This window comes from Ensifer sp. ENS09 (genome assembly GCF_014852425.1).
In the GTDB taxonomy this organism is placed as follows: Bacteria; Pseudomonadota; Alphaproteobacteria; order Rhizobiales; family Rhizobiaceae; genus Ensifer.
In genome coordinates this window covers 226,794-267,988 of sequence record NZ_JACVBP010000008.1, presented here as the reverse complement: position 1 = coordinate 267,988, position 41,195 = coordinate 226,794, and the positions used below count along the sequence as shown (strand labels likewise).

32 protein-coding genes and 2 pseudogenes are annotated in these 41,195 nt (G+C 59.2%); 10 read left to right on the top strand and 24 right to left on the bottom strand.

Annotated features, from left to right (window positions below):
* Positions 1–292: 292 nt before the first annotated feature.
* The 10 genes and pseudogenes from IB267_RS31500 to IB267_RS31455 form a co-directional block, all read right to left on the bottom strand.
* Positions 293–1,720, bottom strand: coding sequence for an autotransporter domain-containing protein (locus IB267_RS31500; RefSeq protein ID WP_192451328.1), 1,428 nt, complete (start codon positions 1,718–1,720; stop codon positions 293–295).
* A 10-nt stretch (positions 1,721–1,730) separates the two neighbouring features.
* Positions 1,731–2,525 carry an IS21-like element helper ATPase IstB gene (gene istB / locus IB267_RS31495; protein ID WP_192451327.1) on the bottom strand — a complete coding sequence of 265 codons (795 nt, stop codon included), beginning with the start codon at positions 2,523–2,525 and terminating at the stop codon, positions 1,731–1,733.
* Positions 2,515–4,048, bottom strand: a pseudogene (gene istA / locus IB267_RS31490) (IS21 family transposase). The gene istB and the pseudogene istA overlap by 11 nt, the downstream one beginning before the upstream one ends.
* A gap of 657 nt (positions 4,049–4,705) precedes the next feature.
* On the bottom strand, positions 4,706–5,137 hold the full coding sequence (locus IB267_RS31485) for a type II toxin-antitoxin system PemK/MazF family toxin (RefSeq protein ID WP_192451306.1): 432 nt from the start codon (positions 5,135–5,137) through the stop codon (positions 4,706–4,708).
* The gene (locus IB267_RS31480) at positions 5,124–5,402 is read right to left on the bottom strand and encodes a type II toxin-antitoxin system Phd/YefM family antitoxin (protein WP_192358126.1); all 279 of its coding nucleotides are present in this window, start codon (positions 5,400–5,402) and stop codon (positions 5,124–5,126) included. Before IB267_RS31480 ends, IB267_RS31485 begins: the two co-directional genes overlap by 14 nt.
* A gap of 382 nt (positions 5,403–5,784) precedes the next feature.
* Positions 5,785–6,321 carry a TetR/AcrR family transcriptional regulator gene (locus tag IB267_RS31475; RefSeq protein WP_192451326.1) on the bottom strand — a complete coding sequence of 179 codons (537 nt, stop codon included), beginning with the start codon at positions 6,319–6,321 and terminating at the stop codon, positions 5,785–5,787.
* A gap of 372 nt (positions 6,322–6,693) precedes the next feature.
* Positions 6,694–8,277, bottom strand: coding sequence for an arylsulfatase (locus tag IB267_RS31470; protein ID WP_246810905.1), 1,584 nt, complete (start codon positions 8,275–8,277; stop codon positions 6,694–6,696).
* 72 nt (positions 8,278–8,349) lie between these two features.
* Complete coding sequence (locus IB267_RS31465; protein WP_192451305.1) at positions 8,350–10,734, bottom strand: arylsulfatase; 2,385 nt, start codon at positions 10,732–10,734, stop codon at positions 8,350–8,352.
* A gap of 69 nt (positions 10,735–10,803) precedes the next feature.
* Positions 10,804–12,357 carry an arylsulfatase gene (locus IB267_RS31460; protein WP_192451304.1) on the bottom strand — a complete coding sequence of 518 codons (1,554 nt, stop codon included), beginning with the start codon at positions 12,355–12,357 and terminating at the stop codon, positions 10,804–10,806.
* A 495-nt stretch (positions 12,358–12,852) separates the two neighbouring features.
* On the bottom strand, positions 12,853–13,545 hold the full coding sequence (locus IB267_RS31455; RefSeq protein WP_192451303.1) for a GntR family transcriptional regulator: 693 nt from the start codon (positions 13,543–13,545) through the stop codon (positions 12,853–12,855).
* Positions 13,546–13,721: 176 nt separating this feature from the next.
* On the opposite strand from IB267_RS31455, the gene IB267_RS31450 reads away from it, so the two are divergent.
* The 4 genes from IB267_RS31450 (at position 13,722) to IB267_RS31435 (ending at position 19,527) form a co-directional block, all read left to right on the top strand.
* Positions 13,722–14,831 (top strand): mandelate racemase/muconate lactonizing enzyme family protein, encoded by a 1,110-nt coding sequence (locus IB267_RS31450; protein ID WP_192451302.1) that lies wholly within the window; start codon positions 13,722–13,724, stop codon positions 14,829–14,831.
* A 340-nt stretch (positions 14,832–15,171) separates the two neighbouring features.
* Positions 15,172–16,692, top strand: a complete 1,521-nt coding sequence (locus tag IB267_RS31445) for a sensor histidine kinase (protein ID WP_192451301.1) — start codon at positions 15,172–15,174, stop codon at positions 16,690–16,692.
* 145 nt (positions 16,693–16,837) lie between these two features.
* Positions 16,838–18,061 carry a putative DNA modification/repair radical SAM protein gene (locus tag IB267_RS31440; protein ID WP_192451300.1) on the top strand — a complete coding sequence of 408 codons (1,224 nt, stop codon included), beginning with the start codon at positions 16,838–16,840 and terminating at the stop codon, positions 18,059–18,061.
* Positions 18,058–19,527, top strand: coding sequence for a UdgX family uracil-DNA binding protein (locus IB267_RS31435; RefSeq protein WP_192451299.1), 1,470 nt, complete (start codon positions 18,058–18,060; stop codon positions 19,525–19,527). Before IB267_RS31440 ends, IB267_RS31435 begins: the two co-directional genes overlap by 4 nt.
* Before the next feature lie 172 nt (positions 19,528–19,699).
* Here the strand turns inward: IB267_RS31435 and IB267_RS31430 are convergent, their stop codons facing one another.
* Complete coding sequence (locus IB267_RS31430; RefSeq protein WP_246810912.1) at positions 19,700–19,903, bottom strand: CsbD family protein; 204 nt, start codon at positions 19,901–19,903, stop codon at positions 19,700–19,702.
* Between the two features lie 139 nt (positions 19,904–20,042).
* Positions 20,043–20,972, bottom strand: a complete 930-nt coding sequence (locus tag IB267_RS31425; RefSeq protein WP_192451298.1) for a LysR family transcriptional regulator — start codon at positions 20,970–20,972, stop codon at positions 20,043–20,045.
* Between the two features lie 105 nt (positions 20,973–21,077).
* Between IB267_RS31425 and IB267_RS31420 the strand changes: the two genes are divergently transcribed.
* From IB267_RS31420 to aac(3), 4 genes are all read left to right on the top strand, one after another.
* Positions 21,078–21,944, top strand: a complete 867-nt coding sequence (locus IB267_RS31420; RefSeq protein WP_192451297.1) for a class D beta-lactamase — start codon at positions 21,078–21,080, stop codon at positions 21,942–21,944.
* A 130-nt stretch (positions 21,945–22,074) separates the two neighbouring features.
* Entirely contained in the window at positions 22,075–22,398 is a 324-nt protein-coding gene (locus IB267_RS31415) for a DUF1330 domain-containing protein (protein ID WP_192451296.1), read from the top strand.
* Between the two features lie 3 nt (positions 22,399–22,401).
* The gene (locus IB267_RS31410; RefSeq protein WP_192451295.1) at positions 22,402–23,028 is read left to right on the top strand and encodes a LysE family translocator; all 627 of its coding nucleotides are present in this window, start codon (positions 22,402–22,404) and stop codon (positions 23,026–23,028) included.
* A 58-nt stretch (positions 23,029–23,086) separates the two neighbouring features.
* Complete coding sequence (aac(3), locus tag IB267_RS31405; protein WP_192451294.1) at positions 23,087–23,899, top strand: aminoglycoside 3-N-acetyltransferase; 813 nt, start codon at positions 23,087–23,089, stop codon at positions 23,897–23,899.
* Between the two features lie 180 nt (positions 23,900–24,079).
* Here the strand turns inward: aac(3) and IB267_RS31400 are convergent, their stop codons facing one another.
* The 4 genes from IB267_RS31400 to IB267_RS31385 all read right to left on the bottom strand — a co-directional run bounded on the left by IB267_RS31400 (position 24,080) and on the right by IB267_RS31385 (position 28,968).
* Positions 24,080–25,174 carry a patatin-like phospholipase family protein gene (locus IB267_RS31400; protein ID WP_246810904.1) on the bottom strand — a complete coding sequence of 365 codons (1,095 nt, stop codon included), beginning with the start codon at positions 25,172–25,174 and terminating at the stop codon, positions 24,080–24,082.
* Positions 25,175–25,250: 76 nt separating this feature from the next.
* Positions 25,251–26,483, bottom strand: coding sequence for an MFS transporter (locus IB267_RS31395; RefSeq protein ID WP_192451293.1), 1,233 nt, complete (start codon positions 26,481–26,483; stop codon positions 25,251–25,253).
* Complete coding sequence (locus tag IB267_RS31390) at positions 26,480–27,454, bottom strand: zinc-binding alcohol dehydrogenase family protein (RefSeq protein WP_192451292.1); 975 nt, start codon at positions 27,452–27,454, stop codon at positions 26,480–26,482. Before IB267_RS31390 ends, IB267_RS31395 begins: the two co-directional genes overlap by 4 nt.
* Positions 27,451–28,968, bottom strand: coding sequence for an FAD-dependent oxidoreductase (locus IB267_RS31385; RefSeq protein WP_192451291.1), 1,518 nt, complete (start codon positions 28,966–28,968; stop codon positions 27,451–27,453). The genes IB267_RS31390 and IB267_RS31385 overlap by 4 nt, the downstream gene beginning before the upstream one ends.
* A 46-nt stretch (positions 28,969–29,014) precedes the next feature.
* Here IB267_RS31385 and IB267_RS31380 point away from each other — a divergent pair, with 46 nt between their 5' ends.
* Positions 29,015–29,494: a MarR family winged helix-turn-helix transcriptional regulator gene (locus IB267_RS31380; RefSeq protein ID WP_192451290.1), complete on the top strand. Its 480-nt coding sequence runs from the start codon at positions 29,015–29,017 to the stop codon at positions 29,492–29,494.
* A gap of 246 nt (positions 29,495–29,740) precedes the next feature.
* Positions 29,741–30,130: a helix-turn-helix domain-containing protein gene (locus tag IB267_RS31375; RefSeq protein ID WP_192451289.1), complete on the top strand. Its 390-nt coding sequence runs from the start codon at positions 29,741–29,743 to the stop codon at positions 30,128–30,130.
* Positions 30,131–30,157: 27 nt separating this feature from the next.
* On the opposite strand, the pseudogene IB267_RS31370 reads toward IB267_RS31375, so the two are convergent.
* From IB267_RS31370 to IB267_RS31335, 8 genes and pseudogenes are all read right to left on the bottom strand, one after another.
* Positions 30,158–30,295: pseudogene (locus tag IB267_RS31370) on the bottom strand (IS1595 family transposase); the annotation flags it as partial.
* A gap of 545 nt (positions 30,296–30,840) precedes the next feature.
* The gene (locus IB267_RS31365) at positions 30,841–32,688 is read right to left on the bottom strand and encodes an amidohydrolase (protein ID WP_192451288.1); all 1,848 of its coding nucleotides are present in this window, start codon (positions 32,686–32,688) and stop codon (positions 30,841–30,843) included.
* A 176-nt stretch (positions 32,689–32,864) separates the two neighbouring features.
* Positions 32,865–34,256 (bottom strand): DUF1254 domain-containing protein, encoded by a 1,392-nt coding sequence (locus tag IB267_RS31360; RefSeq protein ID WP_192451287.1) that lies wholly within the window; start codon positions 34,254–34,256, stop codon positions 32,865–32,867.
* 85 nt (positions 34,257–34,341) lie between these two features.
* Positions 34,342–35,307: an alpha/beta fold hydrolase gene (locus IB267_RS31355; protein WP_192451286.1), complete on the bottom strand. Its 966-nt coding sequence runs from the start codon at positions 35,305–35,307 to the stop codon at positions 34,342–34,344.
* The gene (locus IB267_RS31350) at positions 35,304–36,983 is read right to left on the bottom strand and encodes an amidohydrolase (protein WP_192451285.1); all 1,680 of its coding nucleotides are present in this window, start codon (positions 36,981–36,983) and stop codon (positions 35,304–35,306) included. Before IB267_RS31350 ends, IB267_RS31355 begins: the two co-directional genes overlap by 4 nt.
* Before the next feature lie 464 nt (positions 36,984–37,447).
* Positions 37,448–38,776 carry an NRAMP family divalent metal transporter gene (locus tag IB267_RS31345; protein WP_192451284.1) on the bottom strand — a complete coding sequence of 443 codons (1,329 nt, stop codon included), beginning with the start codon at positions 38,774–38,776 and terminating at the stop codon, positions 37,448–37,450.
* Positions 38,777–39,727: 951 nt separating this feature from the next.
* Positions 39,728–40,501 carry a hypothetical protein gene (locus IB267_RS31340; RefSeq protein ID WP_192451283.1) on the bottom strand — a complete coding sequence of 258 codons (774 nt, stop codon included), beginning with the start codon at positions 40,499–40,501 and terminating at the stop codon, positions 39,728–39,730.
* Positions 40,502–40,949: 448 nt separating this feature from the next.
* Entirely contained in the window at positions 40,950–41,171 is a 222-nt protein-coding gene (locus tag IB267_RS31335; RefSeq protein ID WP_192451282.1) for a hypothetical protein, read from the bottom strand.
* Between the last annotated feature and the right edge of the window lie 24 nt (positions 41,172–41,195).

Here is a 41,195-nt window from a genome sequence, read left to right as displayed (position 1 = left end):
CCATCACCCGCACTTGGCCTACCCTCTGCATCCCCGGCCAGCGCCGGGCAGGCCAAGCGCTGATCTACATCACCAGGGGGTCAAAATTGGATGCCGATAAGGGGTGAATTTTGGACGCTGATTGACACTCCAGCGGCATCTCTTCGACCAAACGCTGGCTCAACGGAAAATGGAAGTGGAGCGAGACTGCGTGAGCGAACAAAAAGTCGGCTAAAGATGACGCTTATAGCTGACAGGGCTTGGGGACATGAAGGCGAGATCCGCCAAAGCGCTCAGCTTTGACTACCACCTATCAGAACCGCACGTCGATCCTCGCCTTGAAACCGTGTTCCTGCGCATCGGTCGCGATCTGACCATTGTAGGAAAGTCCTAGTCTGGCGCCCGGGCGGATCTCGAAATCGAGACCGGCCTCGATAAACGCGGCATCCTCGGCAATCGGGGTGCCTGCAACCGCGAATGCGTCGCCGCCTGAGAAGATCTGCGTCGATTGAGGCACCGTGTCCCCGAAGGCGTGTCGCCAGCCGAGCGTGCCGTGCGCTCTTGCTTTCGACGTATTCAAGCCCAGGTCCGTCGCGGCGCGCAGTCCGATCGTGGTGAAGGTCGTTTGCGTTGACTGGGCGCCCGCCGCCAGTGCGGCCGCACCGCCATCTTCGCTGAAAGCCCCTGCCCGCAGATTGACAAAGGCAAGGCCGGCGAATGGTTCGAAGTAGCCGGCGGCAGTATCAATCCGGTATCCGGCTTCGCCAAAGGCCTGGAAAGTGTGGGCATCATAGGCGGCGGCCAGACGATCGGAAAAGCCGTTGAAAGCGACGGAACGATTGGTTCCGATGTCGTGCCGAGTATAAGCCAATCCGCCCGTCAGCCGGAGAGCATCCCATCGGCCGCCACCATAAAGCCCGAAATGATAATCGTCGCTCGAGCCGGGGGACGACCTGTCGCCCGAAGCGAAGTAGGTGTGGCTGTAGCCCGTCAGCAGTCCGACCCGCACGTCAGGAGAGAAGAACGTGCCGTCGATACCGGCGAGAAAACCTCTGATCGAGCGGTCAAGCGTTGCGGCGTTGCCGTCACCGTCAGTCGTGCCCCAGGCGCCGTAGGCGTGGCCCCACACCATCAATCCCTCGCCATCGACCGACGTGGCGTGCAGCCTATCTGACCTGTAGGCCATGGTTTGCACGGAGGTCGGAGCCCCGGAGAATGCGGCCTGCAGGCGTTCGTTGACGGAATCGCGCACGAAGTGGCTCTCCTCGATCAGCGCAGTCTTGGCCGATGCATGGATCTCGCCGGAAAGCGCGTCGAACGCTTTGCCGATCAGTCCCTCGTCGTCAGGCAGAATGGCGACCGCGCCGTAAACCTCCGAGTCGAGACCGAGGCTATCGACGGCTCCCGCGGTCGCCCTCTGGTTCCGCGTCCTCACCTTGTCGACGAAGTCGATGTCGTTGCGTGTCAGTTCGAGATAAACGTTGTTCGCGTCATAGCCAAGCTCGGGCACCAAGAACGCGTAGTCGGAGACGACATCGCTGGACCTGCCGTCGACGCCGCCGTCGACCGTCAGGATGACGTACGTGGAGAATGGCCGGTAGCTCCCGGTCGTGCCGAGATGGGCGACGGTGGCACCGTTCAGATATGCTGTTCCGGTGGTGTGAATGAGGTCGCTGTCGTGTTGGTTTTCACGCGGAACTGAGCCGGTTTTTCCACCGAGAAGTGAGCCACCTCTAAGTATGGTTTTCTGATCAGGGTTTGGTCAATGGGTTGGTCTTTTCTCCCCTCTTCTGTGCCGCGGCGGCCGAGCTGGCCTTGAAGCGGAAGCTGTCATTTCCGGTTTCGAGGATATGGCAACGGTGGGTCAGGCGATCGAGCAGAGCGGTGGTCATCTTGGCATCGCCGAAGACCGTGGCCCATTCGCTAAAGCTGAGGTTGGTGGTGATGATGACGCTGGTGCGCTCGTAGAGCTTGCTCAGCAGGTGGAAGAGCAGCACTCCGCCTGACACGCTGAACGGAAGATATCCGAGTTCATCCAGGATCAACAGATCGAGACGAACCAGCGTCTCGGCGATCTGGCCTGCCTTGCCCTTCGCCTTCTCCTGCTCGAGCGCATTGACCAATTCGATGGTCGAGAAGAAGCGGACCTTTCGGCGGTGATGCTCGATAGCCTGGACGCCGAGAGCGGTCGCGACGTGTGTTTTGCCTGTGCCCGGCCCGCCGACGAGGACAATGTTATGCGCTCCGTCCATGAACTCGCATCGGTGCAGTTGGCGCACCGTCGCTTCGTTGATCTCGCTGGCGGCGAAGTCGTATCCGGAGATGTCCTTGTAGGCAGGGAAGCGCGCAGCCTTCATGTGATAGGCGATCGAGCGAACCTCACGTTCGGCCATTTCGGCTTTCAACAACTGGGACACGATCGGCACGGCCGCATCAAAAGCTGGAGCACCTTGCTCGATCAGTTCCGTGACCGCTTGGGCCATGCCATACATCTTCAGGCTCCGGAGCATGATGACGACGGCGGCACTTGCGGGATCATGACGCATGGCGACCTCCCACGATCCGGACACGCAGACCATCATAGCGTTCGACGTTGGCCTTGGGTTCGCGCAACAAGGCCAGCGCCTGTGGTGTGTCGATGTCGGGACCGTCAGTCGTCTTGCCGTCGATCAGCCGATGCAGCGGGTTCAGCACATGCGTCTTGGTCGCGACGCCTTGATCCAGCGCCAGTTCCACAGCTCTGACGACGACCTGTTCGTCGTGATGAAGCACAAGAGCGAGGATGTCGGCCATCTCGCGGTCACCGCCAGGGCGGCGAAGCATCTGGTCCTGCAGTTGCCGAAAGGCCACCGGTAATTCCAGGAAGGGTGCACCATTGCGCAGAGCACCGGGCTTGCGCTGGATGACGGCAAGGTAATGCCGCCAGTCGTAAATCGTTCGTTGTGGCTTGTCGTGGCTGCGTTCTATGATCCGCGGATGTTCGCAGAGGATATTGCCCTCGGCTGCAACGACCAGTCGCTCGGGATAAATCCGCAGGCTGACGGGCCGGTTCGCAAAAGACGCAGGCACGCTGTAGCGATTACGCTCGAAGGTGATCAGGCATGTCGGCGAGACGCGCTTGCTCTGCTCGACGAAGCCGTCAAAAGCGATAGGCAATGCCATCAATGCTGCCCGCTCATCAGCCCAAACATCCGCGATCGCACCGGACAAAGTGCCATACGGCGTCTCCCGCCACAGGTCCTGGCAATGCTGTTCCAGCCCGGTATTCAACGCCAGCAAATCCGGAAAGTCTGGCATCTGCTGCCACAGCCGCGGTCGGGCATCCTGGACATTCTTCTCGACTTGGCCCTTCCCCCAGCCCGCAGCGGGATTGCAGAACTCAGGCGCAAAGACGTAGTGGTTCGTCATCGCGAGGAACCGGATATTGACCTGTCGCTCCTTGCCGCGGCCGACGCGATCGACTGCTGTCTTCATGTTATCGTAGATGCCCGCGAGCAGGGACGCCGCCGAACACACGCAAGCCGTGCCAATGGGCGTCAAAGACCATCTCGTGCGTTTGCAGCAGGTAGGCTCTGACCAGAAAAGCCCGACTGTGCGATAGCTTGATGTGTGCCACCTGAAGCTTTGTGCGTTCGCCGCCGATCACGGCATAGTCCTCACTCCAATCGAATTGGAATGCTTCGCCTGGGCGGAATGACAGCGGTACGAATATGCCACGGCCCGTCGTCTGTTGCTCACGTTGCCGATCAGCTCGCCACTCGCGGGCGAAAGCGGCTACCCGGCCATAGGAGGCGGTAAAGCCGAGAGCCACCAGGTCGGCATGTGCCTGCTTCAGTGTTCGGCGCTGCTTGCGCGACTTTCCGGCCTCTGTCTTCAGCCAGGCCGCCAGTTTGTCGGCAAATGGATCAAGCTTGCTCGGCCGTTCCGGTACCGTAAACGTCGGCTCGATCGTGCCCGCGTTCAAATACTGTGCGATCGTGTTACGCGACAGCCCGGTGCGCCGGTTGATCTCGCGGATCGACTGCTTCTCGCGTAGCGCCATCCGACGGATGATGTTTAAAAGTCCCATGTGGATCACTCCGTTGCCCGTCGCTCTCCGCGTTGGGGGAAGGTTCACATGGCTCAATTCTCAATGGAAATTATGCGCCTAACCGGCTCAGTTCTGCGTGGAAACCAACAGCCAGACACCTCGAACAGCTAATAAAGCCTCGCATAGAAATCGAACGTGAAATCCGGCTATTAATGGCCGACCAAACTGACAACGAGAGACCTGCGGCGCTTGGTGCGATGCTTGCCGAACTCCAACGCCTCGGGCTTGCGCCGAAAACCGCGGACCAATTTCGAGGCGCCCTTCACGCGATGAACAGAGCTGCGCATGGTCTGGACGTCGCTCCCGGGGACGCGTCTGAAGCGACCGAGGTTGCAACTGCCTTCCTCGCTGAGCTTCAAGCCATTCGCAACGGCCGACTCTCCTGATTGGCAGACGCCCGCAGAGTCGGCGCGGTCTGCCTCAAGATTTCCCGAAGATACATTATGCGATCTGCTTGGCCCAGACCGTGAACATACGCGCAACGAGCCTTTGCTAGGGTTGGTCTGCCCTTCGGCTTGACGGTTGCTTCACGGGAGTTCGGCGCAAGATGCTAGCGAACCCCGTAATTGCCGTCCCGTCTTTTCGGGGACGTCATGCGATGCGCCATTTTGCAGAAATTGCCGGAACAAATCGCTTTTAAGAACTACGCGGGGTCGCCCGATGTCTTTGGCTGCGCGCTAGCCCGACAAAACGACGCTTCACCTCTTCGAACAGGGCCGGAGGCAACGGGCCGTGGTAGCCGCTTTCCGTGTCGAGCGGTCGGACGTCCGGCCCTGGCCAGGCAAAGCGGTTGCTTTCCGTCACAACAATCCAGGAGCGTTCGTCATCCAACCCCAATCGACGCTTTGTCGCCGGCGGAATCTCGACGGCATTTGCCGGGTCGGAAGGTGGCGTATGCGTGATCGGAAGGACCCGGACCACCGGCGTTCCATCTTCCAAGGTGGCAACGACGGCAAGAACGAGCGCTGGGCGATCCTTGTCCCCTTCTTCTCGTCCTTCCAAATGCTGCCAGTGCCAGAGATAGGAATAGCGGAAGACCCAGCCGACCTTCGGCTCAGCCGGCAGCATTCTTGTCCTTCGTCAATTCGGCATTGAGATGGTCAAGTCCGGGATCCATCGTGGATTTTTCGACTGCGGCGAGCTCGTCGGCATCCAACGCGCTCGTCAGCTCGACTTGGCGCTCGCGCCGCATCAATCGAAGGTAGTCCTCATAGGCGATCAAAACCGTGCGCGGTCGGCCGTTCTTAGTGATAATCAACGGCTCGCGCACGGCCGCGTCCTGATAGGCTCCAAAATTCTTGGAGACCGCAGCGGCGGTTACGGTGGATGTCATCATGCACCTCCATTTTCCGTAAAATACGTACTTTACGGAAACATACAAGATGCCAACGTCACCAAGAGCTTGAATCGGCCCGAAAGAAAGCAGCGCGGTCGGCCCGATTGGTTGACGGTTCGAGTCCTGCCGGGCCCACCATATCAGCATGCTGGTCGCCAAACGGCCGTTGCTTGACGCAGCACCTGGATAACGAATGTTCAACGCAGCCAAAAGAAGCTTATCAGTTATAGCGGCTCCCCCGAGCCTCGCTTCACGACGTAGGAGACCGCCTCGTTCAGCGATAACTTTGATGTCACTTGCGACAAGGACGTACGACACGCCCCCGGGGGCGGCCGCTCTATTGCAGGTTTTAGGATTTGCGCGAAAAGACGCCTCGCCGTTATGAACGCACCCCGATGCCCTCAACGACGATACGGATGATGTGTCTGATGTCATCCTCGGTGAACTGGCCTGCAGCGAGGGCTGAAAGCATCGCCTGCCCATAGAGTCCAAGAAGAACCAGCGCCATGAAATTGGGGTCGTCATCCATGCGAATGACACCCTGCCGCTGGCCGAGCATCAGAATATCTCTGACAAGCCGTTGGAATGATGGTCGATCGGGGGGCGCTTCAAGGGATGGCCGTCCAGCCGGGGCAAGCGCCAGCTTAGCAAGCGAGGGGTTCGCCAAGCACCAGCGCGCGTTGTCGAAAAAGGCGCCTTCGAGCAAGGGAATCACGTCGTCGCCGGCCTCTATCCGATCGCGATAGGGCGCGTCGTTCGCTGCCATACGAGCGATGAGCTTCGCGGCGATTTCGTCTTTCGACGCGAACAGATTGTAGACCGTCTTGCGGGTCAGGCCCGCCCGTATCGCGATTTCCTCAAAGGAAGTGGCAGCAAATCCCTTTTCCCGAAACGCCGCGTCGGCAGCATCGAGGATGAGGGATCGGGAACGTTCCGTTCGCTGGAGCGATCAGGCGACGTTTGCGGCGGCCTTCCACTAGACGCTGGTTCCTGCCTCCGACACTGAAAAGCGAGGCAACCCGATAAACGTCTATAGCGCTACAGAAAACATAAGAAGATTCGATATTTTTATTGAGAAGAACAAATCCCACAGGCGTGCTCCACTGGACTTGTTGTGCGTTGAGCGCGAACAGGTCAGTGCGGCGCTTGCGACATAAGCGACAGCGACACCTCCCGCGACATAGAAGGTTCGAAATCGCCTGGCGGAGCGCGGCGGGACGCAGGGCTCAAGGCTTTGCATCGCGTTGACAACGGTGCGAGATTTCGAGGCAAGCTACTGGGCCTTGACCTACTGCGCCAGTCCGATGTCCTTTGGCGGGTATTTCTTGAACGTCGCCGCATGCGCTTTCATCTCTGCGCCAAGTGACGCAAGCCATGCGTTCATGCGGTGTCCGACCGGATATTGCTCCTTCGGGTCGATGTAGAGATTGAATACCCAGGGGGCGAGCCCGACGTCGGTGATGGTGGACATGTCGATATCCAGCCATTGCGATTTGGTTTCCACCACCTTGGTCATGATCTTGTATTCGTACATGCGCATGGCCATGAAGTTCTGTTCGTTCCAGATGTAGATCTTCTCACGCTTCGAGTGGCCACCGTCGGCGAGCAGGAAGGACGTCTGGTCGATGCCGTCGATGTAGCGGTCGGTTGGGATCTTGTCCAAAGCGCCACCGAGATCGAGGGATGTGTTGAAGAGGTCCATCAGATCGAACAATTCGTCGCTCTGTCGACCGGGGCTGATCATGCCGCGCCAGTAGGCAATGCCGGGCACGCGGACGCCGCCTTCCCAGGCGGATCCCTTCGCCCCCCGGAACGGCGTCGTGCCACTATCTGGCCAGCTATCCATCTGGGGGCCGTTGTCCGACGTGATAAAGATGAACGTATTATCGAGCACCCCGGCATCGTCCAGCGCCTTCACCATCTCACCGATATAGCCGTCGACCTCGACGACCGCGTCCTTGTAGGGATATTTGCTGTCACTCTTGCCTTCGAACTCCCTGGAAGCGAAGTTGTCGGCGTGGACCTTCATGAAGGCATGTTCCAGGAAAAACGGCTTGTTGCCCTTGGCCAATTCCCTGATCTTCGCGACGCTGAACTCCTTAAGCGTGTGGTCGGCCTCGGCAATGTCGTCAAGACTTTCCATTTTCTGTGCGACGGTCGTTTCTCCGCCCTTGAAGCCGTGGATCAGAGCTTCGCTGGCTCCAGTGTCGCGGAACATCTGCATCCGTTCGGGGTTCAGCACCAGATCTGGATAGCGACGTTTATCCAGGGCTTTCGACAGTTCCTGCGAGGCTGGGTAGAAGCCATAGAATTCATCAAACCCGATCTCATGCGGACGCATGCCCTCGACATCCCCGACATGCCACTTCCCGCAAAGCACGGTCGCATAGCCAACCTCGCCCAGGAGCTTCGGAAGCGAGGTTTCCTCGCCCCACGGGTTCTTGGTAATCTTGTCTCCCGCGAGAATTGGCCGGGTCAGTCCCGTACGCACCGGCAGGCGTCCAGTGAGGATCGCGGAGCGGGTCGGCGTGCAGGTCGGCTGTGAATACGCGGAGGTCAGCATCAAGCCTTCGCGCGCGAGCCTGTCCATGTTGGGCGTCGCCGCACCGACGGCTGCTCCGCCACCATAAACGCCGGGGTCACCCCATCCCATGTCATCGATCAGGAACCAGACAATGTTGGGCTTTCTACCAATTCTCTTCTGCAATTCGGCTAATTTCTCGGCTGCAGTTCTGTCCTGATCAGGAAAGGAAAGCGCAGGCTCCATCGTTTCGCTGGTCCGGACCGCCTTGCTCAGCACGGACTGGGCAAGGGCCGGACCCAGCAGACTGAGTGCAAAAACGCCGCTTGCAAGTGTTCTATAGAAAGACATTTTATCCTCCGTGGGCTTACACCCGCTCGTCAACGTTTTATCGACACGAAACTCGGTGCCGAGGCACTCCCATCACTTCAGGTGGACTTTCACTGCATCGATCTTGCCGTCGAACTTGAAGGGCCGTCGCTCGGCGTAGACGTGTGAGACCGGAGAACCGAGATCTGTGCCGACATCGAAAGTTTCCGATGCGGTGAATGCAGCGGGCACCGTCCGAGCTACCGTCGTGCGGGCAACCGCTTTGCCGTCGACCTTCAGGACGACATCCGCGGACGACAACGGCCTGGGGCTCTGCAGCGTCGTATCGATCTCGATCAGGTGCTTGCCGGGCGGCAGCCTGTCGGGGCTACGGGCCCGATAGTTCTCGATGATCATCATGTTGTATTCGTAAACAAGATGTCCGTCATCCATGTAGACGACAAGCCCGCCGCTTGCCCCGCCGAGCGCGTAGAGGACGCCGTTGGCGTTCTCGCGGAAGTCTGCGTCCACCATGACGACACTGCTCTCCCGGCCAAGACCCGGCGCCGTAAACTCGGGCATGCGGATCGTGTCGGCGTCGAAACTCCAGTTCGTATAGGGAGTCTTGATGCGGTCTTCCGGATGCAGCCGAAGCCAGTTGCCTGCACCGATCGGAAAGACCTTGTTGTCTTTGGCCACCTCAAGAAAACGCGCCTTCATGGCGGCGAGTCGATCCTTCTCGATCGCCGCAAGGTCGTCAGCCTGTGAAAAGTCCTTGGCGAGATTATAGAGTGCCCAGGTGTCCCTATCCGGATCCCAATCCTTGTTGAACGGCTGGGAAGCCTGCCACGGAACGAACGGGCCGAATACCGAGGCGATCCAGCCGCCTTCATAGAGCGCCCGGCTGCCGTTGTTCTCGAAGTACTGCTCGGTTTTGGTGTCGGCGGCAGCTGCATCGTTGAAGCTGTAGACCATGCTCACGCCGTCGATCGGGTCCTGCTTCTGACCGTTGACCTCCAGCGGTGGCGTGATGCCGAGGACATCGTAGATCGTCGGCGCAATATCGTTGACATGATGGAACTGTGAGCGGGGCCGTTTGTCAGGCCCGATCTTCGACGGCCATGAGACCACGAGCGGATTGCGCGTGCCCCCGAAGTAGGAGGCGACGAGCTTGGTCGCCTGGAACGGCGTCGATCCCGCCCATGCCCAGCCGGCGTGGTACATATTGTCCATATCGCGACCGCCGAGCGCCTTGATGCCTCCGAGTTTGTCCATCGCCCTCAGATGCTGGTCGATCGTATTCGGGATGCCGTTCTGCGCCAGGAGTTCGCTGATCGTCCCGGCTTGGCCTTCGGCGCTCGATCCGTTGTCACCGAATATGTAGAAAATCAGCGTGTTGTCGCGTAGGCCGAGTTTGTCGATCTCGTCGACGACGCGCCCGGCCTCAAAGTCTGCGTGCTCGGTGAACCCTGCGAAGACCTCCATCAGCCGGGTCTGGAACGGTCGCTCGCTTTCGTGAATACTGTCCCATGCCGCCAGACTCTCTGGCCGTGGCGTCAGCTTCGTATCGGCCGGGATCCAGCCCAAGGCCTTCTGGCGGGCGAAGACCTCTTCACGCAACTTATCCCATCCTCCGTCGAACTTGCCTTTGTATCGATCGGCCCACTCCGGAAAGATGTGATGGGGGCCATGCGAGGCACCGGGCGCCCAATACATCAGGAATGGCTTGTCGGGTGAGTAGGCCTGATGCTTGTGGAGCCAGGTGATGGCATGGTCGGCGAGATCGGTCGTAAGGTGGTACTTCGGGTCGTTCGGCGGCTCGACCAGCGAGGTGTTCTCCACCAGCCGTGGCTCCCATTGCGACGTCTCTCCGGCTAGAAACCCGTAGAAATACTCGAAACCGTAGCCCGTCGGCCAACGATCGAACGGACCCATGGCTGTGGTTTCGGTTGCGGGCGTGTTGTGCCACTTGCCAAAGGCCGCTGTGTTGTAGCCATAGTTCTTCAGCACCTCAGCGACGGTCGCCGAGGTCTTCGGGATAACGCCGACATAGCCCTCCCAATCGAGCGCACGTTCCGCGATCGTACCGGAACCGACCCTGTGGGCATTGCGTCCGGTCAGAAGCGCAGCACGGGAAGGCGAGCATATCGCCGTCGTGTGGAAGGCGTTGTAGGAAATGCCCTCGGCAGCCAATCGCGACAATGTCGGCGTATGCACAAAGCCGCCGAAGGTGTCGGCGACCCCGAAGCCGACATCATCCATGAGCACGATGAGAATGTTCGGCGCATTGGCAGGAAGATGTCGCTCTTCCACCCGGCGCTGGTGAACGGAATCCTTCAACGTCGGCCCGGCGACGCTCTTGGACGGCGTTGGTTGAAATGGCAGCACGGAACCGCCGTCGGCGGCCGTCGCCGTTTGGCAGAGCCCGCCCAAAATTGACAGAAATCCGGCGACAACCAATGAAACGGCGCCGGTCGGTGGCACTATGTTTGTCCACATGCCGATATCCTCCCCGTTTGGCCCGCGACGGTAGCCTATCACCGTTGCCGGTCTCGACTTGACGGGACGCTATTGTTGACTCTGCTGAATGCGGTTCAACTGCGCCTGGATGCCTTCGATGGTCTTGCCGAAATTGCCGCTGAGGGGCGTCTGGCGCGGCGGGAACTGTTTGAATGTTTCCATATGCTGGGCGACGATGCCGATGATCGGCGTCAGAACCCACGTTTTGTGTTCCTCGAACTGACGGCCGACATCCCCCAACTGACGCTCGAACGGATCCATCAGGATGTTGGTAATCAGCGGACGGCTAAGGTTTTGCAGCGGATCGTCCCAGCGTTCGCCGGACTTGACTGAGAACGAGATCTTGTACTGCTTGTAGCGGATCGCCGTCAGCGTGGTCTCGTCGTAATAGAACTCGAAATTCCGTGCCGACCTGTCGGTCTTGCCAGCAAATAAGGCGGTCTGATCGTATCCATCGAGATGCAGCTTGTAGCTCCTCCCGTTATAGGTCGCACCCGCCTTCAGTTTTTCGACGACGTCTTTGTCTCCGGCCGCGGCTGCAAGCGTTGGCATTAAGTCCGTCATGTCGACGATTTCCGAACTGACCCGACCGCCAGGAGCGCCCGGCCAACGAATGATCGCCGGCACGCGAACGCCGCCTTCCCAGGTGGTACCTTTGTCGCCCTTGAATGGCGACGTGCCGCCTTGCGGCCACATGTACTGATAGGCCCCGTTGTCGGTTGTGTAGACAACGATGGTGTTCTTCGCCAGGCCCGTCGCATCAAGCCTGTCCAGGAGCTCACCGACCTGGGCGTCGTGCTCGGCGAGCCCATTGCCGTAGGTGTCGTCGATGCCGGCGCGAGACAGTTTGCGCGATTCGTCCTTGAGATGGATGAAGACGTGCTGTCTGGTCGAGTTGTGCCACAGGAAGAAAGGTCTACCGTCCTTGGCGCGCTGATCGAGATAGGTCAGAGACTTGGCGACGACCTCCTCGTCGAAGGTTTCCATACGTTTGACCGATAGCGGTCCCTCGTCTTTGACCTCGCCGCCAGCAGTGCAGGAGACGATCCCGCGCGGATCGAACTTCTTGCGGAATTGCGTATCTGAGGGGCGGTCCGGATCCTCAAGGTCTTCGTTGGCATTGAGGTGATAGAGATTGCCCCAGTATTCGTCGAAGCCATGATTGCAAGGCAGGTGCTCGTTGAGGTCGCCGAGATGGTTCTTCCCGAACTGGGCTGTTGCGTACCCTTCGGTCTTGAGGATTTCCGCAAGCGTGATGTCTTCCTTCTGCAATCCGATCGGCGATCCCGGTGTTCCGACCGTCGTGAGACCTGTACGCACTGGCAGCTGCCCCGTGATGAAGGCTGCCCTGCCTGCCGTGCAGCTCGGCTGCGCATAGAATGACGTCAGCCGCAGGCCCTCCTTGGCAAGACGGTCGATATTGGGCGTTGCGGCCCCCATGATGTCGCCGCCGTAGGACGATACGTTCATGTAGCCGATGTCGTCACCAAGGATGACAACAATGTTGGGTTTGGCCTCGGCGGCTTGCATCGGGAGGCTATACAGGGACGCGGCTGCAGCGGAGACCAGCAGGCCGCGCCAAACTTTGGACCGCTTGTTCACGGCGTGTTTCCGATCAACGATCGTTTGGCCTCCCTACGCGCAGAGGCCCTCATCGCATGCATGATCTCGTATTGAGCAGGTAGGATGCTCCGTTCAGAGGATGACTGGAGGCGGAACGGAACAGTCGAAGATGCTATGTATCGTTGTCCGACAGTGACGCAAATCTACTTTAAAGACTACTTAAATAGCACACTCAGACACACGGGTCGAGGAAGTCGATTCCGGTGCCCAGGTCGGCTACCGAGGGCGACCTCACGCGGGCCGCGGCTTCCCGGACGTTCAAACCGGCCGCCAGATGCTGACGGGCTCTGGCAAGCTCTGTGTTGTCACCTCCTTCGATAAAGCCCCAGGTTTGGGTCTACTTTACGAGCAATGAAGCAGGTTCCGTCCCTGAGCATCCACTGCGACACAACGGCCAACTTGCGACCGATCCGCATGTCGGCTCCTATGCCGCGGCTACAATTCCGGTTTTGCACCGTCCACTTGCTTGGCGTGTCAGCCTTCGAGCGCCTCAGCGACTTCATCACGGCTGTGCATAGTCGTCAGTCCGCGGCGTATATGGTCGATATGCTCGCGCATGAGGCGCGCGCCCTCCTCGAAGGCGCCATGCTCGCATAGACGCAGAAGCTCCGCATGTTCGGCGACCGCCCGTCCTCGATCACCTCGGATGGTCGATAGCTGTATCCGGGTGTACCGGTCGCATTCGACGAGCAGGCTCTGCACTGTCAGGAATACACGCGGACTGCGTGCGTGCTTATAGAGTGTGAGATGGAACTCGGTGTTCAGTTCGTTCCAGACATCAATATCGAGCTCATCGATAGACGCGGCGTAGCGCCTCTGTATCTGGTGAAGCGCCTTCAAGTCGTCTCTCGTTAGCCGCGGAACTGACCGCTTGAACAAAAACGGTTCAAGGAGAAGCCGCATGTTGAACAGCTCTTCGATTTCATCGGGCGTAAGCTGAACAACGATCGCCCCCCGGTGGGGCAAGATCTTCAGCAGTCCCTCGCTTTCAAGTTGGACTAGGGCCTCACGGATGGGGATGCGGCTCATCCCGAGGTCCTCCGCCAAGCCATCCTGACGCAGCTGAAAGCCTGGGGGATAGTCGCCCGCCAGGATGCGATTGCGAATTTCCTCGGCCGCGGCAGACGCCATCGTCTTGTGCTTGAGGCCCTTTGCGGCTGTAGCCATGGCATCGATCCTAACCAACTCGTGATCCTTCGTACCGGGGTTCGAAATTTTAAACAACATTCGCCCCTGACCTTCTTCCTGCTTTCCCTTGTCACGTTTCCTTGCCTTCAAGCGGACGCTGACTTGAATGCCGTTAAATTATATTTTATACAATATACAACATCAAGGAGTTTCAGGTGAAGATAATCGGCATCGACGTCTACAAATACGAAGTGGGCTACGCCCACGGCACTTACGTTATGTCTGGCAACCGCGTAGCCGCGGCCGAGGATGGCACGGTCGTGCGCATCCGCACGGACGAAGGGCTCATCGGCTGGGGCGAAATCACAACACTCGGAAAGGTTTATCTCCCGACATTCCCGCAGGGGATTCGCACTGCCTTGAAAGATCTCGGAGAAGCACTCGTCGGCGCCGATCCAACCAATATCGGCAACGTAGCGCGTATTATGAATAGCACGCTGATGGGCCAGGAATTCGCGAAGAGCCCACTCGATATCGCCTGCTGGGATATCTTCGGCAAATCATTGAACCGACCGATTTCGGCGCTCATTGGCGGCGTTCAGAATGAGCGGTTCCCAATCTACGAAGCGGTCCCGCTGGATCGCCCCGAGGCGATGGCTGAGTTTATTCGCGAACGTCGACAAGCAGGGATTAATCGCTTCCAGTTGAAGGTCGGCAATAATCCGTTCGACGACATAGCGCGTACGCGGGCAAGCGTTGAAGCCGGTGATTTGGAAACTGTCATCGTGGCCGATTCAAACGGCGGTTGGTCGCTCGCGTCCGCTAAGCTTGCGCTGCAGGGGCTGAGCGGTCTTCCTGTGTATGTGGAACAACCCTGCCGCAGCACGATTGACTGCATTCTTGCCCACCGCGGATCATCGATCCCGCTGGTGCTTGACGAGTCCATCGTCAATCACGACGAAGTCTACCGTGCAAAATTTGAGGCCAATGCCGTATCCGTCAACCTTAAGTTCGGCAAGCTCGGCGGGCTGACCAATGTCGTAAAGGCCCGTGACTTGCTTCAGGAGTTGAACATGGCGGTGTCCGTCGAGGACATGTGGGGCGGCGACATCATTACCGCGGCGACATCGCACGTCGCGGCCACCACTCGCCCGGAGTCCCTCCTTATGACACCGTTTTTCAACGACTGGACCGACGGCCATCTAGCGAACCGTACACCCCGTTCCAACGCGGGCTTCGGATCTGCTCCGACAGCGCCGGGTCTCGGCATCGAGATCGATGCGGCGAGGTTGGGCAAGCCTTTGTTCACGGTTGGCGCAAAATAATGGCGCCCAGCCGCCGGGATCGGGCTTGCGTGTGCAAGAGCTCACCGACGAGTTCGCTCGGCGCCGCATCGATCCAATCGGGTGCTTCAACCTAGTGCAGCAGGCGAGCAAACTGCTATCGCCGTCGTCGCTGTAGTGCCGGCAGGAACCGCCATTGCCGCCTGCACAATCAATGCGTCGCGAAACTCTATCGATAATATTCACGGCAGAAAGTTCGCAAACTGAGCAATTATAGGGCCGCTTCCTCGCAAGCCTGACAGCATTCCCGGAGACTCACCCTTGCATCGTGCAAGCAGACTTCTAAGATTAACTGGCTGTAGGGTTTGGAGCGGGCGGCTGCATGGACACAGGTAAGCGGCTAGCGGTCTCGACCGCTGCCACATCAATCGTGGCGGCCATGTTTGCGGCGCTCGTCGTCCTACTCTTCTTGTGGGTCTACGAGAGCTATCGCTCTTCGATTCTTCGAACCGAGGAGCGTGCCGCGGCCGCATCAAAGATTGTGGCGACCAATGCAAGCTGGATCAATGCGTTGGCTGTTCAGGCCCTTCGGCGAATTGACGACACGCTGGGCCCCACGCTTGGGCTCGCGTCTGACGAAGTGGCAGACATCAATCTGGCGGTGTCAGACCTGCCTGGGCAGGTTCAGGCTTACGTCGTTGATCGCAACGGCCGGACGTTGTTCTCAACAGACCCCAATATTAGGCCGATCGACATTCGGGATCGGCCATACTTCTCCGCACTTGCAACTGGCCAAAAATCCTACGTCTCGGGCCTGCTCGTAAGCCGGCTGAACCATCACCAAATTTTCGTTTTCAGCAAGCGCCTGGAACGGAATGGCGTCTTCGCCGGAGCTGCAATGGTTTCCTTCGAAGGCAGATTGCTCAAGGAAGTTTGGGAGGCGGTTTCGCTCGGGGAGAACTCCACTGTCAGCATGATACGAAACGATGGCGAACTGGTCGCAAGATACCCGGCTGCCGACGGTCCACTGAACATGAGCAAGTACGTTCTGTTCACGGAGTACTTGCCTTCGTCTCCGACGGGCACGTATTTTGCTACGTCGCCTGCCGACGGCGTTCGTCGAGTTGTGGCTTATCGTCGTGTGGATGGGACGGATCTCATCGCGGTCGCCTCTGAAGACTATGGGGCCGGTTTGGCGCCGTTTTGGAGTGACCTTTCCATCGCGCTGGCTGTTCTGGCGCTGGCCGCGATCGCTTCGATTGCTGCGGGGGGGTGGATTCATCACCTGGTCCGGCGCGATGTCACGAAGTCCGCGCATCTGCAAGCAGCTTTGGCCGACAATCAGCTCTTGCTGCGCGAAATCCACCATCGTGTGAAGAACAATTTCCAGGGCATTCAAAGCATAATTCGGATGCAACAACTTCCGCCTGACGCCCAGAAGGCGCTGTTTGACCGTATTGGTGCGATGATTGCGGTGCACGAACAGATCTACGAACATGACCAGTTTGATGCCGTGTCTGCCGGCGATCTCATACCGTCCGTAGTAGACAAACTTGTCGCGGCTTATGGCGACAACGTTTCGGTCCATTATGACATTGGTGACTTCAAACTGACGCCGGAGCAAGCCACGGCAATCGCGCTGCTTGTGAACGAGGTTGTGACAAACAGCCTCAAATATGCCTATCCCGACAGCTGCCCCGGACATATCGAGATCTCTTTCCAATCGGGCGAGGATCGCGCATCTCTAACGATTGTAGACAATGGTGTGGGTTTCGATCCGTCCACGGCGCGCAAAGGGATGGGTAGCCGTCTGATTCGTGGTGTCATGAGCCAACTTCACGGTACATACGAATACAAGAGATCCAGCGGGACAACTTTCAATGCGACCGTGAAGCTTCAATAGGCGACCCAGCTTCGCCTAAAGGCAACAGCGTGCCTATCGGTTGATCGACCGCGGCCACGCTTGTAGCCCCTTGCGGAAACATTGAAGATAGCGCAAAAGCATTGACGAACATATCGTGAACATCTAAAGTCGCGTTATGACATCCATGGCACTTCGAAAGAAGCTGGCGATCCTTGCGGACGCAGCGAAGTACGACGCTTCTTGTGCTTCTAGCGGCGGCGAGCGGCGAGATTCACGAAAAGGCGGCGTGGGATCTTCCGGTGGCAGCGGCATTTGCCACGCCTACACACCCGACGGGCGATGCATATCGCTTTTAAAGATCCTTATGACGAACTTCTGTATCTTCGACTGTGCCTATTGCATCAATCGCGTCAGTTCCAACGTCGAACGTGCGCGGTTCTCCGTCGAGGAAGTCGTTTCGCTGACACTCGAGTTTTACCGGCGCAATTACATCGAGGGGCTGTTTCTATCTTCCGGCATCATCCGCTCACCCGATCAGACCATGGCCGATATGGTTCGCATCGCTCGAACGCTCAGAGAAGTCCACGGCTTTAAGGGATACATCCACCTCAAGACTATTCCCGACGCTCAACCCGAACTGATACGCGACGCGGGTCTTTGGGCAGACCGTTTGTCGATCAATGTCGAGCTCCCAAAGGACACGAGCGTAAGACAGCTCGCTCCTGAAAAGCGGCCGGAGACCATTCGCGCCGCCATGGCGCAGGTGCGGCTCGAGGGCGAAGCTGCGCGAGACAAGACCCACACCGGTCGCAAACCAAGACGCTTCGCGCCTGCCGGCCAAAGCACGCAGATGATAGTTGGCGCCGATGGCGCCGATGATACCGTCATCCTCTCCTGCGCAACCCGGCTATACAGCGGCTACCATCTGCGGCGCGTCTACTATTCGGCGTTCTCTCCAATTCCGGATGCTTCCGCAGCGCTTCCCCTGGTCCGTCCCCCACTTGTGCGCGAGCACAGGCTGTATCAAGCCGATTGGCTGCTGCGATTTTACGGGTTCACGGCAGACGAAATCGCAACTGGCACACAAGGGGGATACCTAGATCTTGAGCTCGATCCGAAGACAGCCTGGGCATTGCGAAATCGGGAATTTTTCCCGGTCGACGTCAATACCGCTTCGCGCGATGTCCTTCTGCGCGTGCCGGGCTTCGGCACGCGGGTCGTCGACCGCATCATCACCGCGCGGCGCAATCATCGCCTTCGCGTCGAGGATCTCGCGCGAATGGGAGCGCTTACCCGCAAGGCAAGGCCCTTCATCGCTCTTGCGGGCTGGAGCCCGGGCGCTTTGACCGATAGCAGCGATCTTCGAGCGCGCCTTGTTCCTGCGCCGCAACAACTACAGCTCCTATGACCTACTGGGTCTCACTTGCCGCGCAGGGAACATTTGATGCCTGGCGCGACGCTGCAAGGCGGGCTATCAGCCACCGGATCGCTCCGGAAGAGATCGACTGGCATGGTTGTGGAGGGTTGTTCGACACGACACCCCTGCCCGAACGTCCCGGCGTTCACGCGACGCGGGTTCCACAGGCCTTCATGAACCTGGCAAAGTCGGTAATCTGGCATTCGGCATCTGAACGCCTGCCGCTGCTTTACCGCGCCCTTTGGCGCCTCGACAGAGGCGAAGGTGAACCGCTTTCGCCTGCGGACCCGCTCGGCCGTAAACTGTTGCTGATGCAGAAATCCGTCGATCGGGACATTCACAAGATGCACGCTTTCGTCCGGTTCCGGGAAGCGCCGGTGCAGGCCTCCCGTCGTCGCTTTGCAGCTTGGTTCGAGCCGACGCACAACACTCTGGAGCCGGGAAGCTTCTTTTTTACACGCCGCTTCGGTGACATGGATTGGGTGATCGCGACGCCACGCCTGACCGCCCGATTTGTTGGCGGCGCGCTGAGCTTTGGTCCCGGTGGCACAAAACCCGACCTGCCAGAAGATGCAGCAGAAAGTCTTTGGGCGACTTATTTCAGCAACATCTTCAACCCTGCTCGGATCAAGCTCAACGCGATGCGATCGGAGATGCCTAAGAAATATTGGCACAATCTGCCCGAAACGCGCCTGATCCCGCAAATGCTCGCCGACGCGGAAGCGCGCGTTCAGAAAATGCACGAGGCCGGCGTCTCCACACCGCGACTGGGCGCAGCCCCGGTTTCACAGCGCTATCGGTCTGCAATGCCGCAGCCACCAAAGCGGATCGATACATTGGAGGACGCTGCCAAAGCCGCGGCGCAATGTCGTGAATGCCGTCTTTGCGAAAAGGCGACGCAGACCGTCTGGGGCGAAGGGGCCGCAGACGCCGCGCTGATGATGGTAGGGGAACAGCCCGGAGACAGGGAAGACATCGAAGGCCGTACGTTCGCCGGCCCGGCCGGGCTATTGTTGCGGGAGTTGCTTGCTGACGCTGGGATGGATGCGCGAAAGTTGTGGCTGACGAACGCCGTCAAGCACTTCAAATTTAGCCCTCGTGGCAAGCGGCGCTTGCACCGCAATCCGGATCGCGGCGAAATTGCTCACTGTCGGTTCTGGCTAGGATTGGAACTCGCTTTAATCAAACCGAAGCTTACGGTGGCGCTGGGCGCCTCGGCGGCCTTTGCACTCACGGGTGACGACCGGTCCATGGCGGAACGCCGCGGCAAGGTGGAACCGGGCATACACGGCGGACCGGTCCTGATTACATGGCATCCGTCCTATATTCTGCGCGCGCGCGATCCAGCGACGGCCACGATCGCCCGAAGGGACCTCGCACGCGACGTGGCAAATGCCCTGGCACTGAGCCGCAATGTCCACGAAGAATGTGCAAAAAGCTCCAAGGAGCAAGGATAAGGCCAGCGCGACCCGAGCGGCAACCTTCAAACGAAGCAAGCTGTTCATGTTGCCAGCGCCATCAATCGCAATCCAACGGCTTCATGCACCGGGTGAAACGTTGTCAACAAGTTACTTCGTTGAGGGCGGCCAACAAAAAACCGAAAAAACCCCGCCGAAGCGGGGTTGAGCGTTACCAGGTCTGACGCCGATACCAATCGTCGATATCTTTGGTTCTGTGATCCTTGGCATAGCCGTAACGTTCCTGGATCTTGCCTTCGAGCTGATCGCACTTGCCATCGATCACGTCAAGATCATCGTCAGTGTGCCGTCCCCACTGTTCTTTGATCTTGCCTTTGACCTGCTTCCAGTTGCCTTCAACAGGCAAGTGCGTCAAACCGCAGCATAGTGAGTTTTCGGCCGGATTCGGACTGTCAGTAGACGACCCTAATAGTGATGCCAGGCAGCGGCCGTGTCTCGACTGGATTATAATACTGCCCATCGCTTGGCGCATATTTCCCTGCACGACCCGGATGTCATCGATGGAGCGCGAGTTCTGCCACAATTGAGATGATCCAGGCTCCAGCAACCGTCATTTCGAATGAACGCGTGTACTCGAGTGACAAAGTGGCCTCAAGGCGCTGCTGCAGGCTAAAAATCTTCAGCTCCCCGTAAAGTCCTGTTATCGCTTGCGCAGCATGCTCGGGCATGACGCAGACAAGATCGGTCTCAAGGAGAGTAGCAGCAACCGCTGCGTAACTCGTTGTCTTGAAGGCGATGCGTCGATGCAGCCCTCGGCGAGCCATGACCGTATCCAGGTAGTGGTGCGAAATCGGCCAGGCCTGGGCGTAGATCTGGTCTAGAGTCGCGAGTGCCTCCAACCCAATCGCTTTCTCGCGCTCTAGAGGTCCGTTCGGGCCCTGAACGACGACCAGCTCATCATGCCAGAGGGTCCTGGAGTTTAGTGCTTCGATGGGCGGCGTATGTCCTCCGATGGATAAGACCAGGTCTACCTCTCCCGCGATTAGATCCTTTTCATAGCTGCGGCGCTCGAACGGCAGGATCTCCAGAGTCCACGCGGGTGCCGCTGCGCGCAATTTCTTTGTGATCAGGGGTGCGAGCGAAAGCTCAACGGCTCCCGGCATCGCAATTCTCAAGTCTCGTGCCTGTGACTGAGGGTTGCACTCAAAGTCAGTGTGAGCCGAGGGAGTTCGGAGCGCGCCGTGTACTGAGTTGAGCAGAGGTCTGATCTGCCTCAGGACCACCCGGCAGCGCTCTGTTGGGACGAGCTTGTTGCCAGATCGGATAAAGAGCACATCGCCGAGATCTCGCCGCAGCCGAGCAAGCGCATGGCTGACGGCCGATGGCGTGACGTGCAACCTCGTGGCAGCGTTCTGGACACTTCGCTCTCGCTCTAGGAAATCAAGCGTCTTCAGGAGATTGAGGTCAAACCGGCCCAGTTCCATCGTGAATCCTGCTCATGCGATCCTGAATACTCATCACTGGATTCAGGTTTGGTTCAGCCGTACCAGCCAGATCGCACACGGTCAAACATGGGACCATTGATTCAAATGAACAGAAAACTTCTCTCCCTATTCGGTGTCATTTCTCTCGTGTATTTCACGTGCTTTAGTTCGCTGCGATATCTGCATGCGGAGACTGTGTTTCTGGATCGCCACGAGCACTCAAGTCAGCTCCACGGCACGAAGGTCCAATTTCTGGCCCGGGACCTGGAAAGTGGCATCGACTATGTCCTAGCCGATAGCGATCTGACCACTCGCCACTCTCCCTTCTCGACCTTCAAGATACCAAACATGCTGATTGCGCTGGAGACGGGTGTGTCGACCTCGCCGGACCACTGGCGGGATTGGGATCCGGTGAAACGTCCGGCCGAGGAGTTCTGGCCTGATGTATGGAAGCAGGGCCAGACGCTTGAACAAGCATTTGCGCGCTCCGCGGTCTGGTATTTTCGGGATCTCGCGCTCGAAATCGGGACTGAGGCCTATCGCGATTACTTGACCTCATGGGCCTACGGTAATTCCGAAGTGCCTGAAGGATCCGATCACTTCTGGCTCGGCGACATATTGAAGATCTCAACGCGGGAGCAGGTCGACTTTCTTGAGAAGCTTGTCTCAGGCGAACTGGGTGTTTCGCGAGCAAACCTGGATTCTCTGGAGCGGGCAAGCTTTCAGGGCTCCCAAGCATCAATCAGCCTTCATGGGAAGACAGGCACAGGTCCCGACCAGGGCGGCGCCTGGGAAGGGCGGTTCTCGGGCTGGTATGTCGGCTATCTGAGACGAACTGAGAAGAGACCGGTCGTCTTTGCCCTGCATGTTTCAGCACCGTCATTCTCCGCCTTGAGCAGCTTTCGCAAGGCATTCTCATTGACGCTGCTTCAGGACGCCGGCCTCATCACGAGTGTCCAATTCGAACCATGATCGGGCAAGCCCGTCGATCTCAGCTCCACTCGCTTGCTGCGGAGATAATTGAGGCGGCATTGCTCACGGTGTGCGCTCGCCCTCACGTCTGGCAGGAGCATGATCCAGTCAGTGATACGCGGAGAAATCCATGACATCTTTTGCCGTTGCCACCTTGCGGAACGTTACCCTGAACGAAGACGCCGTCACCTATCTCGAAAGGATTGATGAGACACTGAAGCCCTATGAAGGACGGTTCATCATCCACGGCGGTGAGAAGCACGTGAAAGAAGGGGCACCAGATTTCGACCTGATCGTCTTGAGGTTGACGAACCTCAAGAATGCCGAGGCCTGGTACAGGTCCGCAGACTATCAGGCGATCCTCGGTCTACGTGTGGCCAATTCGCAAGGGGAGGTTTTCCTGATTGACGGTGTCCCGGCCGATCCTAAAGCAACCGACATTCTGACGCGGTGAGCCATGCCTAACATCGATATCCTGCTCGCGTTCGTGGTTGCCGTCCTCATCCTGTCGGTAACGCCGGGTCCGGATTTTGCACTGGTTGTCAGCAGGGCGATCGGGCATGGGAAAGCATCGGCTTTGCTCACAGTCTGTGGCTTTGCCTTGGCGGGCCTTATCCAGGTTCCGCTTGTTGCCATGGGAATAGGCTCCCTGATGGATGCATACCCGATGCTCTTCGATGTCATCAGAGTATTAGGCGGCGCCTACCTTGTTTGGCGTGGTGTTAGTCTGCTTCGCCGTCGGCACTCGCCTCACACGGATCAGGCCGCACAAATCGGGGTCATTCCCGCACATGCAGTGCGCGACGGATTTATCGCTTCACTGACGAATCCCAAGGGCCTTATGTTTATGACTGCTTTGCTGCCGCAGTTCGTTGATGCTGAGGCTGGAAATCACCAGATCCAGCTTCTTGCGCTCGGCTTAATCATGAAGCTGACCGCCTTCTTGGCGGAAGCTGTTATCGCATTGGCAGCTAGCGCCGTCTCACGCGACCTGCGGCGATACCCGAAGCTAGTTGTGATGCAGGAGAGGTTCTCCGCAACAATCATGATCGGGTTGGGGCTTCAACTCGCCTTTCGTCGGTAACATTTGTTGGCGGAGAACGACCGTTGGGCTCGAGATCTAATGTTATTCGGAGAGATGCATGGACCTGCTGACATTCGATCGCGCCACGTCCGAACTGAGATCACTCGGTGTTTCCGACGGGGATACGGTGATGGTACACGCCTCCCTGCGGAGGATTGGGCCAGTGGAGGACGGGCCTATGACCATTGCCCGTGCATTGCAAACGGCGGTTGGGCCGTCCGGGACCGTCACCGCCTACGTGTCCTGGGCGTATTCTCCCTATGAGCGTACGCTCGGCGGTCAGCGTATGCCGGCTTGCGAGGAGCGCGACTGGCCGCAGTTCGAACGGCTTTCGCCCGCGTATCCTGGCTTCGGCGCCATGAATTCGTTTCTGCTGTCGCTGGACGAAGTCAGGCGCAGTGCGCATCCGGACGCTTCGATTCTCGCTGTTGGATCAAAGGCAGACTGGATCGTTGAACCCCACGCACTTGGCACAGGCTATGGACCCGGATCGCCGATCGCGAGGATCATCGAGCTTGATGCGAAGGTCCTCCTTCTCGGAGCGCCGCTCGATGCAGTCACGGTTCTTCATTATGCAGAAGCTGTTGCGCGTATTCCCGAGAAGCGGTGGGTCACGTACTGGGCTCCACAAGCGGGAACCGACGGGTCGACGCGGTGGGTTGAGGTCATTGAACCTGACTCCAACGGAATCGTCGAAGTATTTGCATCCGAAGAAGGACCGGACGCCATCGAGACGATTGCCGCGACCTTCATTGCTGAACGAAGAGCAATCCAACAGCCCTTCGGCCAGGCGACGGGTCTGTGCTTCTCAGCCCGGGATATTGTCGAGTTCGGCGTCGCCTACCTCGAGACTTACATGAGAGCTCGCTGAGGGATCTGAAGGGCAGGCAGCAGTCCGAAGGTCATGAAGCGTCAGCAGAACCAATCATCGCGAACTGAAACTCACCGTGGGGCCGGCTTGAATATCGGGCGCTTACTCCAGGCTCGATGATTTAGGGTGTTTCTATAACCGATGAGATAGACTGACTTCATATAGCTGGCGTTGAATGGATCAAACATGGAGTATGGAACCTGCGCATCGATTGATGCAATGTCGAGATGGATGCCTGATCGCTGCGCGAAGTTGTAGAGCGCGATTAAGCCCTGCTTCGTCTGTGACTTCAGGAGGGATGCTGTAGGCTCGCCCCATCATCGGCAGGGCTCTCGCTCGGGACATTGAAAATTCGGGGATCAGGGCGTTGTTGACGATCACGTAGATTTGCAGGTTCTGACCGTGCGCATGGCTGTTGGGGGCAACGAGCAAGTGTTCGGGAAGAGTAAAAAACTGCGCCGAACTGCCTCCGTCGGAATGAAGCTCTTCGATCTCCTTTCCATCAACGATTGTCTTAATTGATACAGGCGGAAATATCCCCGGAACGCTTGCAGATGCGACCAGTATTTGGCGCACCAAGGGCAGAGCGTCTGAGCGGCCGCTGTTCGCAATTGCACCAATATTCCATACGACAGCGCGTTGTGTATCAATATTTGTGGTCATTACGAGGAGACGCCGCCCGTCACGATGTTCGCGTGCGATACGATGCAGGATTTCGCTTGTGATGTTCTCCTGTACCGCGTCACGCAAGGCGCTCCCCTGCAGGAGGCCGGGAGAGAAAATACCTGCGCCTTTCCATTCGATGTCAATCAGACCTCTGGTTTTGTCCGACAGATAAAGGCGCCTGAGCTGCTCGTCATACTCAGGCCCGAGGAAAGCAAGGGGTGCAATCAGCGCTCCCGTGCTTACTCCCGTCACCACCGTGAAATTAGGTCGGGTTCCAAGTTCGCTCCATGCGGATAGGATCCCTACCGCGAAGGCTCCCCCGGAACCGCCGCCTGACATGGCAAGCATAGTCGGCCTGCCTCTCGGGACGACCGGCTTCCAAGGGTCATAAGCTGAAGCCGGTGGCCGCGGATCGTCAACGTGGGCTCGGATGTTCTCAAATCCTGAAATCTGAGCGCGCGCAGCTTCCGACGCGCTGTACATCGGACGTTGCAGCGGCGCGCATCCGCTTGAAAATACCGCCACGAGGATCGACACGCTGACGAATACGACCCGAAGATGCATGCCTACAAATTTTCGGGCACACCCCTCTCGATTTGAGAGCTTCATCAATCACTCCGTTGGAGAAGGCAACCGCGCAGCGTTGCAGGCGGAGCGGAGGAGAATCTTGTGAGACAGATCAGCCTTACCGCTTCCGTCCTTCCGGATCGGTCGAGGGAAGTTTTGCCGCCGCCAACGCAGCGCCTACGGCAGCGACGCCGACTGCCAGGCCGATCCAAACGCCGTACAGTTTATGACCTAGGATGAAACCGCCGATCAGCGGCGAGGCGATGTCCGTCAAGGCACCCAGTGACTGGGCGGATCCCATGACGACCCCCTGACGGTTACCCGGCACATGGACGGACAAGGCCGCAAGATAGGTTGGCTTGGCCATCGCATCGCCTGTGCTCACGCACACCACAGCCAAGGCTAGAAGCGGCACGGTTGTGGCAAGGCTTGCGATCAGAAACCCGGTGCAGACCAAGCCGAAGATCAGGATGATCAGATTGCGTTCGGAGAAGCGCCGGCCAAGCCAACCCAGAAGTAGGAGCTGGACCAGGATGTTGATCACTCCATCCGCCGCGACGATGTAGCTGAGGTGCTGCGGGCCAAAAGCCTGTCCGTTCCAGATAAACGTCTCTGCGAGAAAGATCGGCATTTGCGAGCTATAAATGCCGTAGGCAAGAAAATGGCATAACATCACAACGACAAGTATGCGGATAACCGGAGAGAAAATGATGGCGCGAAACGAGATCTTCTCGCGCTGATAGTTTCCGGGCTGAGGAAGGACGGCTTGATCTCGCTTCAATGCAAACAACGTCAGGCCAATGGCGCCTACTGAGAGAAAAAGGGCTGCAAAGATCGGCATCGTCAGCGAAGTATCCGATAGGAGCCCTGACAGGCCGGCCCCACTGATACCGCCCAAGCCCACGCCGCCGGTCAAAATGCCAAGCGCCTGCCTGCGATCCTCAGGAGCGGTGTGGTCAGCGACATAGCCCGCGACAGCCGAGAAATTACCGCCCGTTAGACCGAAGAGCGCGCGCGCGGCCAATACCACGAGCATATTTGGAGCCGTTGCGAGCAGAAGGAGACTTGCAGCTGCCATAACTTGGCTTGCGAGCAGAATGCGCTTCCTCCCAAACCGATCCGACAGCTGGCCGAGGGTTGGCGCGGCCACGAACTGAGTGAATGCTTCCGTCGCGATAACGAGGCCGAATATGAGCGGAGTTGCCCCCATGTCCCTCAGGTAGAACGGCAAGATGGGTAGGACCGACGCCATACCAGCAGAATAAATGCAAACAATCAGGAAGAGCGGCGCCAAGATTTGCCTGTTCCGGCGCATACTGGAGGCCGGTTTAGAATATGCAGCTTCGGTCATGCCCACGTCGCCCCTTGCGTAAGGTCGAAAACAGTCCGTGATGTGCTGTCGTCCTTGGGCCATGCCCTGTCGAAATCCGCGAATGGGACCTTCCTGAAATTGATGTCGAGATTACCTGGGGTTGTGGCACGCAGCACGTCGCCAGTGAGTTCAACCAGCTTTTCGACAGTTACGCTGCCAATGCCGCAGCCCATCAGCTCGATCGCTGATGCTCTCAACAATGCCCCAGGCAAATCGATCTGCGAGCCCGAGACCGATCCCACCTGAACGAATCGAAGCGGCCGCCCGTTGCAGCCAGCTTTTGCGGCGGCCGACAAAAGGCACTCCGCGCTCTTGCCCCACAGATAATCGATTACGATATCGACGCCTTCTTCGAATTCGTCAACCAAACGGCGTTCGAGCGATGCCGGGTCAGTGCCAAGCTGGATGGCCGTAACGGCGCCAACATGCTTTATTTCTCCAAGGGCGATCGGATTTCTTCCAGTTGCAATGATCTTGCCGGCTCCGAGCCATTTGGCAACCTGCACTGCGAGTCGCCCGGCGGTCCCGGTCGCTCCATTGATCAAAACCGTTTCACCCGGCTGCAGGTGGGCGCGCGCTGTCAGCGCCGCCCACGATGACACTCCCGGATTGGCAACGGCGGCTGCGGTGAAGTCGTCGAGATCGTCCGGAATCGGGACGCAAAAGCGAGGCGCGGAGACAACGAATTCAGCCATGCTCCCGAAGGGCGACCGGGGAAGACCGAAGTATACACGCCGCCCATCGTCCAGCCTGCCGACGCCATCGATGCCTACGACAAACGGAAGGACTTCGTTGGCGCTGTAGTGGGCACCGGAGACGCGCGCCTTTGTGACACGGCTGATCGCGGCTGCGGTGACTTTGATCCAGTTCTCGCCAAAGAAGGGGATGGGCGGCGCAATCTCCCCTAAGGCAGGTTCGCACCCAATGACCGAGACGATCGCCGCCTTCATTGGCAGTCCTCCTGGAACGAGGACAGGCCGACATTTGCCAAATAACCATCGATCTCGTCGGTTCGGTCCGTGTCGAAGACCGCGCCGATATATCCGTCCGGGCGGATCAGCAGGCAATCTCCAGGCATCAATGAGTATGCATCCTTGAAATGCTGCCACTCGTCATGAAACTCGCCATCTTTCCCAACACGGTGAATGTGCAAGCCTGGGCATGACTTGAAGGTGGCCCTTGAAGCTTCGTATGCCAGCAAAGTCCAATGGGGACCTTTCAGCAACTCAAAGAGGCGTGTGACCTGCCCTCCCGCGCCACGCATCGGAGCGTCCGGAGCGCGCGCGCCGGCGGGAAGAGCGCCTTGGCTCGCGGTAAAATTCAGCGACAACTCGGATTCCGGATAGCCGATATCGAGCTGACGCACGTCCCGTCCGCGTAGCATTTCTCCTTGTTTTTGTGCGTCAAGCAGCCGATTTGCCAGACCGAGCATCGCAGCGGCGACGGGTCGCCTCTCAGCCTCGTAGCTGTCGAGCAAGTGATCTGGTGCACCGCGCACGACGGCAGATAGCTTCCAACCCAGATTGTACGCGTCCTGCACACTGGTGTTCAGACCTTGGCCTCCAGTTGGTGGATGCACATGAGCGGCATCGCCGATCAGGAATGTGCGGCCCGTTCTGTAGCGGTCGGCTAGGCGAGCGTTCATTTCATAGTCTGAGGCCCAGTGAACAGCGTGCACGATGATGTCGCTTAAACCTGTCCGCTCCGAAACGAACCGCGTCAGTCCCTCCGCAGTGAGTCCCACGTCCTCGTCTCTCGCGACAGGTGCCTGTATCTGGAACAGATCTGTACCGGCGAGCGGGCCGATCCAAACCTGCAAGCGCATGTCGCCGCTCCTGGCAAAGCGGTGGGCGACCTCACGAGAAAGCCCAGAGAGTTCGACGTCCGCAACGACAGCCCGAGCGTCAAGCGTGCTACCGGGAAAACCGGTACCAAGAAAACGTCGCACGAAGCTTTTCCCGCCATCGGCGCCTATCAACCAACGTACTCGGACGATTTCTTCACAGTCGCCGCCAGCAATTCGCGCAGTCACACCTCCTTGGTCCTGCTCGAAACCCTTCAGTTCCCGGCCGAACTCAACCCGGCCACCAAGCTCCGCAAGACGCGACCGTAAAATCTGTTCGGTCACAAACTGCGGAACCATAAGGGCCAAGTGGTAGGGCTCTGCCGGCGTGGGTTGGATGATCTCGCCCATGTCGGCATCTACGTAGCGTCCATCGTCTTGATGGGTGCGCTGACGGGGATAAAGTCCACCCGCGGCCACTGCCTTGTCGAGAACGCCGAGGTCTTCGAAAATTTCCTGTGTTCTGGGCTGAATTCCTTTGCCGCGCGATCCGCGAAATGGCGCTTCCACTCGATCGACTAATCGAAAGGAAATCCCGCGCCGCGCGAGATCGATAGCAAGCGACAGGCCAGCCGCCCCCGCTCCGCAGATGAGTACATCCGCAGCGAAATCATTTGTCATCTCTGCCTCCATGTGTGTATTATGCACATAAATGGAGTGGAGCTCGATGTCAACAAAGAATGTGCAAAATACACACACCTCCGCGATGATGCGCGATCTTCATGGCGCCCTGATCGAGATTGTCAGCGCAATGAACCGTCCCCAGCGCGACGACGAACTCGTGCGTGAAGCCGGGATATCATTGGACCGGGCGCTGTTTCGCCTTCTTGTCGCCATTGAACGATTGGGGCCGATCGGTGTCGTTGATCTGGCTGAGCGCATAGGACTGGATTACACGACTGTCAGTCGTCAGGTCGCCAAGCTTGATGGCCTGGGTCTTGTCGAACGCAAGGGCAGCGTCTCCGATCGACGCGTTCGCGAAGCTGTCATAACGCCTGAGGGAAAGCGCATGACGGACAAGATCGACGCCGCTCGTGAGCGAATGAGCCAGGCGATCTTCGAAAAATGGGAGGAGAAGGATGTCGCCGACCTCGTGCGGCTGATGGGCCGGTTCGCCGAAGCGTTTAGACATGGTGAGAAGGTATGATCGCCACATGTGCATGTCTTTCGCGAGCCTTTTCTTTTTCAAGGTTCAGAACGACATCGTCGGATCGCCGGATGAAATAGTTCGCGACCTTCTTCGCATCCGACTTAACCGTAAGACGCAACACCATTTGCCCGAAGGACAGGGCGCCGGCTACCAAGCGCTGGACCCTCGCGACGACGCCGGAGCCCTACCCGGCCAAGCGGCCTCATGGCATCTGCTCTAGCTCGAATTGACAGCCACTAAATCTTGACGCGAGCGGCGCAATGCCTTGAGGCCTCTTCGAGGAAAGCGGCGGCCTCACCGGATCCGCGAAGCACCGTCGCACAGGAGCGGGCCCGTCAGCTCGGCATTTCGAATGCTGAAGCAGTGCGGCGGGTGGGCCTCGATGAGCGTCGCTACGCCCACTACGCGTCCGGCCGCAGAGAACCGTATCTGTCGACGCTCGTGAGGATTGCCGACGCTTTAGGGGCATCCCCAAATTGGTTGCTGGGTGTCGCGCTCAAGACGACACTTGATCAGCACCTTGCCGCACTCATCGAACGGTTCTCAAATGCCGCGAACGGGATGACGAAGCGAGAGGTAGAATTTTGCGTCATTCAGGCTGAAGCTATCGTTGCTGCGAAAGCGCGTTGCTAACAGATTCCAGTGGATCCATGGCCCTTATCAACCAAAGACAGCGACTCCTGATTTGACGACGATGCCGACGTCCGGACTTCTGCGCAATTGACGTCCGGTCGCGGCGCGAAAGATTTGCAGCAATTGCAGCGCCGGCGGCATTCGCGACCACATGGTTTGCATCCTTGCTGTCTTTGGTTGATAAAAGCAGGATACATTATGCGGTCCCAGACGCACATAACGGAAACAATCACGGCACATTCGTCGGGTCACCCTGTAGCGTTTCTGGTGGAGCCTGTAGCTCAATGGATAGAGCCGTCGGCTCAATCGATTGGTTGCGGGTTCGTGTCCTGTCGGGCCACCTATTTCGCCATTTCACCTTGAAATGCTCGCTGACATTTTGAAAGGAAATTGGCACTGGCGGTTCGATAACCCGATCCCTGCGAATAACGCAGGAGCTCTGCAAATACCTTTCTGCAGACTATTTTTTCTGAACTTTCACGTTGCCGTTCAAGAGACACGTCCGGTGCGCCAACTTCAGCTACCCCCCGTGTTGCGCGGTTCCTGGACATGAATTGGTTCACCGCGTGACACTGAGGTGCGCACCTGACCGGCAGTGGCCGAATACAACATCATCACGCTCGCGCTTGTGCCCCCCAAGCGGTCGTTGACGACGCGCTCTTTTGGCTGAACGCGTGCGCGACCCGCTCGCAGACGGGATTGCTCCTCGTTCAAGTTCGCGCGACTGGCAAGACCCTACCCTCGAACACCGTCCCCCAGACAGCGATGTCCTTGATCTTTGCGGCATCGACAGTCAGCGGGTTGTCGTCGAGGATGCTGAAATTGGCGAGCTTGCCCGGGACGATGCTGCCGATGTCGTTTTCCATGCGCAGGGAGTGGGCGGCACCGAGCGTGACGCCCTTGAGCGCGCCGAGCCGGGTCGCGCGCTGGTCCGGTGCCGCGACGCGCCCGGACGCGGTGGTGCGGTTCACCGCGCAATGCATCAGGAACAGCGGCTGGCCGGGTGCCATCGGCATGTCCGAGTGAAGCGAGAAGGGCACCTCTGCCCGTTCCATGTCTCCCAGACGCACCATGTTGTCGGCCCGCTCCGGACCGAGACCATCCTTCGTATAGGCGTCCGCCAGCGCCCGCACGTAATAGGGGTTGGCGCTGACGACCACGCCGAGCCGCTTCATGCGCTCGACCTGATCCTTCTGCGAGACTGCCAGGTGAATGGCGACCGTGCGGTGATCGTAGCGCGGATGGCGGCGCATATTGGTCTCGACGGTGTCGAGGACCATGTCGAGTCCGGCGTCTCCGTTGACGTGGACGTGGATCTGGTAGCCGGCGTCCCAGTAGATCTTGAAGGCCCGTGCGAAGAAGTCCGGATCCATGATCCATTCGCCATGCCCCCCGCCGAGATAGGGGTCACGCACCCGCATGGCGAGGGAGTAGATCGCTCCGTCGGCGAACAGCTTGATGGCGCCGGGCATCATGGCCGTCATGCCCTCGCCCCAGCCGAGCACCTTTTCCGTCTCGCTGATCGTGGTGTCGGGAAAGGCGGCGTTGATCGATTTGCCGTCCGGGATGAAATAGAAACGAAACGGGTTGCCGGCACGGGACAACACTGCGTTCTGCGCGACCTGAAGCTGTTTCGAGAACAGCCCGCCGGGCTCGCAGCCGAGAGTCACGCCATTCGCGTGATAGTAGCGGACGACGAATTCGAGCCCGCGCCGAAGCCGATCGGGCGTGGCAATTGCAGGAAGCAGCTTCGGGATGACGCCGAACATGCCGCCTTCCCAGAAATGGCCATCAGCGAGACTGGACTGTTTTCGCGCCCCATCCGGTAGGCCGGAGACAAAGTCCGCGTCGATCCCGTAGGCCTCGAGCGCCTTGCTGTTGACGATGAATTCGTGGGCCGACCGGTGCCAGACGATGATGGGCCTCGTGCTGCTGATGCGGTCCAGATCCGATCGGGTCAGGGGGCCGTGGAAGACGGGGTGATAACCCCAGGTCACGAACAACTCGGTTGCAGTCTTGAGCTTTGCGTTGGCCTCGGTGAGCCTCGCACGGTATTGGCTAGGATTGTTGGCTGCGGGCACGACCCCGGACGGCAGGACCCAATCCTCGATGGCGATGATCTCCGACACCATGGTGAGGCCCGTCAGGAGCGGGTGATCGTGCTGGGCGATCAGGCCCGGCGTGATCACCTTGCCGGCGAAGGTCTCGTCGATCACGTAGGACTGGCCGTCGGCCAGGGATTTCAGCTCGTCCAAAGAGCCGACTGCCAGGATGCGGTCGCCGAGGACAGCGACAGCCGTTACGGACGGCTTGTCGGGATCGAGGGTAATGATTTCCTTGGCGGGATAGATCGTGACGCGGGGCAAGTCCTTGCGGTCGAATTGAGTGGCAAGATCCTGGAGGGAAGCTTCCTGAGCCTGCGCTGGAACGAAGGTGGCCGCTTCGCAGACGAATGCGGAGGCTGTTGTCACGGCCGCGAGTTTCAGGATCTGTCGGCGCGAGGGAAAGTTGTAGTTCCTGAACGCTTCGGCAAATGCCGGGTTGCACATCACGCACATCGCGGGTCCTCCCAAGTGAAGCTGTCTGCTCGGCCCACCATCGCAGGCTTGAACTGGATGAACGCGTCTGGTCCTGACGACGAACGTTAAGCCTAATTTGGACTGTTAGTGTCTGCTGCAATCGTTTTTGGCTGAAGGGCAGATTATCGGAGGCCATATGTACTCACATCAAGGCGCTACTCGCCGACGGCAGTTATTTTCGGTGGGCGCCATGTCTGGTTCACGATGTCGTCTGCCGGCAGGTACGCACGAAGAAAGAGAAAGAACGGTCCTTCCGGCGCAGGCAGCCAGTTGCTTTCCTTGTCCGCGCCGGGCGAGTTTTGTTGTAGGTAGATGGTCAATCCGCCATCTGCGTCGCGCTTCATCCCGCTGCGGTCACCAACGGAGTAGCGGTTGATGGGATTATCAACGAGATTGTACGCCTTATTGTACATGGTCAGGGACCAGAAGGCCTTGACCTTCGGCTCGCCGCTCTTGTCGAAGTGGATCACGTAGCGGGTCTCGCCGGTCAGGGGCCGCCCCTCTCCATCGACGGAGGCGTTGAGGTAGGTTGCCTCGACCGGGTCGTTCGCGTTGAAGCCGACGGCCGGCTGGATCGCGCGCAGCAGCCAGTCGCGGGCTTGCGTCATCCGGCCCGTCGACGGCGGCGGGTAGTTCCATCCGTTGATATTTGTCTGCCCGTAGCCGGCCGCGAACGCGTCATAGATGATCCTGCGGCCGTCCACGGCTGCGCGCGCCAGCCCGCGCTTTGTTGCGGGGTCCAGGGCGTCGATGTCGAGCCCGGCTCCGACCCCGATGCGCGCGTAGGATTGCAGGATGTCCGCGTCGCGCGGGTCGGGGGGGACCTCGCGCATTGAACGATTGATCGTCCGCCATTCGTTAAGAGGATCGGCGTCCCGGTCCAGCGGTTGCCAGATCTCGGCCGTCCGGGGGGCGGGGGCATCGGGCTTTCCCCATTGCGAGAGGGGCGTCAGTTTGTACTGGTCTTGGATCGCGTGGGCCGCATCGAGGTCCGACGCATCCTTCACGGCGGTGCGCACCTGGAGGAAGCCCCAGGGCGTGGACGAGGGGGGCAGCGCCGTCACCCCCGCGGGCAGTGGGCCTGTCCAGTTCCTGTCGAAGATCGCGTAGCTCCCACCCCCGTCGCCCGTCGCTCGCGTGCCGACATAAGCGAAATTGTCGTCCATGAAATCAGTGAGCTCGACCGAGTGATAGCGGTCGGAGATGGCCGGCACGGTGAGGATCATCGGCTCGTCTTTCAGATAGAGCCAGGAGCGGGAGTAGATCGTGTCATTGTTGGGTGAACCGCCATCGACGTGGCTCGCGTCCTTGAGTTCCCGAAAATGGAACAACTGGTTCGCCTGGTGCCCGACATCGGCGCTTCGAAACCATCGTTGTTCCGTCATATACGACCAAGGAAACGTGTAAATGTACGCCTGGACGCCTAGAGTGTAGGCGTTGAGTTCGCGCCAGTCGGGCTGGCGATCCTGTGCGCTGGCTCCTAGCATTGGGCCAGCAACGATTGCGGCGATCATCGCCGTCGTAAGTGTTAGGCTTCGGATACTCATACCGACCCCTTTCCATCGAAACGGTTTTTCCGCGTGCAGGACGCGCTTTGGGACGAGTTGCAAGTATTCGCGCTGGACCAAGCCGCTATTTCTTGGCGCTGGATCGAGCCTGAATAAAACCGACGATCAGGCGGCGCAGTTCTTCGGGCTGTTCGTTTATCATGTTATGGCCACAGCCGGGCAGCCCCGCGAGCCAGGTGTTCGGGCGCATCTCCGCGATTTTGTAGGCGTTCGGCGGCACGGCGACACGGTCGAGAAGGCAGGTGATCGCCAGCATCGGAGCCGTTCCACCCATGCTCCAGGCTTCCTTGGGCGTCGCCTCGCTGGCCTTGACCTCAGCCGTTGCAATTGCCGGGAACGCGCCTTCATCGGCGTCCTTCTCGGCAAGGTGCTCGTTTCCTGGCGCGTACATCAATTGCGCCTGCAACGACAACCACTCGGACTTGGGTGTCGCAGGGTCCGTATACCGCTTATAGAGCGCGATCGTTTCCGGCGAAGGTTGAACCTCGCCGCCGGCCCCGACCAGAATGATCGTCACGACGCGGCCCGGCTTTGTCTGGGACGCGGCGCGCATGACCCTGTTACCATAGGTCTTGCCGGCCAGATGCACCTTCTGCACGCCGAGCGCGTCAGCGATCGCCCAGACATCGTTGCCGTAGTCGACAAGCGTCAGGCCGTCGAGCGGACCGTCGCTCGCGCCAATCCCGCGGTAGTTGTAGACGACCGTGCGAATGCCTGCGGAAGCGACGGCCTTCGCGAGATCCGTCAATTGCGAGGCAGGCCGTCCGTTGCCGGCCGCCATGATCAGCGTTTCCGGTCCCTGACCGAAGACGAAGGCTTCAATGGTGTGACCATGCGCGGAGATCAACCGACGCGCTTCGTCGGCCGCGCTGGCCTGGGGTATTGACGCCACACTGCAGGTGACGATGGCGGCCGTCGCCGCGAACCAGCGTATCGGCGCAGTCGTCGAAAAACCGGTGCTCATCCGCCTCCCCTCCAATGGACTGGTGCGTCCCGCAACCAGCGGCCGCGCTTTGTTCTGACCGCTCACGTCGCTCTGTAGACGCTCTTTCCTTCCTTGATCGTCTCGACGATTTTGAGCGTGATCAACTCCTCGGGCTTCACCGCCAGCGGGTTAGCGCTCAGGATCACGAAGTCAGCGAGCTTGCCGGGCTCGATCGTGCCCTTGTTCGCCTCCTCGAAGTATTGAATAGCGGGCCAAATCGTCATGGCTTTGAGCGCCGTCAGCGTGTCGACGCGCTCCTCGGGGCCGAGCACATAGCCTGACCGGGTCACCCGTGTGACGGTCGCCGACAGGACACGGATCGCGTCTGGGTTCGCCACCGGCGCGTCGTGGTGGCTTGTGAAGATCATGCCAAGCTTGCGCGCGGAATTGCAGGGAGAGATCCGTTCCGCGCGCTCCGGCCCAAGGACAGAACTACGGTGCCAGTCGCCCCAATAATAGGTGTGCATCGGGAAGAAGGACGGCAGGATGGCGAGGTCCTTCAGCATCGGCAACTGGTCGAGCCTCGCGGTCTGGCCGTGCACAAGGACCGCGCGCCGGTCACCGGGGCCGTGCTTCGCGGTTGCGGCGCCGACCGCCTCGATCAACCAGTCGACCGCCGCGTCGCCATTGGCGTGGGTGAGGATCTGCCACCCGTTTGCGAAGGCGAGATCGACGGCATCGACGATTTGCTCCTTGGTGATCGCCGCGTAGCCGCGATAGTCAGGGCCCTGTCCCTCAGGCGGCTTGTAATAAGGCTGCGAGAGAAACGCAGTCTTGCCCTGGGGCGAGCCATCGATGGTCGCTTTGGCGCCGCCGACGCGCACCCGGTTCCTGTACTCGCGCGAAGGCGCAATTTCATTGAGAGACTGAAAGATGTCAGGATAGACAACGACGTCGACATCGAGCAGCCCTGCGTCGCCCGCCTTCGCAAGCATGGTTGCGCTGCCGGGCATGGCGCGCCCTTCCTGGACGGTCGTGTATCCGAATGAGGCGTAGAACGCTGCCCCTGCCTTGATCATTTCGAGATAGGCTTGCGCGTCCAGACGGCCCAGGAGCTTGCCGGCCGCGGCAAAGAAGGCCGCCTCCTCGCAGACACCGTTTGGGGTCTCTCCGTCGGCCTCGCGACGGAACGCGCCGCCGGGCGGATTGGGCGTCCCCTTGACCAAGCCCGCCTCCTCGAGTGCCTTGCTGTTGAGAACGCCGAGATGACCGGATTGGTGGACGATCAAAATCGGAGTGTCGAACGAAACCGCATCGAGATCGGCGCGGGTGGGGTGGCGTTGCTCCTCAAGTTGCGAGTCGTCGTAGCCGAAGCCGACGATGACGCCATAGCGCTTGATGACGTCGCTGTTGTTGGCGGTCCAGTCGCGCAGGACACGTTGCAGCGCGGAGATGCTGTTGCCTTCTCCATCGGGTGCCGGCAGCAGGTTCGCTGCTAGGGCCTGTAGCCCGACCATGACGACATGGCCGTGCGGATCGACGAAACCCGGAAGCATCGTCTTGCCCATGAGATCGACGGTCGTAACCAGGCCGTCAGCCTGCCGTTCGACCTCGCCGCGTGCGCCGACGGCGACGATTCTGCCACCGCGAACAAGCACCGCCTCGGCGGTCGGCTGCGAATCATTGATCGTGACGATCGGGCCGCCGACATAGAGCGTGTCATTGCTTTCATTTGCCGCCTCCGCTGAACTGCAGACGAAGGTTCCCGTAGCACCCGCCATGCCGGCCCACGCGGCGCAGGCGACTGTGTGTTTTAGGAGCGAGCGGCGCGATAGGGCCGCGCCGAGGGCGCCGGCGAACGGACTGCAAGCGAAACACATGGATTTTCATTCCCCCAAGTATTGACCGTCTCGCGGTTATCGGTCTCCCGGTCGAAACAGGACGACATACCAAGATTAAAAATGACACACGGATCCTTTTATGCATTGACGTACATCAATATCGGCGACGCCAGTCCTACGGACTCCCTGCTTCACGCAAAAGCAACGTCTTACGACGACACACGATATCATCAAGCAATCGGGCAACTCTGGAGAAAAGGCGGACGCGCTAGCGGAGGAAATACGAGGGCTTCGCAAGCTCGCACGCTGCCTAAATACGACGTCTGCCGCATGTCGCCGGCTCGGCGATCGTGCTTAGGCCGAGTCAAACACGCGCGTCAGCGCAATCGCATCAGGTCGGCTCACTAGCTGAGAATGAACATCGTGATGGCCGCCGCCGCCATGCAGGCGGTGGCGAACCATCCCATCACGCGCAGCCCAAAAGAAGCGACGAACTGACCCATCTCGTCCTTGCGGGATACCACGATCATCATGGCGGCCATAAGGGGCACGGAAATCACGCCGTTGAGGACAGCGCTCCAGAACAGCGCCTGTATGGGATCAAGGTCCGAATAGTCCACGCCGAGGCCAATGAGAGTGGCGAGGCCGATCACACAATAGAACCCGACCGCCTCCCTCGGCTTGTGCTCAAGCCCGATTGCCCAGCCGCGGGATTCGCAAACGGCATAGGCCGCCGAGCCCGCCAAGACTGGCACAGCCAGCAGGCCCGTGCCGATGATGCCGAGACTGAACAGGGCGAACGCCAGGTCGCCGGCAATCGGGCGTAGCGCCTCGGCTGCGTCGGCGGAGGTCTCGATATCGGTCATGCCTGCGGCATGCAAGGTGACGGCAGTCGTCAGGATGATGAAAAAGGCGACGAGGTTGGCAAAGGCCATGCCGATGTATGTGTCCCAACGGATGCGGCTGAGTTGGACGAGAGCCTGCTCGGGATGGTCGATAAGCGGATCGGTCGTCGGGTCGGCCTCCTCGTCCTCCACCTCCTCTGACGCCTGCCAGAAGAGCAGATATGGGCTGATGGTGGTACCGAAGACCGCCACCACCATGGTCGCTGTTTCTGCCGTCAGGGCGAGCTCCGGCGTCACGGTCCGCAGGGCGACTTCGCCCCAGTTGATCTCCACAGTTAGGACGACGCCAACATAGGCAAAGAGCACCAAAGTCAGCCACTTCAGGTACCGGACGTAGCGGTGATAGGGCACCAGCACCTGAAGTGTCAGGGAAAGCAGCGCGAACAGAAGCGTGAAAAGGTGGCGCCCCCAGCCAAGCACCAGTTCCGCCGCAGCCCCCATGGCGGCGAGGTCGGCGCCGATGTTGATGGTGTTGGCGGTGAAAAGCAGCGCCACGAGGCCGGTCACGGCCCAGGGCGGAAAAATCCGGCGCATGTTGGCCGCGAGCCCGTGCCCGGTGACGCGTCCAATCCGGGCACTGATCATCTGCATCGTGGTCATCAGCGGGTAAAGGAACAACATAATCCAGAGCATGTTGGCCCCGAACTGCGCGCCCGCCTGCGAATAGGTAGCAATGCCGCTCGGATCATCGTCTGCCGCCCCGGTGATCAGCCCCGGCCCCAATTTCTCGAACAACGCAGCACGGCGCAATCGATGAACAACCGGCTTCGCGACCACTGCTGACTGCGCGCCATCACCATGGTCTGTGTGCCGAGATTTGCTGCGCATTCAGGGAGCCTCCGGGCTGATCTCTACTTGTCGGATTGTCCGCCGTCCTACCGGTAAGTACACTGCAATCTTAGCCATCCGCCCGCGCCGCGCGCACTCGACGGCACACGGAAATGTCCGCCGCCCATCGTCGGGAGGCCAGAACCTTGGTGATGGCGAACCATTTGACCGTTCAAGTTGGCATCTGGCTATTCTTATAGCGTTCGCTGCCATCGACGCGAAGGCACCTCGGCCAATCTGTCAGTCGGGCGGCGAGCTGGAGGGGAGATACTTCGAGAAAATCGGCCGAGCATGCCTCATGATGCGGCTGCCACGACACCGCAAGCAACTTTCAAAAGGACTCTTATCGAATCCTACGGTATCTCCGTGTCACTCGTGACCAGTAGAGTGAGCATGCAAAACCGGATGCCCCCCTGACAGCCGGGTACGCTGAGAGATGTCGGGCGATCGAAGACAAGGGCGTCCTGTTGCTTGCAAATATCAGCCCCCGTTTCGTCCACTAAATTCCAACCGCGTGCAGTGCCTGCACAGGAACGGTAACGGATGCGCGCGGATACTAAGGGACCCGTCGCTCGCTGACCCAAACAGTCACCTCGATGCGATATGTCGTGTCGTCCGCGACGATGACACGGGTCGGTCGCCTCGTTTCTGCAGGTACTTCATGGTCGCCTGACAAGTAGACAGCTTGTTCCGAGCGCTGGAAGGTTTTCTGCCGTTCGCGAATGCCGCCATCCCCTGATGCAGGCGCCGATGAGGAGGATCGGTGCAGTTTTCGCGTGGCCCTTGTCGGCATCGCGGTCTGCCATCAAATCAACGATTGGCGCCGATCCCCGGCTTGTTGCGGCGTGCAATTCGGCTGGGGTACGTGTTTAAGAGCGAGGAAAGTTCGCCCGATACAGAAATTCGAGGCCTCTGGGCACTCGAGCCAACCCGCGGCGCTGCCAGATGTCATCAATCAATGCGGCACACCCCATTGCTTGGCCGATACGGTCGGTTGCACTCCCAGCCGTTACCGGAATAATCAAGATGAGCGTTCTCAGGAAGCTCGATTACGGAACATACTGCCCCCTTGGCTTCAAAGCCGCGGTCACATTTCCATTTCAGGCCGTAGGGTGTATCCGCGAAGCTCGCGTTGTGGGGAACCTTGACGGCGACGCAGGCCTGGTCCTTCGCTTCATATCCACGATCGCATAGCCATTCGTTGCCGCTCGTTGTCAAATAGGCATGCTCAGGGACGTGCAGCGCGACACACTTGCGGCCAACAACTTGATAACCGCGGTCACATTCCCAGCCCTCGCTGTAGCTCGAGTCGGTAAGAAACGCATTCTCCGGCACCTCGATCCGGTCGCATCCCTGGCCATTTCGGAGAAATCCGCGCATACATCGCCAATGGCCGCTAGAATATGAATCAAGATAGGCATTAGCCGGCACTTGAACGGCAAGGCACTCGTCGCCCCGTTCGGCAAAGCCGTAGTGACATTCCCAGCCTTTGCCGTAGGTTTCGTTGGTCAGGAACGCGTCATGGGGCGCCGTAACGGGAACACAGGATTGGGCCACTTCTCTGAAGCCGCGATTGCACTCCCACCCCGACCCGTAGCGATTGGCTTCGGCATTCGCGGGCACCGAAAGCGTTTCTTGACCATACGCATAGGGGATGGACAACAGTGCTGCTGATAGAACCAGGATCATCTGGAGAGCCAACGCTGGATCGGATCGTCGGGGCATTTTTGAGTTCTCCGTTCGGCAGGCTGATTTCAAGGTTGGGATATTAAGGCGGTGAACTGTCGGTTTAGAAGCTGCCCCGAGACGGCCAGACTTGGCGTCGAGTGGCAGTGTAGCGAGTCATTCCGCTGGATCCTCGTGGCGCCCCTCCGTCATCATCCCATTGTTCTAGACTTTCGGTTTCAATCTGCCGTGGAGTTCGCAGTCCCTTCCGGCTCTGCAGTTCGGCAAGCAAGGTGTCTGCCGTGACCACAACCGCCTTGAAGCGTTCGACGAGAAAGCCGGCGCGCCGCAATACGCCATCGAGCATTGCCAGGTCGGAGGGGGCCAAGGACTGTCGGTGTGCGGATGACATGAGGCTACTTTCTGTTGACTGAAAAGTCGCAAGGGATGCGCGTTATCGCAACTCTGGATCCTTCCGGCTGCGTGTAGGCACTACGTGCCGTCGCAGTCACCGACGGCGTGATTTACGAACCGGCTTGGTTGCAGGCGCCTCTGCAACGGCTTGCGAAGCGGTATTCTCCAGGCGCTGCGCCTTGAGCTTCTCGGTCTTCTTTTCACGAGCGATCTTTTCGGCGGCGACGATGGCTCTTGCCGTATGATCGGTGGCTGCCGCCTTTTCGCTGGCGGAGATCTTCACCGGTTTAAATGCGGCGTTGGTGTGTGGCGTCATGGCGTATCTCCTGATGTGATGCTT

Bases quoted from the DNA above. Each gene is read 5' to 3' on its own strand.
- IB267_RS31435 (WP_192451299.1), top strand. From the start codon at position 18,058: ATGACCTACTGGGTCTCACTTGCCGCGCAGGGAACATTTGATGCCTGG.
- IB267_RS31380 (WP_192451290.1), top strand. From the start codon at position 29,015: ATGTCAACAAAGAATGTGCAAAATACACACACCTCCGCGATGATGCGC.
- IB267_RS31485 (WP_192451306.1), bottom strand. From the start codon at position 5,137: ATGCTGCCGGCTGAGCCGAAGGTCGGCTGGGTCTTCCGCTATTCCTAT.
- IB267_RS31335 (WP_192451282.1), bottom strand. From the start codon at position 41,171: ATGACGCCACACACCAACGCCGCATTTAAACCGGTGAAGATCTCCGCC.
- IB267_RS31445 (WP_192451301.1), top strand. From the start codon at position 15,172: ATGGACACAGGTAAGCGGCTAGCGGTCTCGACCGCTGCCACATCAATC.
- IB267_RS31400 (WP_246810904.1), bottom strand. From the start codon at position 25,174: ATGAAGCTCTCAAATCGAGAGGGGTGTGCCCGAAAATTTGTAGGCATG.
- IB267_RS31420 (WP_192451297.1), top strand. From the start codon at position 21,078: ATGAACAGAAAACTTCTCTCCCTATTCGGTGTCATTTCTCTCGTGTAT.
- IB267_RS31385 (WP_192451291.1), bottom strand. From the start codon at position 28,968: ATGACAAATGATTTCGCTGCGGATGTACTCATCTGCGGAGCGGGGGCG.
- IB267_RS31360 (WP_192451287.1), bottom strand. From the start codon at position 34,256: ATGAGTATCCGAAGCCTAACACTTACGACGGCGATGATCGCCGCAATC.
- IB267_RS31395 (WP_192451293.1), bottom strand. From the start codon at position 26,483: ATGACCGAAGCTGCATATTCTAAACCGGCCTCCAGTATGCGCCGGAAC.
- IB267_RS31350 (WP_192451285.1), bottom strand. From the start codon at position 36,983: ATGGCGGGTGCTACGGGAACCTTCGTCTGCAGTTCAGCGGAGGCGGCA.
- IB267_RS31365 (WP_192451288.1), bottom strand. From the start codon at position 32,688: ATGTGCGTGATGTGCAACCCGGCATTTGCCGAAGCGTTCAGGAACTAC.
- IB267_RS31415 (WP_192451296.1), top strand. From the start codon at position 22,075: ATGACATCTTTTGCCGTTGCCACCTTGCGGAACGTTACCCTGAACGAA.
- IB267_RS31340 (WP_192451283.1), bottom strand. From the start codon at position 40,501: ATGCCCCGACGATCCGATCCAGCGTTGGCTCTCCAGATGATCCTGGTT.
- IB267_RS31390 (WP_192451292.1), bottom strand. From the start codon at position 27,454: ATGAAGGCGGCGATCGTCTCGGTCATTGGGTGCGAACCTGCCTTAGGG.
- istB (WP_192451327.1), bottom strand. From the start codon at position 2,525: ATGCGTCATGATCCCGCAAGTGCCGCCGTCGTCATCATGCTCCGGAGC.
- IB267_RS31425 (WP_192451298.1), bottom strand. From the start codon at position 20,972: ATGGAACTGGGCCGGTTTGACCTCAATCTCCTGAAGACGCTTGATTTC.
- IB267_RS31480 (WP_192358126.1), bottom strand. From the start codon at position 5,402: ATGACATCCACCGTAACCGCCGCTGCGGTCTCCAAGAATTTTGGAGCC.
- IB267_RS31465 (WP_192451305.1), bottom strand. From the start codon at position 10,734: ATGTGGACAAACATAGTGCCACCGACCGGCGCCGTTTCATTGGTTGTC.
- IB267_RS31470 (WP_246810905.1), bottom strand. From the start codon at position 8,277: ATGTCTTTCTATAGAACACTTGCAAGCGGCGTTTTTGCACTCAGTCTG.
- IB267_RS31440 (WP_192451300.1), top strand. From the start codon at position 16,838: ATGGCACTTCGAAAGAAGCTGGCGATCCTTGCGGACGCAGCGAAGTAC.
- IB267_RS31410 (WP_192451295.1), top strand. From the start codon at position 22,402: ATGCCTAACATCGATATCCTGCTCGCGTTCGTGGTTGCCGTCCTCATC.
- IB267_RS31455 (WP_192451303.1), bottom strand. From the start codon at position 13,545: ATGGCTACAGCCGCAAAGGGCCTCAAGCACAAGACGATGGCGTCTGCC.
- IB267_RS31345 (WP_192451284.1), bottom strand. From the start codon at position 38,776: ATGCGCAGCAAATCTCGGCACACAGACCATGGTGATGGCGCGCAGTCA.